At 51.7% G+C, this 57,671-nt stretch carries 52 protein-coding genes (1 of these 52 only partly in view); 18 read left to right on the forward strand and 34 right to left on the reverse strand.

Annotated features, from left to right (window positions below; genetic code table 11):
• The first annotated feature begins 311 nt into the window (after positions 1 to 311).
• From yqaB to NBA72_RS05075, 5 genes are all read left to right on the forward strand, one after another.
• Complete coding sequence (gene yqaB / locus NBA72_RS05055) at positions 312 to 878, forward strand: fructose-1-phosphate/6-phosphogluconate phosphatase (RefSeq protein WP_000271296.1); 567 nt, start codon at positions 312 to 314, stop codon at positions 876 to 878.
• The gene (locus NBA72_RS05060; protein ID WP_001279499.1) at positions 875 to 1,300 is read left to right on the forward strand and encodes a YqaA family protein; all 426 of its coding nucleotides are present in this window, start codon (positions 875 to 877) and stop codon (positions 1,298 to 1,300) included. Before yqaB ends, NBA72_RS05060 begins: the two co-directional genes overlap by 4 nt.
• Before the next feature lie 76 nt (positions 1,301 to 1,376).
• On the forward strand, positions 1,377 to 2,933 hold the full coding sequence (gene gshA, locus NBA72_RS05065; protein WP_000611821.1) for a glutamate--cysteine ligase: 1,557 nt from the start codon (positions 1,377 to 1,379) through the stop codon (positions 2,931 to 2,933).
• A 149-nt stretch (positions 2,934 to 3,082) separates the two neighbouring features.
• Entirely contained in the window at positions 3,083 to 3,598 is a 516-nt protein-coding gene (gene luxS, locus NBA72_RS05070; protein ID WP_001130194.1) for an S-ribosylhomocysteine lyase, read from the forward strand.
• A gap of 345 nt (positions 3,599 to 3,943) precedes the next feature.
• Positions 3,944 to 5,314, forward strand: a complete 1,371-nt coding sequence (locus NBA72_RS05075) for a carbohydrate porin (RefSeq protein ID WP_023214625.1) — start codon at positions 3,944 to 3,946, stop codon at positions 5,312 to 5,314.
• Positions 5,315 to 5,362: 48 nt separating this feature from the next.
• Here the strand turns inward: NBA72_RS05075 and emrB are convergent, their stop codons facing one another.
• The 12 genes from emrB to NBA72_RS05135 form a co-directional block, all read right to left on the reverse strand.
• Positions 5,363 to 6,901 carry a multidrug efflux MFS transporter permease subunit EmrB gene (emrB, locus tag NBA72_RS05080; RefSeq protein ID WP_001187298.1) on the reverse strand — a complete coding sequence of 513 codons (1,539 nt, stop codon included), beginning with the start codon at positions 6,899 to 6,901 and terminating at the stop codon, positions 5,363 to 5,365.
• 16 nt (positions 6,902 to 6,917) lie between these two features.
• Positions 6,918 to 8,090 (reverse strand): multidrug efflux MFS transporter periplasmic adaptor subunit EmrA, encoded by a 1,173-nt coding sequence (gene emrA / locus NBA72_RS05085; RefSeq protein ID WP_001275604.1) that lies wholly within the window; start codon positions 8,088 to 8,090, stop codon positions 6,918 to 6,920.
• A 126-nt stretch (positions 8,091 to 8,216) separates the two neighbouring features.
• Positions 8,217 to 8,747, reverse strand: a complete 531-nt coding sequence (gene mprA, locus NBA72_RS05090) for a transcriptional repressor MprA (protein WP_000378431.1) — start codon at positions 8,745 to 8,747, stop codon at positions 8,217 to 8,219.
• 496 nt (positions 8,748 to 9,243) lie between these two features.
• A complete protein-coding gene (locus tag NBA72_RS05095; RefSeq protein WP_000165758.1) occupies positions 9,244 to 10,428 on the reverse strand; it encodes an MFS transporter in 1,185 nt (394 codons plus the stop codon).
• A 164-nt stretch (positions 10,429 to 10,592) separates the two neighbouring features.
• Complete coding sequence (gene proX / locus NBA72_RS05100; RefSeq protein WP_001216613.1) at positions 10,593 to 11,588, reverse strand: glycine betaine/L-proline ABC transporter substrate-binding protein ProX; 996 nt, start codon at positions 11,586 to 11,588, stop codon at positions 10,593 to 10,595.
• A gap of 69 nt (positions 11,589 to 11,657) precedes the next feature.
• On the reverse strand, positions 11,658 to 12,722 hold the full coding sequence (proW, locus tag NBA72_RS05105; protein WP_000775021.1) for a glycine betaine/L-proline ABC transporter permease ProW: 1,065 nt from the start codon (positions 12,720 to 12,722) through the stop codon (positions 11,658 to 11,660).
• The gene (proV, locus tag NBA72_RS05110) at positions 12,715 to 13,917 is read right to left on the reverse strand and encodes a glycine betaine/L-proline ABC transporter ATP-binding protein ProV (protein ID WP_000985529.1); all 1,203 of its coding nucleotides are present in this window, start codon (positions 13,915 to 13,917) and stop codon (positions 12,715 to 12,717) included. Before proV ends, proW begins: the two co-directional genes overlap by 8 nt.
• Before the next feature lie 354 nt (positions 13,918 to 14,271).
• Positions 14,272 to 15,231, reverse strand: a complete 960-nt coding sequence (nrdF, locus tag NBA72_RS05115) for a class 1b ribonucleoside-diphosphate reductase subunit beta (protein WP_042948895.1) — start codon at positions 15,229 to 15,231, stop codon at positions 14,272 to 14,274.
• 10 nt (positions 15,232 to 15,241) lie between these two features.
• On the reverse strand, positions 15,242 to 17,359 hold the full coding sequence (nrdE, locus tag NBA72_RS05120; RefSeq protein WP_439004987.1) for a class 1b ribonucleoside-diphosphate reductase subunit alpha: 2,118 nt from the start codon (positions 17,357 to 17,359) through the stop codon (positions 15,242 to 15,244).
• Positions 17,359 to 17,769 carry a class Ib ribonucleoside-diphosphate reductase assembly flavoprotein NrdI gene (gene nrdI, locus NBA72_RS05125; RefSeq protein ID WP_001275402.1) on the reverse strand — a complete coding sequence of 137 codons (411 nt, stop codon included), beginning with the start codon at positions 17,767 to 17,769 and terminating at the stop codon, positions 17,359 to 17,361. Before nrdI ends, nrdE begins: the two co-directional genes overlap by 1 nt.
• On the reverse strand, positions 17,766 to 18,011 hold the full coding sequence (gene nrdH / locus NBA72_RS05130) for a glutaredoxin-like protein NrdH (protein WP_000028870.1): 246 nt from the start codon (positions 18,009 to 18,011) through the stop codon (positions 17,766 to 17,768). The genes nrdI and nrdH overlap by 4 nt, the downstream gene beginning before the upstream one ends.
• A 271-nt stretch (positions 18,012 to 18,282) precedes the next feature.
• Positions 18,283 to 18,714, reverse strand: coding sequence for a carboxymuconolactone decarboxylase family protein (locus NBA72_RS05135; protein ID WP_000209811.1), 432 nt, complete (start codon positions 18,712 to 18,714; stop codon positions 18,283 to 18,285).
• Positions 18,715 to 18,802: 88 nt separating this feature from the next.
• On the opposite strand from NBA72_RS05135, the gene NBA72_RS05140 reads away from it, so the two are divergent.
• Entirely contained in the window at positions 18,803 to 20,137 is a 1,335-nt protein-coding gene (locus NBA72_RS05140; protein ID WP_042948897.1) for a PLP-dependent aminotransferase family protein, read from the forward strand.
• Positions 20,138 to 20,220: 83 nt separating this feature from the next.
• On the opposite strand, the gene NBA72_RS05145 is transcribed toward NBA72_RS05140, so the two are convergent.
• Positions 20,221 to 20,547 (reverse strand): DUF883 domain-containing protein, encoded by a 327-nt coding sequence (locus NBA72_RS05145; protein WP_001519557.1) that lies wholly within the window; start codon positions 20,545 to 20,547, stop codon positions 20,221 to 20,223.
• Between the two features lie 161 nt (positions 20,548 to 20,708).
• Here NBA72_RS05145 and NBA72_RS05150 point away from each other — a divergent pair, with 161 nt between their 5' ends.
• Positions 20,709 to 21,059 (forward strand): DUF2002 family protein, encoded by a 351-nt coding sequence (locus NBA72_RS05150; RefSeq protein WP_000281304.1) that lies wholly within the window; start codon positions 20,709 to 20,711, stop codon positions 21,057 to 21,059.
• 34 nt (positions 21,060 to 21,093) lie between these two features.
• On the opposite strand, the gene alaE is transcribed toward NBA72_RS05150, so the two are convergent.
• On the reverse strand, positions 21,094 to 21,543 hold the full coding sequence (gene alaE, locus NBA72_RS05155; protein WP_000492669.1) for an L-alanine exporter AlaE: 450 nt from the start codon (positions 21,541 to 21,543) through the stop codon (positions 21,094 to 21,096).
• Between the two features lie 898 nt (positions 21,544 to 22,441).
• Between alaE and stpA the strand changes: the two genes are divergently transcribed.
• A complete protein-coding gene (gene stpA / locus NBA72_RS05160) occupies positions 22,442 to 22,843 on the forward strand; it encodes a DNA-binding protein StpA (protein ID WP_001051100.1) in 402 nt (133 codons plus the stop codon).
• Between the two features lie 89 nt (positions 22,844 to 22,932).
• Here stpA and NBA72_RS05165 read toward each other — a convergent pair whose 3' ends face one another.
• The 3 genes from NBA72_RS05165 to NBA72_RS05175 form a co-directional block, all read right to left on the reverse strand.
• Positions 22,933 to 23,112 (reverse strand): hypothetical protein, encoded by a 180-nt coding sequence (locus NBA72_RS05165; RefSeq protein WP_000494943.1) that lies wholly within the window; start codon positions 23,110 to 23,112, stop codon positions 22,933 to 22,935.
• A 77-nt stretch (positions 23,113 to 23,189) separates the two neighbouring features.
• Entirely contained in the window at positions 23,190 to 23,717 is a 528-nt protein-coding gene (locus NBA72_RS05170) for a rhodanese family protein (protein WP_000022011.1), read from the reverse strand.
• A 9-nt stretch (positions 23,718 to 23,726) separates the two neighbouring features.
• Complete coding sequence (locus NBA72_RS05175; RefSeq protein WP_001749413.1) at positions 23,727 to 24,026, reverse strand: ArsR/SmtB family transcription factor; 300 nt, start codon at positions 24,024 to 24,026, stop codon at positions 23,727 to 23,729.
• A 182-nt stretch (positions 24,027 to 24,208) separates the two neighbouring features.
• On the opposite strand from NBA72_RS05175, the gene NBA72_RS05180 reads away from it, so the two are divergent.
• Positions 24,209 to 24,367 carry a YqaE/Pmp3 family membrane protein gene (locus NBA72_RS05180; protein WP_000508175.1) on the forward strand — a complete coding sequence of 53 codons (159 nt, stop codon included), beginning with the start codon at positions 24,209 to 24,211 and terminating at the stop codon, positions 24,365 to 24,367.
• Between the two features lie 99 nt (positions 24,368 to 24,466).
• Positions 24,467 to 24,916, forward strand: coding sequence for a peptidoglycan-binding protein LysM (gene lysM, locus NBA72_RS05185; RefSeq protein ID WP_000522406.1), 450 nt, complete (start codon positions 24,467 to 24,469; stop codon positions 24,914 to 24,916).
• Positions 24,917 to 24,937: 21 nt separating this feature from the next.
• On the opposite strand, the gene csiR is transcribed toward lysM, so the two are convergent.
• The 9 genes from csiR to NBA72_RS05230 form a co-directional block, all read right to left on the reverse strand.
• The gene (csiR, locus tag NBA72_RS05190) at positions 24,938 to 25,615 is read right to left on the reverse strand and encodes a DNA-binding transcriptional regulator CsiR (protein WP_000126152.1); all 678 of its coding nucleotides are present in this window, start codon (positions 25,613 to 25,615) and stop codon (positions 24,938 to 24,940) included.
• A gap of 41 nt (positions 25,616 to 25,656) precedes the next feature.
• Complete coding sequence (gene gabP / locus NBA72_RS05195; RefSeq protein WP_020899122.1) at positions 25,657 to 27,057, reverse strand: GABA permease; 1,401 nt, start codon at positions 27,055 to 27,057, stop codon at positions 25,657 to 25,659.
• A 129-nt stretch (positions 27,058 to 27,186) separates the two neighbouring features.
• Entirely contained in the window at positions 27,187 to 28,470 is a 1,284-nt protein-coding gene (gene gabT, locus NBA72_RS05200; protein WP_042948898.1) for a 4-aminobutyrate--2-oxoglutarate transaminase, read from the reverse strand.
• 14 nt (positions 28,471 to 28,484) lie between these two features.
• Positions 28,485 to 29,933 (reverse strand): NADP-dependent succinate-semialdehyde dehydrogenase, encoded by a 1,449-nt coding sequence (gene gabD, locus NBA72_RS05205; RefSeq protein WP_001176529.1) that lies wholly within the window; start codon positions 29,931 to 29,933, stop codon positions 28,485 to 28,487.
• A gap of 21 nt (positions 29,934 to 29,954) precedes the next feature.
• Positions 29,955 to 31,223 carry an L-2-hydroxyglutarate oxidase gene (gene lhgO, locus NBA72_RS05210; RefSeq protein WP_042948900.1) on the reverse strand — a complete coding sequence of 423 codons (1,269 nt, stop codon included), beginning with the start codon at positions 31,221 to 31,223 and terminating at the stop codon, positions 29,955 to 29,957.
• Positions 31,224 to 31,248: 25 nt separating this feature from the next.
• On the reverse strand, positions 31,249 to 32,226 hold the full coding sequence (gene glaH / locus NBA72_RS05215; RefSeq protein WP_000993100.1) for a glutarate dioxygenase GlaH: 978 nt from the start codon (positions 32,224 to 32,226) through the stop codon (positions 31,249 to 31,251).
• Positions 32,227 to 32,529: 303 nt separating this feature from the next.
• Positions 32,530 to 34,044, reverse strand: a complete 1,515-nt coding sequence (locus NBA72_RS05220) for a tripartite tricarboxylate transporter permease (RefSeq protein WP_000382034.1) — start codon at positions 34,042 to 34,044, stop codon at positions 32,530 to 32,532.
• A gap of 10 nt (positions 34,045 to 34,054) precedes the next feature.
• Entirely contained in the window at positions 34,055 to 34,489 is a 435-nt protein-coding gene (locus NBA72_RS05225) for a tripartite tricarboxylate transporter TctB family protein (protein ID WP_001574835.1), read from the reverse strand.
• Between the two features lie 11 nt (positions 34,490 to 34,500).
• Positions 34,501 to 35,478, reverse strand: coding sequence for a Bug family tripartite tricarboxylate transporter substrate binding protein (locus tag NBA72_RS05230; RefSeq protein WP_000744413.1), 978 nt, complete (start codon positions 35,476 to 35,478; stop codon positions 34,501 to 34,503).
• A 154-nt stretch (positions 35,479 to 35,632) separates the two neighbouring features.
• Between NBA72_RS05230 and tctD the strand changes: the two genes are divergently transcribed.
• The 3 genes from tctD (at position 35,633) to NBA72_RS05245 (ending at position 38,855) form a co-directional block, all read left to right on the forward strand.
• The gene (gene tctD / locus NBA72_RS05235) at positions 35,633 to 36,307 is read left to right on the forward strand and encodes a transcriptional regulator TctD (RefSeq protein WP_001237934.1); all 675 of its coding nucleotides are present in this window, start codon (positions 35,633 to 35,635) and stop codon (positions 36,305 to 36,307) included.
• Complete coding sequence (locus NBA72_RS05240) at positions 36,294 to 37,709, forward strand: sensor histidine kinase (protein WP_042948901.1); 1,416 nt, start codon at positions 36,294 to 36,296, stop codon at positions 37,707 to 37,709. Before tctD ends, NBA72_RS05240 begins: the two co-directional genes overlap by 14 nt.
• Before the next feature lie 132 nt (positions 37,710 to 37,841).
• A complete protein-coding gene (locus NBA72_RS05245) occupies positions 37,842 to 38,855 on the forward strand; it encodes a HoxN/HupN/NixA family nickel/cobalt transporter (protein ID WP_001059351.1) in 1,014 nt (337 codons plus the stop codon).
• A 719-nt stretch (positions 38,856 to 39,574) separates the two neighbouring features.
• Here the strand turns inward: NBA72_RS05245 and NBA72_RS05250 are convergent.
• Positions 39,575 to 40,471 (reverse strand): antimicrobial resistance protein Mig-14, encoded by an 897-nt coding sequence (locus tag NBA72_RS05250; protein WP_000701504.1) that lies wholly within the window; start codon positions 40,469 to 40,471, stop codon positions 39,575 to 39,577.
• A gap of 293 nt (positions 40,472 to 40,764) precedes the next feature.
• Positions 40,765 to 41,694, reverse strand: coding sequence for a VirK family antimicrobial peptide resistance protein (locus tag NBA72_RS05255; protein WP_000178739.1), 930 nt, complete (start codon positions 41,692 to 41,694; stop codon positions 40,765 to 40,767).
• 518 nt (positions 41,695 to 42,212) lie between these two features.
• Here NBA72_RS05255 and pipB2 point away from each other — a divergent pair.
• From pipB2 to NBA72_RS05270, 3 genes are all read left to right on the forward strand, one after another.
• Positions 42,213 to 43,265 carry a type III secretion system effector PipB2 gene (gene pipB2, locus NBA72_RS05260; RefSeq protein WP_001189821.1) on the forward strand — a complete coding sequence of 351 codons (1,053 nt, stop codon included), beginning with the start codon at positions 42,213 to 42,215 and terminating at the stop codon, positions 43,263 to 43,265.
• 173 nt (positions 43,266 to 43,438) lie between these two features.
• The gene (locus NBA72_RS05265; protein ID WP_077905218.1) at positions 43,439 to 43,771 is read left to right on the forward strand and encodes a hypothetical protein; all 333 of its coding nucleotides are present in this window, start codon (positions 43,439 to 43,441) and stop codon (positions 43,769 to 43,771) included.
• A gap of 530 nt (positions 43,772 to 44,301) precedes the next feature.
• Positions 44,302 to 46,476: a TonB-dependent siderophore receptor gene (locus NBA72_RS05270; protein WP_272695839.1), complete on the forward strand. Its 2,175-nt coding sequence runs from the start codon at positions 44,302 to 44,304 to the stop codon at positions 46,474 to 46,476.
• A gap of 41 nt (positions 46,477 to 46,517) precedes the next feature.
• Here the strand turns inward: NBA72_RS05270 and NBA72_RS05275 are convergent, their stop codons facing one another.
• The 6 genes from NBA72_RS05275 to NBA72_RS05300 form a co-directional block, all read right to left on the reverse strand.
• Positions 46,518 to 47,453 (reverse strand): alpha/beta hydrolase, encoded by a 936-nt coding sequence (locus NBA72_RS05275; RefSeq protein WP_042948904.1) that lies wholly within the window; start codon positions 47,451 to 47,453, stop codon positions 46,518 to 46,520.
• A 31-nt stretch (positions 47,454 to 47,484) separates the two neighbouring features.
• A complete protein-coding gene (locus NBA72_RS05280; RefSeq protein ID WP_042948906.1) occupies positions 47,485 to 48,729 on the reverse strand; it encodes an esterase family protein in 1,245 nt (414 codons plus the stop codon).
• 109 nt (positions 48,730 to 48,838) lie between these two features.
• Positions 48,839 to 52,495, reverse strand: a complete 3,657-nt coding sequence (gene iroC / locus NBA72_RS05285) for a salmochelin/enterobactin export ABC transporter IroC (protein WP_042948907.1) — start codon at positions 52,493 to 52,495, stop codon at positions 48,839 to 48,841.
• An 80-nt stretch (positions 52,496 to 52,575) separates the two neighbouring features.
• Positions 52,576 to 53,691: a salmochelin biosynthesis C-glycosyltransferase IroB gene (iroB, locus tag NBA72_RS05290; protein ID WP_023216370.1), complete on the reverse strand. Its 1,116-nt coding sequence runs from the start codon at positions 53,689 to 53,691 to the stop codon at positions 52,576 to 52,578.
• A 1,068-nt stretch (positions 53,692 to 54,759) separates the two neighbouring features.
• Positions 54,760 to 55,563, reverse strand: a complete 804-nt coding sequence (locus NBA72_RS05295; RefSeq protein WP_000445376.1) for a DUF3800 domain-containing protein — start codon at positions 55,561 to 55,563, stop codon at positions 54,760 to 54,762.
• Positions 55,564 to 55,961: 398 nt separating this feature from the next.
• On the reverse strand, positions 55,962 to 56,555 hold the full coding sequence (locus NBA72_RS05300) for a hypothetical protein (protein WP_042948910.1): 594 nt from the start codon (positions 56,553 to 56,555) through the stop codon (positions 55,962 to 55,964).
• Positions 56,556 to 57,176: 621 nt separating this feature from the next.
• Here NBA72_RS05300 and NBA72_RS05305 point away from each other — a divergent pair.
• Both NBA72_RS05305 and NBA72_RS05310 read left to right on the forward strand, forming a co-directional pair.
• A complete protein-coding gene (locus NBA72_RS05305; protein ID WP_042948911.1) occupies positions 57,177 to 57,380 on the forward strand; it encodes a helix-turn-helix transcriptional regulator in 204 nt (67 codons plus the stop codon).
• A gap of 139 nt (positions 57,381 to 57,519) precedes the next feature.
• On the forward strand, positions 57,520 to 57,671 hold the 5' portion of the coding sequence (locus tag NBA72_RS05310; protein ID WP_042948912.1) for a hypothetical protein. 124 nt of this gene lie beyond the right edge of the window; only the first 152 of its 276 coding nucleotides appear in the window; its start codon is at positions 57,520 to 57,522; the stop codon falls past the right edge of the window.

The raw sequence follows: 57,671 nt of genomic DNA on the forward strand, positions 1-57,671 counted from the left end.
CATCCGTAGCTCAGCTGGATAGAGTACTCGGCTACGAACCGAGCGGTCGGAGGTTCGAATCCTCCCGGATGCACCATATTCTCCGTACTTTCAGCGATGAAGATGCAGATAAGATAGCGGTAATCACCGCTGGCATCAGAAGGATAACGTTGCGTCAGCAACGGCCCATAAGGCGAATAATCCTCCCGGATACGTCACTGCCCCGCAATCGCTTTTCCCCTTATCCTGAACATACCTCTTCATCTCTATTAGCGACAAAATCAACCAATTGCGATAAAGTACTGTCTGGTTATTCGGTTTGCGAGAACACGATGTACGCACGTTATGCTGGTTTGATTTTTGATATGGACGGTACTCTCCTGGATACCGAACCCACGCATCGCAAAGCGTGGCGTGAGGTTTTGGGGCGCTATGGTCTTCGTTTTGATGAACAGGCAATGGTCGCGCTTAACGGTTCGCCAACCTGGCTTATCGCCCAGTCAATCATTGAGCTTAACCATGCCGATCTTGATCCCCTGTCACTGGCGCGTGAGAAAACCGACGCGGTAAAAAGCATCCTGCTGGACTGCGTAGAACCGCTGCCGCTGGTTGAGGTGGTTAAAGCGTGGCATGGGCGGCGTCCCATGTCGGTCGGTACCGGTAGCGAAAGCGCTATCGCGGAAGCCTTGTTAGCGCATCTGGGGCTGCGTCGTTATTTTGATGCGGTTGTGGCGGCAGATCACGTACAGCATCACAAACCTGCGCCTGACACCTTCCTACTGTGCGCCCAGCGGATGGGCGTCATGCCGACGCAGTGCGTGGTATTTGAAGATGCCGATTTTGGTTTACAGGCGGCGCGGGCGGCGGGAATGGATGCCGTGGATGTTCGACTATTGTGAGTGACGGACTGTCGCTCCTGTCTCTGTTTGCCAGTAGTTTTCTCAGCGCGACGCTGTTACCCGGTAATTCTGAGGTGGTTTTGGTTGCTATGCTGGTCTCCGGCGTCAGCCATCCCTGGGTCTTAGTCTTAACAGCAACAATGGGTAATAGCCTTGGAGGGGTAACTAACGTTATTCTTGGGCGTTTCTTTCCGCTGCGCAAAACGTCGCGCTGGCAGGAAAAAGCGACTGGCTGGCTAAAGCGTTATGGCGCAGCCACACTATTATTAAGCTGGATGCCGGTCATCGGTGATTTGTTGTGCCTGTTAGCGGGATGGATGCGCATCCCGTGGGGGCGGACGATCTTTTTTTTGTGTCTTGGTAAGGCGCTGCGCTATGTTGCGCTCGCAGCGGCGACGGTTCAGGGCATGATGTGGTGGTAATAATTGTAGGTTTGGCATGTATGGCCGCCATTACAGTTATGCTTATTAAAACGATTTGGACAGGCGGGAGGTCAATTTGATCCCGGACGTATCACAGGCTCTGGCCTGGCTGGAAAAACATCCTCAGGCGTTAAAGGGGATACAGCGCGGGTTAGAGCGCGAAACGCTGCGTGTCAATGCTGATGGCACGCTGGCGACAACAGGTCATCCTGAAGCGTTAGGTTCAGCGCTGACCCATAAATGGATTACCACGGATTTTGCGGAAGCCCTACTGGAGTTTATTACGCCAGTCGATGGCGATATCCAGCATATGCTCACTTTTATGCGCGATCTCCATCGGTATACGGCCAGGAAACTGGGCGATGAGCGGATGTGGCCATTAAGTATGCCCTGCTATATTGCGGAAGGGCAGGACATAGAGCTGGCGCAGTACGGCACATCCAATACCGGGCGCTTTAAGACGCTCTATCGCGAAGGGCTGAAAAATCGTTATGGCGCTTTGATGCAAACCATCTCCGGCGTACATTACAATTTTTCATTACCGATGGCGTTCTGGCAGGCGAAATGCGGCGTTACGGAAGGCGAAGCGGCAAAAGAAAAAATTTCTGCCGGCTATTTTCGTCTGATTCGCAACTATTACCGTTTTGGCTGGGTCATCCCCTATCTGTTTGGCGCGTCTCCGGCCATTTGTTCCTCTTTCCTGCAAGGGAAGCCAACCACATTACCGTTTGAAAAAACGGACTGCGGCATGTACTACCTGCCGTATGCGACGTCGCTGCGTTTGAGTGATTTGGGCTATACCAATAAGTCGCAAAGCAATCTCGGAATTACGTTTAACGATCTACATGAATACGTTGCAGGTCTGAAGCGCGCGATTAAAACCCCTTCCGAGGAGTACGCGCGGATTGGTGTGGAAAAAGACGGTAAGCGGCTACAGATTAACAGCAACGTTCTGCAAATTGAAAATGAGCTGTACGCGCCCATTCGTCCCAAGCGCGTGACGCGCAGCGGCGAATCGCCTTCTGACGCGCTTCTGCGTGGTGGTATTGAGTATATTGAAGTTCGTTCTCTCGATATTAACCCGTTCTCACCGATCGGCGTAGACGAGCAACAGGTGCGCTTCCTCGATCTGTTTATGGTCTGGTGCGTATTGGCCGATGCGCCGGAAATGAGTAGCGATGAGCTGTTATGTACGCGCACAAACTGGAATCGCGTTATTCTGGAAGGGCGTAAGCCGGGCCTGACGTTAGGCATTGGCTGTGAAACTGCGCAGTTCCCGCTGCCCAAAGTCGGGAAAGATCTCTTCCGCGATCTGAAACGCGTGGCGCAAACGCTGGACAGTATCCACGGGGGAGAGGAGTATCAAAAGGTATGTGACGAGTTGGTCGCCTGCTTTGATAATCCTGAACTGACATTCTCCGCCCGGATCCTACGGTCTATGATTGATGAAGGCATTGGCGGCACCGGGAAAGCGTTCGGTGAGGCTTACCGTAATCTGTTACGCGAAGAGCCGCTGGAGATTTTACAGGAAGAAGAGTTTATTGCTGAACGTGACGCTTCAGTACGTCGTCAGCAGGAGATTGAGGCGGCGGATACCGAGCCGTTTGCCGCGTGGCTTGCGAAACACGCCTGATCCAAAAGAAAAAGGCCACTCACGGAGTGGCCAAAATTTCATCGCTGAAAACAGGGATGATGATAACAAATGCGCGTCTTTCATATACTCAGACTCGCCCCGGAACAAAGAGTTCAGTTTATTTTTAAAAAATTATCGGAGGTGACTAAATGCCATTATTAGATAGCTTCGCAGTCGATCATACCCGGATGCAAGCGCCGGCGGTCCGGGTTGCAAAAACGATGAACACCCCGCATGGCGACGCAATCACCGTGTTTGATCTGCGTTTTTGCATTCCGAACAAAGAAGTGATGCCGGAAAAAGGGATTCATACGCTTGAGCATCTGTTTGCTGGCTTTATGCGCGACCACCTCAACGGTAACGGCGTTGAGATTATCGATATCTCGCCGATGGGCTGCCGCACCGGCTTTTACATGAGCCTGATTGGCACGCCGGACGAGCAGCGTGTTGCCGACGCCTGGAAAGCGGCGATGGCGGATGTGCTGAAAGTGCAGGATCAAAACCAGATCCCGGAGCTGAACGTTTACCAATGCGGTACGTATCAGATGCACTCGCTCAGTGAAGCGCAGGACATTGCCCGTCATATTCTGGAGCGTGATGTGCGCGTGAACAGCAATAAAGAGCTGGCGCTGCCGAAAGAAAAACTGCAGGAACTGCATATTTAGTCTTATTGGTAAGCGTTTCCAGTATTTAAATTAACCCCGGTTTATGGCCGGGGTTTTTTATTGCTTAATATAATTTGCGTTTATTATATTTGCGGCGAGAATACATTTTAAATTAAGTAATGCCTGGCCTGTTAAATAATAAAATGTGATCTGGCAAACAGAAAAAGCGGATAACTCACGATGCCAGAGTGTATTGATCACATAAACTAAAAATCATAAATAATTAATAGAAAAACATAATGGAATGCGCCAGATATCCAGGTAATAACAAGACTCTACTAATAGCCGGTCGATGGGGTTTTTAGCAAATCTTATCTGGTATACATCAAACTTAAGGGATAAAAAATGAAGGCTAAATATTTGGCGCTGATGATCGGTGCTTGCTTTTCTCATAACCTTTGGGCAGCGAATAATATCACTATTGAGCAGCGTCTGGCTGAACTGGAGCAACGTGTTGTTAATGCTGAAAAACGGGCATCCGATGCCGAGGCGCAAATTCGCTCGCTGAAACAGCAGCAGGTCGCCGCTACGCCGACGGTGAATGTCCAGTCCGCCGAGCCCATTGCAGCAGGTAAAACGCCGCCGAAGCTGACCTTATCCGGATTCAGCGATATTAAGTTCTATGGCGATGTCGAATTTAATATGGATGCGGCAAGCCGTTCCGGTAGCCTGACCTCGATGAGAACGTCAGCGAATAAAGATTGGGCATCAGGAACCAATGAACGCTGGGATATTAACGGACGCCTGTTGTTGGGCTTTGATGGCTACCAGCGGCTGGACAACGGTAATTTTGCCGGATTCTCTGTACAGCCTCTGGCGGACCTGACCGGAAAAATGAACCTTGATGATGCCGTTTTCTTCTTTGGCCGTGAGAATGACTGGAAAATTAAGGTTGGTCGTTTTGAAGCCTACGATATGTTCCCGCTGAATCAGGATACGTTTATTGAATATTCGGGGAATACAGCGAACGATCTTTACAGTGACGGTTACGGCTATATCTATATGATGAAAGAAGGACGGGGACGTAGCGACAGTGGGGGTAACTTCCTGCTGAGTAAAACCATCGACAACTGGTATTTCGAAGTTAACACATTGCTGGAAAATGGCAGTACGTTATATACCGAGAAGCAGTACCACGGAATGGATTTAACCAACGATAAAAACGTGGCTTACGTCCGTCCGGTTATCGCCTGGCAAAACGGGCGTTTTTCAACGGCGATAGCGATGGAAAGTAACGTCGTTAACAACGCCTATGGCTATTATGAGAATGGGAAGTGGATCGATCAGTCAGATCGTACGGGCTATGGTTTTACCATGACCTGGAATGGTCAAAAAACTGACCCGGAAGATGGCGCAGTGATTAACCTGAATACCGCCTATATGGATGCGACCGATGAGACAGATTTTACCGCTGGGGTGAATGCGCTGTGGCATCGATTTGAACTGGGTTATATCTATGCGCATAACAAAATCGAAGCCTTCAATGCTGCCAATATCGATGCCGTTTGTGAGGACGATTGTTGGATCACCGATCCCGGCAATTATGATATTCACACTATTCATGCCTCATATTTATTCCCCAACGTGATGGATATGAAAAACTTTAACATCTACCTCGGTGCCTATGCTTCATGGGTAGAGGCCAATCCGAATAATGGCGATAACAGTGAAGATGCGCGTTACGGCGGGCGTCTGAGATTCAAATATTTCTTCTGATTGTTGGTCTACTAAAAAAGGGATCCGCAGATCCCTTTTATCAGATAGTTAGTGCGCGCCGCCACCGCCGCCGCCCGCACCGAAGGGCGGTTTGGCGAACCACACCAGGCCGAGCAGCACCAGGAAGATCCCCGCCGACATCCAGAAGATTTCGTTGGCGGAAATAATCAGCCCCTGATTCGTGATTTGCTGGGCTATCCAGCCTGACGCCTGTTGGTGCGTCATCCCTAAGCCTTCCAGTTTATCGTACATAGCCTGAGCGTTTGGATTATACGCCGTAACCGACTCCGTGAGCTGAGCATGGTGTAGCGACTCACGATCGGTCCACATAGTGGTGGTAATCGAGGTGCCAATTGAACCTGCCAGCGTTCGCGTGAAGTTCGACAGGCTTGATGCCGCCGCCAGCCGTTCTGGCGGTAACCCGGAGAGCGTAATGGTGGTCAGCGGCATAAAGAAGCAGGCGACGGCAAATCCCTGAATAAACTGCGGCCATGCGGAAGCGCCGAAATCCATACCCGGTTCGAACGTCCAGGCGCGCCAGTAAAAACAGACGGCGTACATAATGAAGCTGAACGTGACCAGCCTGCGCATATCCAGTTTATGCGCGAAGCGTCCGATAATCGGCGACAAAATTACCGGAATAATGCCGACTGGCGCCGACGCCAGACCTGCCCACGTTGCGGTATAGCCGTACACCTCTTGCAAAAGCTGCGGCAGTAGAACAATGGCGCCGAAATAGAGCATATAGGCAAGGCTGATGCACAAGCAGCCAATAGTGAAGTTACGCGATTTAAAAAGAGAAAGATCGACGATAGGGTGATCGTCGGTCAGTTCCCAGACGATCAGGAAACTGATGGCGATGACGGCGACCACGGTCAGGATGATAATTTCCTGTGAGGAGAACCAGTCCAGCTCTTTACCGCGATCGAGCATAATTTGCAGGCTGCCGATGCCAATCACCAGTAACGCCAGCCCGACGGCGTCAATACGTCGCCGTTCGGTATGCGTTTCACGTCCGCGCAGCGTGTGTAACGTCATCAGGACGACGGCGATGCCAATCGGAACGTTGATGAAGAAAATCCATCCCCAGTGGTAATTATCACTGATGTAGCCCCCCAGAATCGGGCCGCAAATCGGCGCGACAATGACGGTCATTGACCAGAGCGCCAGCGCAATGGAGCGCTTTGCAGGCGGATAGTTATTCAGCAACAGGCTTTGCGAGAGCGGAATCAGCGGCCCGGCGACCACGCCCTGCACCACGCGGAAGAAGATCAGCATATTCAGGCTGCTGGATACGCCACAGGCCCAGGAGGCCGCGGCAAAGGCGACCGTCGACCACATGAACAGTTTGACTTCGCCAAAACGTTTCGCCAGCCAGCCGGTTAAGGGAATCGAGATAGCGTTCGCCACCCCGAAAGAGGTGATAACCCATGTCCCCTGGCTTAGGGAAGAACCCAGGTTCCCGGCGATGGTCGGAATCGCCACGTTGGCAATGGTGGAGTCCAGCACCTGCATGAATGTCGCCAGCGACAGCGCGATCGTCATGATGACGAGCTGCGCGCCCTCCAGCGGTTTTTGCTGTTGCATCACACGCACCTCAGGATTAACCCGCGTTAGCCTGTACGATGTCGTCGATCAGTTTATTGACCGGCGCGAGATTAATTTCGCGTGCGTTACTTTCGGCAACCGGCGTCGTTCGTACCTGGCTGGCCAGTACCTGACCGTCGCGATTCGCGGTATCCACGGTGACCAGCGTCGATAAACCAATACGCAGCGGATGTTGTTCTAACTGGCGGGCGTCCAGTTCGACGCGTACCGGCAGACGTTGAACCACTTTAATCCAGTTACCCGTCGCATTTTGCGCGGGCAGCAGGGAGAAGGCGCTGCCTGTCCCCATATCCAGACCAACGACTTTACCGGTGTATTTTACGTCGTCGCCATAAATATCAGTAATCACCGTCACTGGCTGCCCAATGCGCATATTCGCTAATTGGGTCTCTTTAAAGTTAGCGTCCACCCACAGATCGGTTGCAGGCACCACGGCCATCAGCGGCGTGGTGGGGCTGATTTGCGCGCCAGGCTGGACGGCGCGGCGGGAGACATAACCAGTCATTGGGCTGACGATGCGGGTACGCTCCAGCGCCAGCCAGGCGTTACGCACTTCGGTCGCCGCTTGTTGAACCGCGGGCTGATCTTCCAGTTTACTGTTGAGTATCATTGCCTGGTTGGCATTGTACTGTTGAATGGCGACATCCAGCTGTGCCTGCGCGCTGGCGACGGCATCGCGGGCGTGTTGCAGCTCTTCACGGCCAATAAGATTGGCGTTACCCAGCGGCACACGACGGTTAAGGTCGCTTTGCGCTTGCGCCAGGGCGGTTTTTTGCACGTCGATATTCGCCTGCAACTGCTTGCTGTTAATCATCAACTGGTGCGTCTGGCGCACGCTGGAGGCCAGCGCCGTTTTGGCTCTTTCAAACGCTTGTTTGGCGTCAGTCTGATCGAGCGTGACCAGAACATCGCCCTCTTTTACAAAGTCGGTGTTATCAGCCCAGACTTTCGTCACGCTGCCTGACACCTGCGCCATGATTTGAACCTGGTTCCCTGCCACGTAAGCATCATCTGTCTCTTCAATATGACGCAATACTAAAAACCAATAAATTCCATATGCCACGGCAATAATAACAAAGAGCAAGGTAAGAAGTAGCAGCGCTGTTTTGCGTTTGCCTTTCTTCTTAGCCGGTTGCTGCGGGGTTTGGATCTCCGCATTTGCGCTCATGTTGTTCTCCACGATCTTATTATTCACATCGGCTGAGCCGACCTGTTGTCAGAAAGGCCAGCAGTAACGCGTGCCGGCCTGTCCGCTTTCCTGTTATTAATCTGGATTTTTGAGCGGGTCGGCGCTTTAGCGCAGCGCCTCAAGAACAGTGCCTTCCTGCTCCATTTGATCAAGACGCGTCAGGAGTTTACGAGTGATGTGCTCAAGTTGATCTTTTTCGGCAGTGCTAAGTGATGACCAGAGTTGATGCAGACAATGATGCTGAGGCGGAAGCACTTCTTGCAAAAATGCCTGGCCTTTCTCCGTTAATTGCAGATGCAGGCAACGGCGGTCGTTATCGCTCTCACGACGCTCAATCCAGCCGCGTTTTTCCAGCTCATCTGCAATGCGTGTCGCATTGGTGCGAGATGAACCCAGCGCGCAGCTTAATTCAGACGGCTGAATACTGTGGTTTTCCTGAGACTCCAGCGTAATCAACGCCATAAACAACGTCTCGTTAATCCCTTGAGCCTTCAGCATTTTATTGCGGTTTTCCAGGAGCTTGCCTTGCATGTGCATACAAAGACGAGTCAAAAGAATTTCCTGGTAAGGAAAGTCTTCGTGACGGCTGGCGCGAAATTTTAGCATTTGTTCAATGGGCGTAAACGAACTATCCATTTGGGCATGACCTCATTAATTTCAGCCGATATAGTAACGACAGTGACAAATAAAGTAAATGTATTATTAATACAAAATCATTCTTTCAGGCTATAAAGCAACCAATGATACGCAGACTGAGACGTCAGCGGGAACATTGGGCCCGGTAAAGCGCCGCCTGCGGCAAATCCAGGAATGACGAGAAAAGCGTGAGTGCCTGCATGAAAAAATCAGGAGAGAACGATAAGCGGGAGGGGCGAAAGCCGGGTAAACGGCCTTACAACCCGATGCAAAAGCCACCGGAATATCACGGATAGCTATCGGTGAACGACCTTCGAATCCTTGAACGGGCGCTATTGGCCTGGGAGCAGATGGGGATGCAGGGCTTTCCATAGAATTATATTATTCTTCACCGGTATAAAAATAACCATGATAAATGAATAGCATAACCTTAACAGACTGGGGAGCTCCTTAACACCCTAAGGAGCTTAAACAAAGGTAAACGCTCACTATCCGCTTAATTTACGGCTTCCTGTCGGTGAAAACCTCGCCACCAGACCAGTAAATTAAGTAAGGCTACCGTGACACCCGCCAGACAAACACCGGCCCAGCCGGCATGTTGCCAGGCGGAGGCGGAAATCAGCGACCCCGCGGCGCCACCGATAAAGTAGCTGGTCATATAGCCGGCGGTGAGCCGGTTACGCGCATCCGGATGCAAACGATAGATGACCGTCTGATTGGTGATATGTACCCCCTGAACGGTGAGGTCCAGTACCAGAATGCCAATAATCAGCGCCAGTACCGAGGTGTGCCCAAGCCAGATAGCCAACCAGGAGAGTAACAGCAGCAGTAAGCCGAACGTGGTGGTGAGGTGAGATTTACCTTTATCGGCAAATCCGCCCGCCGGACGCGCGCCTAAAGCGCCGGCGGCCCCCGCCAGGCCAAACAGGCCAATCATCCCCTCGGAATAGCTAAACGGCGGCGCGGCGAGCAAAAAGGCCATTGACGTCCAGAGGATGCTGAAATTAGCAAAGGTCAGACAGCCCAGCAGCGCGCGGGTACGCAGCAGCTTATCGTGAATAAACAGGCTGAATACAGAACCCAACAGCTGCGGGTAGTTAAGATGGGTGTCGGATTTGAGCTTTGGCAGTCCGCGCCACAACGCGACGGCCATCAGCGCCATCAGCGCCGACGCTACCCAAAATACGGTGCGCCAACCGCCGAGGTTTGCCAGCAGTCCGGCGACCGTTCGCGCCAGCAGGATCCCCAGCAACAGGCCGCTCATAATGGTGCCGACCACTTTACCGCGGGTGGCGGGCGTCGCAAGCGTGGCGGCCAGCGGAACCAGAATCTGCGCCACCACGGAGAACAGTCCGGTTAAGGCCGTTCCGAGTATCATCATGCTAAGCGACTGACTGCTGGCGGTGATCAGCATTCCGCCAGCCGCCAGCAACGTCATGGAGACAATTAGCGTTCGGCGTTCAAACATGTCGCCGAGCGGCACCAGAAACAACAGGCCAGCGGCATAGCCCAACTGCGCGGCGGTAACGATAAACCCTGCGGAGCTGGCGGAAAGCGAAAAGTGATGCGCGATGGTATCAAGCAGCGGCTGGGCATAGTAGTTGCTGGCGACCGCCAGACCCGTGGCCACAGACATTAAAACGATCAGCGCCGGGCTAAGCTCATGAGTGGGTTTCGTCATTATGGTAATCGTGATTCAGATAATTATTTCCTGGGAAAACAATCATAGCGGATGTTGATGAATAAAGGGGAACGGTGACGTGATGAATCGTGCGCTTTGAGGAGAGATTGCGTTGGCCGGATAGCGGCGCATGAACTGCGCCTTATCCGGCATAAAAAACGATCTTATTTCTGCGCGGCCAGCGCTTCTTTCACCCAGCCGTCAAACTGCTGCTGGTGGGCGTTGATCCAGCCGTCCACGTGGCCCTGAACATCGGCTTCAGACGATTTACCGGCATGCATCATGGCGTTCTGCGCGTTGATATCCGCCAGCGGCAGCTTCATGATGGCGAACAGTTTCGCCGCCGCCGGGTTTTTCTCCGCCCATGCCTTATTGGCGACAATATGCATGGTATTAACCGGGAACCCATAGTTCGCGCCGTTCGGCAGTTTAGTATCAATATTTTTCTGTTCGCCCGGCAGAGAGGAGAACGGCACCTGTAGCCAGACGACATCTTTACCCGGCTTCATTACGTCGCTCACCCAGTACGGGGTCCAGGTGTAATACAGCACCGGCTTGCCTTCTTTAAAACGGGTAATGGTATCAGCCATCATCGCCGCATAGTTACCGTGGCTGACCTCAACGGTTTTTTGCAGATCAAACGCTTTATTCTGGTGATTGATCACGGCTTCGCAGCCCCAGCCCGGCGAGCAGCCCATCATGTCCGCTTTTCCGTCGCCATTGGTATCGAAGATTTTGGCGATTTTTGGATCTTTTAGCTGAGCGATATTGGTGATGTTGTACTGCTCGGCGGTTTTTTTATCGATCAGATAGCCCTGCGCAGCGCCGGAGACGAAGACGCCCTCGCGGTAAAACTTTTTGTCTCCGCCTGCTGCGGCATACATATCATCATGCAGCGGCTGCCAGTTCACGGCGGTAAACGTCGCATCGCCAGAGGCGATGGAGGTATAGCCTACGTTGTAATCGACTTCACTCGGCTTATTTACGGTATAACCCAACTTTTCCAGCGCCCGGCTGACCAGTAACGTCTGGAAGGACTCTTCAGAAATCGTGCTTTGGATTGGTTGGACGGTAATGCCTTTGCCAGGCAGGTCGGCAGCGAAAGCGCTGGCGGTGACAAGGGTGGCAAACGCTGAGGCAAATATCACAGTATGTCGCATCGTTGTTCCTTTAATTATGGTAGGGAGTTGTAAGCCCGGTAAGCGCAATGTCACCGGGCGTCAGGAGAGTTACTTAACGAAAGGGCGGGTGATTAGCCCAACAGGACCGGTGGTATACCAGCGACGGTTACCGCGGCTACGCGAGTCGCGCCCGACGGCCTGCGTCAGACGGTCCAGAATGATAGCGAGAATCACAATGCCGACGCCGCCGACGGTTGCCAGCCCCATATCAAGACGACCAATGCCGCGTAATACCATCTGGCCAAGCCCGCCGACCGCAATCATCGAGGCGATGACGACCATCGAGAGAGCCAGCATCAGCGTCTGATTAACGCCTGCCATAATGGTGGGCATCGCCAGCGGTAGTTGCACTTTGAACAACATTTGGCGCGGGCTGGCGCCGAACGAGCGCGACGCTTCAATTAAGTCGGCAGGCACCTGGTTAATGCCCAGGATCGTCAGGCGTATAATTGGCGGTAGCGCAAAAATAATCGTCACCACCACGCCCGGCACGTTACCGATGCCGAATAACATGACAATCGGCACCAGATAGACAAACGCGGGCGTGGTCTGCATCGCATCCAGCAGCGGACGAACTATTTTGGCCGCGCGCGGGCTGCGCGCCAGCCAGATTCCCATCGGTAATCCGATCACGACGCAGAACAACAGGGCGGTCAACACCAGCGCCAGGGTAATCATCGCCTGCGACCAGGCACCGATCGCGCCGATCGCGATCAGCGATATCAGCGTTGCGATCCCCATGCCCACGCCGGAAACCTGCCAGGCAATCAGCGCAAAGAGAATAATCGCCACAGGGGCGGGCATTCCCAGCAGCAGTTGCTGAAAGCCGTTAAGGATGTAATCCACCGGCACACGAATCCCCTGAAAAAGGGGACGGAAATGGGTGACGACCCAGTCGATTCCCTCTGTGACCCAGCTATCCAGCGGGATCAGCGTCTTATGGAACGGGTCCAGAAGAGAAAAGTGTTCAGGGGCTGGCGCGGGCGCGCTGTTCAACCAGTCGGTACTGCCGCCGTCCGTGGCTACGCCTGCCGGTGTTCCCCAGGCATCAGCCGTTTGCGTCGTAGTATCGGCCACCTGTGCGGTATCCCACGGATTCGTTTGATCAGCCATTGTTACCCCCCTCGCGATCTAAAGCCTGTAGCAACATACGTTTTGAAATAATGCCAACATACTGGTGTTCTTCATCGACAACCGGCACCGCGCAGGGCGCCTGGCCGACGTGAGAGAGCAACTCGCTGAGTGGGGTTTGCGCATCAACGACTAAAGGGTCGTCGATAAGCGCCGCTTCAATCCCTTGCGCCTGGCTTAATGCCGCTTTTAATGAGTCGATGGACACGACGCCCACGAATTTATTGCCACGCTCAATGACGTAACCATATTCACGGTCTTCATCCTGTAATAATTTCAGTGCTGAACGGGGACCAAAACCTGGCGTTTTACGAATTAAGCCGACCGGACTGCGACGGGCAATATCTTTGGCGCTAAAGACCTGACTAATATCCACGCCACGGAAGAACGTGCGGACATAATCATTTGCCGGATTATTCAGGATCTCATCTGGCGTACCAACCTGTACGACCTCGCCATTTTGCATAATGGCAATCCTGTCGCCAATACGCATAGCCTCATCAAGATCGTGGGAAATAAAGACAATGGTGCGCTGATGTTTCGCCTGTAATTTCACCAGCTCATCCTGCATTTCGGTACGAATTAATGGATCGAGGGCGGAAAACGCTTCATCCATTAATAAGATATCAGGGTTGATTGCCAGCGCGCGGGCAAGCCCAACACGCTGACGCATCCCACCGGAAAGTTCATCCGGGTAGGCGTGAGCGTAATTCTCAAGCCCCACCTGACGCAAGGCGTCCAGCGCTTTTTCTCGACGCTCTTGCGCCGCGATGCCCGCTAATTCCATACCGAATGCCGTATTATCCAGCACGGTCATATGTGGCATGAGCGCAAATGACTGGAAGACCATCGCAATCTTTTTCCTGCGCACCTCGCGAAGCTCAGCGTCTGATATTTTGGCAATATCAACACCGTCAATCAGTACCTGTCCGCGGGTGGGTTCAATCAGGCGATTGAGAAGGCGTACCATTGTGGATTTACCCGAGCCGGATAATCCCATGATGACAAATATCTCGCCTTCTTCAATGGCCAGACTGGCGTCTTTAACGCCAAGCGATAGCCCCGTTTTTTCCAGTATTTGCTCTTTCGATAGTCCCTTTTCAATATATTTGAAGGCACGCTGCGGATGCTCTCCAAATATTTTATACAGATTCTTCACTTCTAATTTAATTGCCATGCAATAGAATGATTCCTGTTATTTACTTATGTCGATATGTTACCTGATAGAAATAGTTACCTTTTTCTACCCTAACATACTCAGAATCTGAGACAACCCTGAATTTGCTTCTGGCATGAATATTGCGAGGTGCTATCGGCTGTGATTTCCCATGATATAAGGGCTGAACGCGAATGGGGAGGGAGAGATATTTTTTGAGACAACCAGCAAAAATCCACCTGAATTGGAGGAATCCAGGTGAATAATGTCACTCGTATTGAGTGTAGGACATGTTGTAATATTTGCGCGATTTAACCCGGTATTGATTGAAATAAAGGCATGGAAAATGTAACGTTATTTCCCATGCCCGTAAGGTTAAAAATTCCAGTCTTCGTCTTCGGTTTCGACTGTTTTCCCCATCACATAAGATGAACCTGAGCCGGAAAAGAAATCATGGTTTTCGTCGGCATTCGGCGAGAGCGCGGCAAGGATTGCGGGATTCACGTCTGCCATCTCCGGCGGAAATAACGCCTCATAACCCAGGTTCATTAAGGCTTTATTGGCGTTATAGCACAAGAAGGCTTTGACGTCGTTAACCCAGCCGGTTTCCGCATATAACGCTTCTGTGTAGCAGATTTCGTTGTCGTACAGTTCCATCAACAAATCCAGCGCGAAAAGCTTTAACTCTTCACGCTCGATTGCCGATAGTTTTTGTAGCGCTATCTGATACTTATAGCCAATATAATAACCGTGAACCGCTTCATCGCGAATGATTAAACGAATCAGGTCGGCAGTGTTCGTGAGCTTACCGCGGCTGGAGAAATACATCGGCAGCCAGAAGCCGGAATAGAACAGAAAAGACTCTAAAAAGACGCTGGCAATCTTTTTCTTTAGCGGTTCATCGCTGACGTAATGAGCCAAAATAATCTGCGCCTTACGCTGAAGCGGCGGGTTTTCTTCGCTCCAGGCGTAGGCGGCATCAACCTCTTTCGTCTGGCACAGCGTGGAAAAAATAGAACTGTAAGAGCGGGCGTGTACCGCTTCCATAAAGCTGATGTTCGACAGTATTGCCTCTTCATGCGGCGTGATGGCATCTGCCATTAACGACGGCGCGCCAGCGATGTTCTGGATAGTGTCGAGCAGCGTAAGACCCGTAAACACGCGAATAGTGAGCTGCTGTTCGGCGTCGCTCAGCGTCTGCCAGGCCGGAATATCATTCGATAACGGCACTTTTTCCGGCAGCCAGAAGTTACTGGTCAGCCGGTTCCACACCTCCAGATCTTTGTCGTCCTGGATCTTGTTCCAGTTGATGGCGCTAATACGAGATAATTTCATATGGCTTTCCTTATAGCGCGCAGGATACGCAGCCTTCAATTTCAGTACCTTCCAGCGCCAACTGGCGAAGCCGGATGTAATACAGGGACTTAATACCTTTTCGCCAGGCATAGATCTGCGCCTTGTTGATATCGCGGGTCGTGGCGGTATCGGGGAAAAACAAGGTGAGCGACAGCCCTTGATCGACGTGGCGCGTGGCCTCGGCATAGGTATCAATAATTTTTTCCGGACCGATATCGTAAGCATCCTGATACATGTCCAGATTTTCATTGGTCATAAACGGCGCGGGGTAATACACACGCCCGGTTTTGCCCTCTTTGCGAATCTCAATTTTGGCCACAATCGGATGAATGCTGGAGGTCGCATGATTAATGTAAGAAATCGAACCGGTCGGCGGCACCGCCTGCAAATTTTGGTTATAGATGCCATAGCGCATCACATCGTCGCGCAGCTTTAGCCACATTTCTCGTGTGGGCAGCGTAATGCCGCTGCGGGCAAATAGCGTTCTGACTTTCGCCGTTTTCGGTTGCCAGTCGTCCTGTAAATACTGCGTAAAATAGTCGCCGCTGGCATAGCGCGACTGCGCAAATCCGGCGAAGGTTTTGCCGCGTTCGCGGGCCAGCCGCATTGAAGTATGCACGGCATGCCAGGTAATGGTGTAAAAATAGAGATTGGTGAAATCCAACGCCTCCGGCGAACCGTAGGCAATGCCTTCTCTCGCCAGATAGCCATGCAGATTCATCTGGCCCAGACCGATGGCATGAGAGGCGGCATTACCGGCGGCTATTGAGGGTACGCTGCGTATATGGCTCATGTCCGACACCGCCGTCAGGCCGCGAATAGCGGTTTCTACGGTACGACCAATGTCCGGTGAATCCATGACGTGAGCGATATTCAGCGAGCCGAGATTGCAGGAAATGTCATGCCCGATGTGGGTATAGTCAAGGTTATCGTCGTAACGGGAGGCGCTATTGACCTGTAAAATTTCCGAGCACAGGTTGCTCATATTAATGCGCCCAGCAATGGGATTCGCGCGGTTTACCGTATCTTCAAACATGATGTAGGGATACCCGGATTCGAACTGAATTTCCGCCAGTGTTTGAAAAAAGTCACGGGCGTTAATATAGGTTTTACGCACGTGCGGATCGGCAATTAATTCATCGTACCGTTCGCTAATGGCGATATCGCCAAACGGTTTGCCGTAGCGTCGTTGTACGTCATAGGGCGAAAAGAGCGCCATTTGCGCGTTTTCTTTCGCCAGCCGGAAGGTGATATCCGGGATCACCACGCCGAGAGAGAGCGTTTTGATCCGGATTTTTTCGTCGGCATTTTCCCGTTTGGTATCCAGAAAACGCAGAATATCCGGATGGTGCGCATGGAGATAAACCGCGCCGGCCCCCTGGCGCGCGCCAAGCTGGTTGGCATACGAAAACGCGTCTTCCAGCATTTTCATCACCGGGATCACGCCGGAAGACTGATTCTCAATGCGTTTGATCGGCGCGCCCGCCTCGCGCAGATTGGAGAGTAAAAACGCGACGCCGCCGCCGCGTTTGGAGAGTTGCAGCGCCGAATTCACCGCCCGCCCGATCGACTCCATGTTGTCTTGGATACGGAGCAGGAAGCAGGAGACCAGTTCCCCACGCTGCTGTTTACCGCAATTTAAAAAAGTCGGGGTGGCGGGCTGAAAGCGACCAGAAAGCATTTCATCGGTCAGTTGGGTGGCCAGCGTTTCGTCACCCTGCGCCAGCGTCAACGCCACCATTGTCACCCGATCTTCAAAGTGTTCCAGATAACGTTTGCCGTCGAAGGTTTTCAGCGTGTAACTGGTATAGAACTTCCAGGCGCCAAGAAACGTCTGGAAGCGAAAGCCGCTGGCGTGGGCGTGCTCGAACAGGCGGAGGACGAAGGCGCGGTCGTAACGCGCGAGGACAGCGTCATCGTAATACCCTTCCCGAACCAGCGTCTCCAGACGTTCATGCTGGCTGGCAAACGTCACGGAATGCGGGCGGACGTGGGCGGCAAAGAAGGCGTCGATCGCCTGCTGGTCCTTGTCGAACTGAATATGGCCTGCTTTATCATAAAGATTCAGCATCGCGTTCAGGGCGTGGTAATCCATGGTTTCCTGCATTACGCGCTCCGGGATAGTTGTTGCCAAAATTCATTTACTCCTTTTCGGACGTTATCGATGTCGCGTTGTGTGCCCATGAGCTCAAAGCGGTACAGCCAGGGGACGCCGCATTTTTGTGCTATCACATCGCCAGCGCATCCCCAGGCATCGCCGAAATTGCGGTTACCGGAGGCGATGACGCCGCGAATGCGCGCCCGGTTGTGTTCATCATTTAAAAAGCGGATCACCTGTCGCGGCACCGCACCGGCCATCCCGCCGCCGCCGTATGACGGCACAACCAGAATGTACGGTTCGTCTACCTGAATTCGCTCCCGTTCATTGAGCGGAATACGCGTGGCAGGCAGCCCCAGACGCTGCATAAAACGGTGCGTATTTTCAGAGCTGCTGGAGAAGTAGACGAGCGCGCTCATGCGTTTGCCGCGTGGGGTGTCGGGTGCAGACGGTTAATCATGTCCGGGCGGAAGCCAGACCAGCTCAAATCGCCCGCCATCACCACCGGTAATTGACGAAACCCTTGCGCCCGGAGCGTATCCGCTGCATCCGGCACCAGATCGACGTTCACCATCTCAAATTCAAATCCACGGCTTTCCATCGCCCGCTTTGTGGCGTGGCACTGAACACAGTTATTGCGAGTGTAAATAGTAATGCTCATGATTCGTATTTCCATTTAAAATGAGAAAACGGCGCGATGAAACGCGTCGGATTGTCGTGTGTTGATACAGGAAATACTAGATGTAGTTGAATTAAGATTCAACCATACAAGATATGGGAATTTTCGATTGATTTTAACGCCGCTGATGAACGCAGCGGGGTAGGGGCGGCATGGCTAATTTTTGCCGGATGGCGGCGTGAACGCCCGATCCGGCCTGCAGGTTGTCGCATAACAGAGTTGGGTGACATCTGCGCCATCCGGCAACAATGCGTCACATTCGCATACCGATCGCCAGACGGTTAAAGCAGTTCATTAAACCGATGGCGAAGGTCAGATCGCTGATTTGACGCGCGCTGAAATGATCGAGCAGCGGCAGGTAAACATTATCTTCGGCGTGGGTTTCAGCAATGTGCGTCACCGATTCCGTCCAGGCTAACGCCGCGCACTCTTGCTCGCTGAAATGGTGGCTTACCCGCCATCCTGCCAGCGCATCTAATTTAGCTTGATTTACGCCAGCCTTACGCAGCGCTTTACTGTGCATCTCCAGGCAAAATGCACAGCCATTTATTTGCGAAACACGCAGGTAAATCAGCTCCATCAGAGTGAGGTCAAGCGTGCTCTTTTCCAGCGCGTTTTTCGCCTGCACCAGAGCGCTATAAACCTCCGGGCTCAGTTCATAATAGGGTTGGCGTAACGTCGTCATCATGTTTCTCCTCGTGTTGATGACGAGCACTGTAGCACTATAATGGTCTGTAAAAGAGAGCCATATTTTTACAGAAAAAGCAGACCATATGCCGCGCTATCAGCACATCGCTCGTCAGTTAAAAACGGCCATTGAGCAAGGAGAACTCGCGCCCGGAACGCGTTTGCCGTCCAGTCGGACGTGGGCGCAGGAACTGGGCGTTTCTCGCGCCACGGTGGAAAATGCCTATGGCGAGCTGGTGGCGCAGGGCTGGCTGGAGCGACGTGGCCAGGCAGGCACGTTTGTGAGCAACGCTCTACGGTTTGAGACGGCGCCGCCGATACCCGCTGTTTTTGCCGGAGAAAGTCCGGAACCGAAACCCTTTCAGATGGGGTTACCGGCGCTGGATCTCTTTCCACGCGAGAAGTGGGCGCGAGTAATGGGGCGTCGGTTGCGCACGCAGACACGCTTCGATCTGGCATTAGGCGACGTCTGCGGCGAGGCGATTTTGCGCCAGGCGATAGTCGATTACCTGCGGGTTTCGCGTAGCATTGAATGTCTGCCGGAACAGGTATTTATTACCTCCGGATATGCGAATTCTATGCGGCTAATCCTGCGTACATTGTCTGTGCCGGGAGACAGCATGTGGGTGGAAGATCCCGGCTTTCCGTTAATTCGCCCGGTGATAACGCAGGAGGGGATTACGCTGGCGCCGATTCCGGTCGATGCCGATGGGCTGAATGTCGCGGCGGGGATGCGGGATTGCCCGCAGGGACGCTTTGCATTGGTGACGCCCGCCCATCAAAGTCCGTTGGGGGTGGCGCTGTCGTTAACTCGCCGACGGCAACTTCTGGCATGGGCGGCGAATGTGCAGGCCTGGATTATTGAAGATGACTACGACAGCGAATTTCGTTATCACGGTAAACCGCTTCCGCCGCTCAAGAGTCTGGATGCCCCGCAGCGAGTGATTTACGCCGGAACGTTCAGTAAGTCGCTCTTTCCGGCATTACGTACCGCCTGGCTGGTGGTGCCGATAAAGCAGATTGAGCATTTCCGCCAGCAGGCGTCGCTGATGCTCTGTAGCGTACCGTTGTTATGGCAGCACACGCTGGCTGATTTTATCCGTGATGGCCATTTCTGGCGGCATCTGAAAAAGATGCGCCAACATTATGCTCAGCGACGGTTATGGATTGAAGAAGCGCTGGCAGAACAGGGATTTGTCGTGACATTACAGAAAGGCGGTATTCAATTGGTTATTGAGGTTGAAGGTGATGATAAAGCGCAGGTAGCAAAAGCGAATCAGGCCGGACTGGCGGTACAGGCGCTAAGCCGTTGGCGAGTGGTTTCGTCAGGAAAGGGGGGCATTTTACTGTCGTTTACCAATATTACTTCCGCTGGCATGGCGAAACAGGTCGCATGGCAGCTTCGACAGGCGATACAGTAACCGTTTCGCCGAATGGCGCGACCTGGGCCTGCGGCAATGATGCAGGCCCAATAAAGTATGTCGCCATCCGGCAGCGCACGTCGTTAGCGACGCAGGCTAAGCAGCGCCCCGATAAAAATCCCTACCGCTGCGGCGGTTCCTACGCTACACCAGGGTTTTTCACGCACGAACGTATCCGCGCACCCCATCGCATCACAGGCGGCTTGTTTTACGCGAGTACGACCCTGCATCCGCGCCCGGGTCTCTTTCAGCAACGCCTGTGCTTTACGTCGCGCAGCCTCGGCTTCGTCTTTCGCATCGCTTCCCCAGGATTTAAGGACATCTTCCAGACTGTCGGCTAATCGATTGACATCATTCTGAATATCCTGAACACCATCATCGACGTCGTTTCGGTTCGGTTTGTTAAGCATATGATCCTCCATTGATTTCGATGTAGCTTTCAGTGTAGTTCATATTTTTACCTGCTGAGGCTTGTTACGGCGATATCATGCGTTTCTGGACTTTTCTGAAAGCGTTGATAACGCGCTATCGGGTAAGGTAAGCCCGCAGTAAAAGAGAATGAGGATAAAATATGTATTTACGACCTGACGAGGTGGCGCGGGTACTGGAAAAGGCAGGGTTTACCGTCGATGTGGTGACGAATAAGACGTATGGTTATCGACGCGGCGAGAATTATGTTTATGTTAACCGCGAGGCGCGTATGGGGCGTACCGCGCTGATCATTCACCCCAGATTAAAAGACCGTAGCTCATCACTGGCTGACCCGGCTTCGGATATTAAAACCTGCGATCACTACCAAAACTTTCCGCTCTATTTAGGCGGCGAGACCCACGAACATTACGGTATTCCCCACGGCTTTAGCTCCCGAATAGCGTTAGAACGTTATCTGAACGGGCTTTTTGGCGACGAAAAAAGCGACTAAAAGCGCGACTGGCAATGCCAGTCGCGACGCTAACTTACGCCTTAGCCTGATGATAGCTGCTCACTTTAAACAGGCGGCGACAATAATCCAGGAAGTAGCCATAAACCGCGCCCATTAACATTGAAACAACAATGTTTGAACTCACGGCGGCCACTATCTGATGCCAGCCGGCACCGACGGTCAGCAAGATGATAATATAAACGGGTGACTGAAAGGTGACATAAGCCAATACATCCGCCAGGTTTTTGGCCCATCCCGCCGGGCTTGCCTTACGCGCGACGCGCATAATCAGATCGCGGTAAACGCCGTATGGCCATGCAATCAAAATGTTGACAGGTATCGCCACCAGCCTGGAAGAAAGCGACTGCTCAAAGCTCATTCCGGAGAGGAATATCTCGATCAACATGTTCACAACAGAACAGTAAACAACCATCGCAAACGTGTCTGCTACGGCATGACGCAAGCGTGACTGTGGAGAGAACATGTTAATGCTCCTTGTAGCATATCGATCAGAATGAGGTGATGGTTGGTAGTGAAATCATAAAGCACTTTTGTCTTTGCATAGAGTATATCCCTATATAATAACTATCAACTAGTGTAATATTTTTATTTATAGGCTTTTTGTCGATAAAATACTCTGTGATTGTGTGTTTTTTGCTCGCGGCGAGATTTTCGTTGTTGTTAGTCATTAATTACTTTTAAATCAATGCATTATAATGCATTGTTTTTCTGGCGATTTTCAGCCACATTCCAAATGTTGTCAGATGCGATGTATTCTCGGCTAACGGCACGCGCTCTACTTTTCTCAGCATAATTATAGCTATTGCAGGCTGATTTTTAGCATAAAGCTCTGATGATGATTTTTGAATGGTTAATCTCTTATTGTGCTGAAATATTCACTTCTGTATAAGGTCAGCCACCGTGAGGGTCACCGTGGTTACTGAGATACGCAATACGCTATATACGCTATGGATTTCGAGTTGCTTAAAGGCGGCAAGGGAGTGAATCCCAGGAGTATAGATAACGATGTGACTGTGGGGAGCGACAAATCTGCCGGGAGCAGATTTGAACGTCGCGTGCGACGACCCGTCAGGGCGAGGCCCATGGATGAGCCGGGTAATCCGTAGCCAACACATAAGCAACTTGAAGAATGAAGGGTATAAACAGCCGAACGGGAAACCTACAGATATACCGTAGGCAGAATAACCTGAAACACACAGGGGGTAATGAATATAACCTTCTGGTTAACAGATTAATATAATTAATCGAGTTATACTGAGTATATCTGTATGAACTCTAGGATCTGGAAATATAATCAATAATCGCATACAATACCGCCTGTAATAGTTTTTTGTTTTCTGCGTTAAAAGGTTTTTATTGATATGAATTTGATGTTACAGAACTTAAATAATATCCGCACGCTGCGCGCTATGGCTCGCGAATTCTCCATTGACGTTCTTGAAGAAATGCTCGAAAAATTCAGGGTTGTCACTAAAGAAAGACGCGAAGAAGAAGAATTGCAGCAACGCCAGCTTGCCGAGAAGCAGGAGAAAATTAATGCCTTTCTGGAGCTGATGAAAGCAGACGGTATTAACCCGGAAGAGTTATTTGCCATGGATTCAGCAATGCCGCGTTCTGCTAAAAAGCGCCAGCCGCGTCCGGCAAAATATCGTTTTACTGATTTCAATGGCGAAGAAAAAACCTGGACCGGACAAGGTCGTACGCCTAAACCGATTGCCCAGGCGCTGGCAGCGGGGAAATCTCTGGATGATTTCTTAATCTAATCACGGATAACCTTTAACAGATGGCGCTGCGTTTCCTGTCTCTATTAACCGGGACTCAGGGAACGTTGCGCCATGCTCATTCTGATAAATCAGCACACGCCAAAATCGCCCTCTTCGCAATAGGGGGTGACATCTGCCGCTTTGAGGATCAATTTTTCGCCCTGCTCATTACCGACCTGTACCGCGACAATATGATCCTCGTTGACTTCAATCACTTTCAGTTTCGGCCCACCCATTCGGGGCTGTACGATATCGCCTGGTGTGAACATCACGCTCTCCTGTTGAACAATGGTATAAACCCGCCTTCAGTCTATACACACCTACCGACGCGCGGTGAAGGTACCGCTTAATGAGTACGGGTATTCCAGGGCATTTTTTCCAGTAGTCGCGCCATTCCGCAGAAGCCGGTCATGCCTGCCAGCATTAACCCGGCCCCGACAAAACCGCTAATGAGGAAAAAGCCGCCGTGGACCGTATAGCCCAGAATCACCCCAAGCAACGTCAACCCGCCAGCGGCGATTTGCACCTGACGCATCAGCGGCAACGGTTGCGATTTGTCTTCTGTGACGGGCAATCCTGCCGCTTTCCATCCGTCGATGCCGCCTTCCAGTAGACTAACCTGAGCTGGGGCGGCAATGGCCTGTAGTTTTGCTGCATTGCTGCTGGTTCGTTTACCTGACTGACAGTGAAAAATAATCTGTTCCGCTCGCAGGTTGGCGGGCAAATCGCCCTGTTCAAGCCGGGAAAGCGGCGCCAGTTGCGCATGTGGAATATGCTCGCGCAGATATTCGTCGGCGTCGCGTACATCAATCAGTTTCGCGCCTTGCGCTATCAGCGCTTGCGCCTCACGGGGGGAAACTATCCCAATGGACATCGTGCCTCCTTATGGACAATAGAGATTCTTTAACGTGGCGATAATCGTATTAACCGCCTCATTTTTAATGAAATAGTGAATGCGCTGGGCATCGCGTTGACTATCAATCAGCCCTTCTTCCCGCATCCGCGCCAGATGCTGCGACGTCGCGGAGGGGCTTAGCCCGGTAATGCGCGCCAGTTCGCCTGCGCTGGTTTTTGGCGAACCGCAAAGCATACATAAAATCAGTAATCTTTTTGGGTGGCTCATCGCTTTGAGCAGGGCCGCCGCCTGTTCTGCGCTGGACTGAAGTTGTTCAAGCTCTGTCATACTTATTTAAGCATTTTCTAAATTTAGTTAATTCTAAAATAAACGTCAACCTAATGCCAGCGTAAAGAGCGTAAAGGAGGGTAAAAGCGCGGCGCGTGACTGGCAGGCTCAGGTAAACTGACTATGCTTAGAGATAAAATCTCTTTTTAAACAATGACTAATTTTGCTTGTATGGAGTGTATATGGGTTTCTGGAGAATTGTATTTACGATTATTTTGCCTCCGCTCGGCGTACTTTTAGGAAAAGGGTTCGGTTGGGCATTTATCCTTAATATCCTGCTGACATTACTCGGATATATTCCGGGGCTTATCCACGCATTTTGGGTTCAGATGCGTCATTAATTACCGGCCACCGGCGGCGCATAAGCGCCGCTTATCAGGATAACCTCATTCCCTCTGCTACACTTTTCTTTGTGTGTATTTTTGACAAGCGAGGTGAATATGGGACTTTTCAATTTTGTAAAAGATGCAGGTGAAAAACTCTGGGACGCGGTAACCGCTAATCATGATAAGGACGATCAGGCGAAAAAAGTCCAGGAACATTTAAATAAAACGGGAATACCCGACGCTGACAAAGTGAATGTGCAAATAGCTGATGGAAAAGCGACAGTGACGGGTGATGGGCTGAGTCAGGAGGCAAAAGAAAAAATTCTGGTTGCCGTGGGGAATATCGCCGGGATTAGCAGCGTTGACGATCAGGTTAAAACCACGACGCCAGCGGCTGAAAGTCAGTTTTATACCGTAAAATCAGGCGACACCCTGAGCGCTATTTCAAAGCAAGTGTATGGTAACGCCAATCTGTATAATAAAATCTTCGAGGCAAATAAACCGATGCTGAAAAGCCCGGAAAAAATATATCCGGGACAAGTGTTGCGTATTCCTGAAGAATAATGGCTATCAGGTCGCGCCAGGCTACATTTTCCCTGCCATCGCCTGGCGAATAATGGGAATCGGCGTCAGCAAATGCTGACGCATTAATTCGCTGGCGCGTGCCGCCTCGCGCGCCAGTATCGCTTCGGTTAGCGTGTGATGCTGGATATGTTTATCTTCCAGCATCTCGACGGACAGAACGGTTTCACGTAACCAAATAAAGCGGTAGCGGGCCGCCAGGTCAAATAAGCGTTCGCGCATCTGTAGCAGATAGTGGGAGCCGCACCCGGCGACAATGGCGGAATGGAACGCCTGGTGGCGCTGATCCCATTCATCGAGCATATGTTCACTGGCATCGCTGGCTTCCAGTTTACTGAGCATATGCGCTCGCGCCAGGATCTCCGCCTCCCACGCATCATCGCCGCGTTCAATCGCCAGGCGTACCAGCATCGCTTCCATATTGGCGCGCGCGTCAAAAATATCGAGGAGTTCCGCCTCTGACATGGACGCCACGCGATAGCCTTTTTGATTCACCACGGTGACCAGCCGTTCCGCCACCAGTTGCGACAGCGCCTCACGCAGCGGCCCTACGCCGAGCGCATAGCGGGCGGTTAATAAACTCATCCGCAGTTTCTCATCCGGCTGATAAGTGCCGCGAATAATGTCATTTTTAAGCCAGCGATAGCCATCTATGGCCGTCGGTTGGGAAAGGGCGGTCATCTTTTACTCCTGAGAAGCTTCCCGGCTGACGCCGGGAATAACTAACGTAGGTTTTGCAGGGGGGCTTTTTGCCACCTTATCAGTTTTTTCCAGCGAGACATAATGGGGACAGTACCTATTATGCCCAGCCCTAACAGCCCCGTCGAAATGACTTCTAGTTGCTGTGCTGGTCGAAACAGCATCACCACCAGGACAAAGCAGATAAAGCCGATAACCAGCCAAGTGAGCCACGGATAAAGCCACATTTTCAGCTTAATTTCTCCGCCCTGCGCCAGCAGAATTTTACGCATCCGCAATTGCGAAATCGCAATCACCAGATAGACCAGCAGCGCGATGGCGCCAGAACTGTCGATAAGAAATTTAAACACTTTTGCCGGGGCGTAATAATTGACGATAACGGTTAAAAAGGCCGCGCCGGTAGAGAGGAGAACCGCTACCCAGGGCGTTTTGCTACGGTTAGTTTTTCCCATTATCGCAGGCGCATCGCCGCGGCGGCTAAGGGAATAGAGCATCCGGGAGGCGGTATATAATGCGGAGTTCAGACAACTGGTCACCGACAACAAAATCACGCAGTCCATAATGAATTTTGCGTGCGGAATATGAAGCAGCTCCAGTACCGAGCGGTACGAACCTACGCTTTTCAGACCCGGCATATTCCACGGGATCAGCGCCACCACCACAAAAATGGAACACAGGTAAAAGATGGAAATTCGCCAGATAACAGAATTGGTGGCGCGTACAATATGTTTATCCGGCGTATCGGATTCCGCGGCAGCAATAGTGACGATTTCCGCGCCCATAAAAGAGAACATGGTGATCAACATGGCGCTTAACACAGCGCCGAAGCCGTTAGGCATAAAACCGCCGTGATCCCAGAGCCGGGAGATACCGCTTACCTCAGCATACGGATAAAAACCGCTAATCGCCGCCGCGCCCAGCGCGATAAACGCCAGAATGGCAATGACTTTACATAGCGCCAGCCAGAATTCGAATTCGCCGTAATTTTTGACGCTCAATAAATTGCTTCCGGTTAAGGCAAGCGTAATCACTAATGAAAATAGCCACACCGGAATACCCGGTATCCATGAATTCAGAATAATGGCGGCAATATTGGCCTCCAGCGGAATAACCAGCACCCAAAACCACCAGTATAACCAGCCGATGGTATACCCGGCCCAGGGGCCGATCGCTTTATCCGCATAGGTGGAAAAGGAACCGGTATCCGGCGTGGCGACGGCCATTTCAGCCAGCATTCGCATAATCATGACGACTAAAAGTCCTGCGAACAGATAGGCCAGCAGTACCGCAGGGCCGGCCTCCGCAATCGCCACGCTGGAACCGACAAACAGGCTGGCGCCGATGACGCCGGCGATCGATAACATGGTGACGTGGCGTGATTTCAGCCCGCCCCCTAATGCATGTGATTCTGACAATTGCCCCATCCTAAAACCTCTTTATTGTTATTGCGCTCGTTTACCGGATGGCGCCTGGCTTATTCGGCCTACAATCGAAACGGTTTTTGTAGACCGGATAAGACAGTTACGTCGCCATCCGACGCTGCTTATTGGACATTACGCTTGTTTCGCCTCATCAAAGCACTGGGCGATAATCTCCAGGCCTTGCCGAATCTGCGAGGCCTCAATAGTGAGTGGAACGAGGATGCGCAAGATGTTGTAGTAAGGACCGCAGGAGAGCAGAATTAACCCTTTCTCGCGGGCGCGGGCCACAATGTCGGCGGTCAGAGCCGCGTTCGGTTTGCCGGGGTCGCCATTTTCGAACAACTCAATGGCGATCATGGCGCCCAGTCCGCGCACGTCGCCAATCTCACGGTGCGTTTCCGCTATCTCCATCAGGCCATCGCGCAGCGTTTTGCCAAGCGTATTCGCCTTTTGCAGTAGATTTTCCTGCTCGAAAATGTCCAGTACCGCCAGCGCGGCGGCGCAGGCAATCGGGTTTCCGGCATAGGTGCCGCCCAGACCGCCCGGCGCGATAGCGTCCATCACGTCTGCCCGGCCGGTAACGCCTGCCAGCGGAAAGCCGCCGGCGATCGATTTCGCAAACGTGGTAATATCTGCCGCAACGCCCATCTGTTCCATGGCGAACAGCGTACCGGTCCGGCCCGCGCCGCTTTGCACTTCGTCGGCAATCAACATAATGCCGTGTTGGTCGCATAGCGCGCGCAGTCGCTGCATAAACGCGGGAGAGGCGGCGTAAAATCCGCCTTCGCCCTGTACCGGCTCAATAATAATGGCGGCGATATCTTCCGGCGCGGCATCATTTTTAAAGATGCGTTCAATGCTGGCGATCGCGTCGTCGTCGCTGATGTTGTGTAGCGGGCAAGGATAAAGCGCGCGGTAGACATGGCCTGGCATCAATCCCATACCAGCAGAGTATGGGTGTACTTTCCCGGTCAGAGAGAGTGTGTAGTGGGTACGACCGTGGTAAGCGCCGCTAAACGCGATAGCGCCGCTGCGTTTTGTCGCCGCGCGGGCGATTTTCACCGCGTTTTCAACCGCTTCTGAACCGGTCGTGACCAGCAACGTTTTTTTGGCGAAATCGCCCGGTACCTTCTGGTTCATGCGTTCGCACAACGCCAGGTACGGTTCATAGGCCAGCACCTGAAAACAGGTATGCGACAATTTCTTCAGCTGCGCTTCCACCGCTGAAACAATGCCCGGATGTAAATGACCGGTGTTCAGGACGGCAATGCCGCCCGCGAAATCGAGATACTCACGGCCTTCGACATCCCAGACCCGACAATTTTCCGCCCGCTCGGCGAAAATCGGGTGAATCTGGCCCACGCCGCGAGGAACGGCGTTATGACGGCGCTGCATTAAAGTGTTATTGGTATTCATTAGCGACTCTCCTGTTAAAGGCCGATGCACATATATTTGATTTCTAAATAATCTTCGATGCCGTATTTGGAACCTTCACGGCCTAATCCGGAGGCCTTAATGCCGCCGAAAGGCGCGACTTCGTTGGAGATAATGCCGGTATTAATACCGACGATGCCGTATTCCAGCGCTTCGCCGACGCGGAAAACGCGGCTTAAATCGCGTGCATAAAAATAGGCTGCCAGGCCGAACTCGGTATCGTTAGCCTGCCTGATGACATCCGCCTCGTCGCTGAAGCGGAACAGAGGCGCGAGCGGCCCGAATGTCTCTTCTTTGGCGACTTTCGCGTTATCAGGAACATCCGCCAGAATGGTCGGTTGAAAGAAGTTGCCGCCCAATTTGTGCGCTTCACCGCCCGTAATGACGCGGGCGCCTTTTTCCAGCGCATCGGCGATATGCTCCTGGACTTTCGCCACGGCTTTTTCATCAATCAGCGGCCCGATAGCGACGTCGGCTTGCAGGCCGTCGCCGACCGCGAGCTTATTTACCGCCTGGTTGAGTTTTTCCGCAAAACGATCGTAAACGCCGTCCTGAACATACAATCTATTGGCGCAGACACAGGTCTGCCCGGCGTTGCGAAACTTCGAAGCCAGCGCGCCTTCGACGGCTTTATCCAGATCGGCATCGTCAAAGACGATAAACGGCGCATTGCCGCCCAACTCCAGCGACACTTTTTTAATGTCTTTGGCGCATTGTTCCATTAGCTGGCGGCCAATCTCCGTCGAGCCGGTAAACGACAGTTTGCGTACCAGCGGGTTGCTGGTCAGCTCGCCGCCGATATCGCCTGCCGAACCGGTAACGACGTTAAATACGCCTGCGGGAATTCCGGCGCGCTGGGCCAGTTCCGCCAGCGCCAGCGCGGAAAACGGCGTCTGGCTGGCGGGTTTGAGTACCATTGTGCAGCCTGCGGCCAGCGCGGGGCCGGCTTTACGGGTGATCATTGCCGAGGGAAAGTTCCACGGGGTAATCGCGGCGGTGACGCCGATGGGCTGTTTAATCACCAGCAGCCGTTTATCGGCCTGATGGCCTGGAATCGTGTCGCCATAGATACGCTTCCCCTCTTCGGCGAACCATTCAATAAACGAGGCGGCGTAGCTAATTTCGCCTTTCGCTTCCGCCAGCGGTTTACCCTGTTCCAGCGTCATCAGACGCGCCAAATCGTCCTGATGTTCCATCATCAGATTGAACCAGCGACGCAGGATATTGGCTCGCTCTTTGGCGGTGAGCGCGCGCCAGGCGGGCAGGGCGCGATTGGCGGCGTTGATGGCGTCGCGCGTCTCTTCCGCCCCCATTTTGGGCACATTGCCGAGCGGTTTCCCGTTGGCGGGGTTGCTCACGGGGATGACATCGCCGCCGCGCGCGTCGCGCCAGTCGCCATCGATAAAGGCCTGCTGGCGGAACAGGGTAGAGTCGTTAAGTTGCATAATTGCTTCCTGTCTGAAGGGTTAACGGGTAAATGCGGCGTGTAATGCGTCCACGCTGCGTGCCGCACGCAGCGCACGTCCGGGGTTGCTCTGGCTTTCGCGTAGCGCCTGAACTTTGCTGACGATATGCGCGCCGATAGGTATCGCGGATGTCGCCGCCGGGGAGGGGGCGTTACAGGTGTGAATGGAACGCGGCGTCGTGACAAACAGAAAATCATCAATCAGTTTGCCGTCCGGTGAAACCGCCTGCGCCCGCACGCCTGCCGGCCAGGGCTGGAGATCGTTGACGGTCAGGCTGGGGCAATACTTTTGTACTCGCCGCAAATAGCCGCTTTTGCACAGCGAGTTTTTCATCTCGCCCAGTCCGGAAAGCAGATGGTTTTGCAGTACGCGGCGAATGCCGGCGGAGCGGAAAATCTCCAGGGTGTCGGTGAAGGAAACATCGCGCTTACGGTAGCCTTCGCGTTTAAGCGCCAGCACCGCATTCGGCCCGACCGTAACGCTGCCATCGATCATGCGGGTAAGATGGACGCCGAGAAACGGCATTGCCGGATCGGGGATCGGGTAGATCAAATGGTTAACGATCCGGTTGTGCCGCGGGGCCAGACGAAAGTACTCGCCGCGGAAAGGGCAGATAATAAAACCGGGCTCCACGCCCAGCATTTTGACCAGCCGATCCGCCATCAGCCCTGCACAGCCGATAAGCGTAGCGGTTTCGATTTCCCGACCTTGCGAGGTGCGAATGACAACGCCAGCGGCATGTTCTGTTAGCGCGCTGACCTCGGCATGGTAGATGATCTCGCCGCCTTTGGCCTGAAAGCGGTTCGCCATGGCCGTCGCGACATCGCGATAGCTGACAATCCCGCTGGAGGGGACAAAAATCCCGCCCAGGCCAACGATATTGGGTTCGCGTTCACGCAGCTCCGCCGCGCTTAACCACTCGCGCTCTAAGCCGTTGGCCGCCGTCCGCTCCCATAGCGCGCGCATCCGCGCCATTTCCAGCTCCGAGGTGGCGACCAACATTTTGCCGCAGGTGTCGTAGCGGATGTTGTTTTGATCGCAAAAGGTTTTGGTCGCCTGATTGCCCGCCAGACAAAACTGCGCTTTGAGGCTGCCGGGCGTGTAGTACACCCCGGCATGGATCACGCCGCTGTTATGCCCGGTCTGGTGGCAGGCTGGCGCGGACTCTTTTTCCAGCAACGCGATGCGCGCATCCGGATAGAGATCAATAAGTTGCATGGCGGTCGACATGCCGATAATGCCGCCGCCGATAATCACAAAATCATACATCCGCATAATTCCTTCGCCGTGGCGCTTATTGGTGAGTTTGATAATGGCTGGCGGCGTAGGCGAAGTAACCGCGCTGGCGCATCAGTTCGCGACGCAAGTCAGGATGCGGCGTAAAACGATCGCGTCCATGTAGCCAGAACAGATTGTTAATCAGCAGGAATTTGCCGACCGGTACTGGTACGGAGAGGATGTTTTGACTGGTTTCCAGCGCGTCTGAAAGCTCGCTGAGCCAGACGCCTTCTTCAAAGTCTTTTGGCTGGACGAACTGGTCGATATAACGCATGACCGGGCGGCCTTGTTGGTCGACATCAAACACCGGGTGCCAGACGTCATGGCTAACATTTTTGCTTGGCGGTGCCGCCCAGCGCATGACGCGACGCGCCAGCGGATGGGTAAAAAACGACTCCAGATGTTCCCAGTCATCAAGGTGCAGCAGCAGCGAATTACCGCCTTCCATATTCTGTTCGTCGATTTTCATCATCAGCACGTAGTCGGTCACCTCCTCAACATAGGTGCCGTCATTGTGTAGTTCCATTACGCGGTGGGGCTGGCGCAGATAACTGTCGGAGTTGTCGACGTTTTTGACCACGAAACGCGCGTAATACTGGCCGCTCATCGCATCGTAGTTGGAGCGACCAATAAGATGCGCCACCGCCGTCGCCAGTTTGACCATCTCTTCTGCCTGTGCGACATCATCGATCCCTTCGGCGCTGATCAACAGCGCGCCTTGCGCACGGTTGAGGAGCGTTTTGATCAACAGCGGTTGTAGCTGATTGCCGCACAGATCGTCGAGGATCTTGCCGATTTTAAAACGTAAGAAAGATTTGTATTCCAGCGCCTGCACCGGCCACTGCGCAACCTGGTGGAGAAATTGTCTTGTGGTATCCGCCGTAAACGTTAACGCCAGCAGGCGCGGCGACTGCGCCGAAGGGGCAAGAGTGAAACCAGTATGGCGTTGGGCTAAATCATCTGTGTTCGCTTTTACGGCAGTCAGTGCATTCATCAGAATCATTCCTCTCGGTAAGATGGTCAGGGAGACATGGCGATGCTCATTTCGTAGCCATAAATTAAAAATATCGACATTTTCCAGGAACGCGTATGAAATAACTGCTTTTGTTTAATTATTGTGATCAAAAGCAACAAATATTTAACAATGCGAAGGGTGAGGTTAACGGCGCCACGAGCCTGACAACGGCAAGAAGGGGGGTAAAATGAGCGAGTTATGGGGAGAGTGATGCTGGCGGGGTTGCCCGGCCTGGCACATGAGCGCGTAGGCCGGACAAGTACAACGTATTTCAGCAGTCAATTAACCGGCGTCAACCTGCGGTTTACGGCTGTGTTTACGGATCAGACGTAACACTGGCGGTACGACAATGACCATGATCGCCATGATCAGCAGGGCTTTGGCAACGCCGCTTTGCCACAAAATCGCCATATTGCCGTTACTGATGGAGAGTGCGCGACGCAGGTTCTGCTCCAGCATTTCCCCCAGTACGAATCCCAGGATCAGCGGCGACATGGGGAAGTGCATTTTACGTAAAATGTACCCTAACACGCCGAGCGCGACCATCAGCACCAGATCGAAGGTGGTGCTGTGTACCGCATACACCCCTACCGCCGATACGGCAGCGATGGCGGGTACCAGGAACCACAGCGGAATGGTGAGCATACGGGTGAACAGACCGATCAACGGGATATTCATGATCAGCAGCATCACGTTCGCAATCAGCAGCGCAGCGATGAGTCCCCAGACGATATCCGGCTGTTCGGTGAACATCGCCGGGCCTGGCGTGATGTTGTACAGCGTCAGCGCCCCCATCATCACTGCCGTAGTGCCGGAACCGGGAACGCCCAGCGTCAGCATCGGGATGAAGGAGCCGCAGGCAGAGGCGTTGTTTGCCGCCTCCGGCGCCGCGACGCCGCGAATATCCCCTTTGCCGAAGCTATCGCTGTTGCCGCTGAGTTTTTTCTCGGTCATATAGGTAATGGCGCTGGCGATGGTCGCCCCGGCGCCGGGCAATACGCCGACAAAAAAGCCGATTACCGAAGAACGCAGGGTGGTGCCGATACACTGCGCGCCTTCTTTCAGGTTGAATAACATTCGACCCGTTTTGCGGACCATTGTTTGCCCGCTGCTGGTATGTTCCAGCATTAAAAGTATTTCTGATACCGAGAACAGGCCGATCACCACGACGATAAACTGTACGCCGTCGGAAAGATGAACGCTGTCAAAGGTAAAGCGATAAACCCCGGTGTTGGCGTCCACGCCGACGGTCGCAAGGCCAAGACCGATCAGCGCTGCCAGAAATGATTTAAGCGGGTTTTGCGCCATCATACTGCCAAGACAGGCGATGGCAAAAACCATTAAGGCGAAATATTCCGCCGGCCCAAAGGCCAGCGACCATTGCGCCAGTAAAGGGGCGAACAGAATGATGCCGCCGATAGCGATTAATGAACCGAAAAATGAGCTGACTGCGGAAATCGACAGCGCTACGCCGCCTTTCCCTTGCTGCGCCATCGGGTAACCGTCCAGCGCCGTCATGATCGCCGCCGCATCGCCGGGGACGTTGAGCAATATGGAGGAGATCCTGCCGCCATACTCACAGCCAATGTACACCGTCGCCAGCAGAATTAGCGCCGACTCCGCAGGCAGATGCAACGCAAAGGCCAGCGGCAGTAAGATTGCCACGCCGTTGATCGGTCCCAGGCCCGGCAGCAGACCGACGATCGTGCCCACGAAGCAGCCAATCAACGCGATAACCAGGTTTTCCGGCGTCATCGCCACCGCAAAGCCCTGAGAAAGATATATCCAGGTATCCATCGTTACTCCGTTAACTCAGCCAGGCGCCGAGAGGTAAGGTGACATCAAGCAGCCGGTCAAAGGCATACCACAGCAGAATGCCCAATACCGCGCCGGAGATACCCGCCGCCGGAATCGTGGCGCCGAACAGCATCCCGATAACCATGGTGAGAAGCGCGGTGGCGATGGGAAAACCCAGCCATTCGAATCCCCAGGCATACATCAACAGGATGATGATCATGGTAATTAGCTTTTGCAGCACATGGCGGCGCGGCCAGCTAACCGTGTCGGGATGGCGCAATAACAGCGCCAGCGCGCAGAGCGCCATCAGGCCGATAATCCCCAGCGGAAAAGGGCGGGGGCCGACGGGTTCATAGCTGTATTCGCTTTGGATCTGCCAGGCGATGAATAGCCCGGCAATACAGAGCAACAGCCAGATACCCGCAAAGATACGATCGCTCATCATTGCCTCCGCGATTATTTCGCGAGTCCGAAGGCTTTCGCCTGTTCACGGTAATCAGTAACCTGTTTTTTCACGTAGTCATCGAGCTGCTGGCCGGTCATGTCGAACTCAAACAGACCGCGCAGATCGCGCTGCTTTTTAAACTCGTCGGTTTGCTGGAGCTTCTTGAAGGTATCCACCCACCACTGGTAATCGGCATCGCTGACTTTGGGCCCGACGTAGAAGCCGCGAATAATCGGCCACACCAGGTCGTAGCCCTGTTCTTTAGCGGTAGGGATATTGGCAAGCTGGCCCGGCAGACGATTTTCTGAAAAGACGGCAAGGACGCGGATTTTGTCGCCGCCCAGATAAGGCACCATTTCACTGAGATCGCCGGAGACAACCTGAACATGGTTGCCCATTAATGCCGTCACCGGCTCGCCGCCGCCCTCAAAGGCAACATAGCGCATCTTGTGCGGGTCGACGTTCGCCTTTTGCGCCAGCAACGCCGACTTCATCCAGTCCTGGCTGCCAATAGAGGCGCCAGCGCCAATGACCACGCTGTTGGGATCTTTTTCCATCGCCGTCATCAGATCTTTCAGCGTTTTCCACGGGGAATCCGCACGCACGGCGATCATGCCGTAATCAGTGCCCACGCTTGCCAGCCAGCGCACATCATCCACGCCGTAGCGACCAAATTTCCCCTGTGACAGGTTGAGCAGCGAACCGCCGGAAAAGGCGACCACAGTCCCGGGTTCGCCAGGGCGTTGGGCGACTATCGCGTTATAGGCTACAGCGCCGACGCCGCCGGGCATATACGTTACCCGCATGGGTTTCTCGATAGCGCCAGTCTCCAGCAAACTCACCTGAATCAGCTTACAGGTGAGGTCGAAACCGCCGCCAGGTTTGGCTGGCGCGATACATTCCGTTCGCGACGGCGCCTCCTGCGCCAGAACAGAGGTACTCATTAATAAAATGCTTGCAGTAAGGGTACGAAGTAATTGTTTTTTCATTTTTTATCCTCACGCCGGACGTCCGGATTTTTCAGGTTCGGAAGAAGATTTTTGTGATTATGTGAGCCGACATGTAGCAGTTCGGTTGCGTGATTGTTAAAACAATAACCTTTCAATTCCCTTTCAATGCGGCAGAAACTTTACAGGATGTGATATGCGTCTCTTATTGGCGGAAGATAACCGTGAGCTGGCTCACTGGCTGGAGAAAGCGCTGGTGCAAAACGGCTTTGCCGTGGACTGCGTATTTGACGGCCTGGCGGCTGACCATCTTCTGCACAGTGAAATGTACGCGCTGGCGGTGCTGGATATCAATATGCCGGGAATGGATGGACTGGAGGTGGTGCAACGGCTGCGTAAACGCGGTCAGACCTTGCCCGTTTTGCTGCTCACGGCGCGAAGCGCGGTGGCGGATCGTGTAAAAGGTCTCAACGTCGGCGCCGATGACTATCTGCCGAAACCCTTTGAACTGGAAGAGCTGGATGCCCGTTTACGGGCCTTGCTCCGACGCAGCGCTGGGCAGGTTCATGAAGTTCAGCAACTGGGTGAATTGATCTTTCATGATGAAGGGTATTTTCTGTTACAGGGACAGCCGTTAGCGCTGACGCCGCGTGAGCAGGCGCTCTTAACCGTATTGATGTACCGACGAACGCGGCCGGTCTCGCGTCAGCAGCTTTTTGAACAGGTGTTCAGCCTGAACGATGAGGTAAGCCCTGAAAGCATCGAACTTTATATTCATCGACTGCGTAAAAAACTCCAGGGAAGCGATGTACGAATTACGACGCTGCGCGGCCTGGGTTATGTGCTGGAGCGCGGCGATGAAGTGGGTTAAGCCGCAATCGTTGTACCTGCAACTCTTGCTGTTCCTGGGGTTGCCGCTGATTCTGCTATGGGGGCTGTCGGCGTTTAACAGTTATGTCAATGCGCTACAGGCCGCCACTCAGGCTTATGATCGTACGTTGCTCTCCTCGGCGCGAACGGTATCGGAACGGCTGGTGGTGCGCAATAAGCATCTGGAAGTTAACGTGCCCTGGGTGGTGCTGGATAGCTTCGAGCTTAATATGAATGATCGACTCTATTACAAAGTCGTCGACCCTTCCGGGAAGGTCATTTCCGGTTATGACGATCTGCCTGCCATGCCGCCCGCTACGCCCCGTACCCGGCTTTATCCGGCGCTGGCGTGGTTCTATCATACCGAGTATCGCGGCGAGGCGATCCGCGTGGCGCGTTTGCTACAGCCGGTCAACGAAGGCGGCATTATCGGCATGGCGGAGATTTATGTCGCAGAGACGCTGCAGTCCCGTCGTTATCTGGCGGGCCAACTGCTGTTCTCTTCCTGGATCTCACAGGGGCTGCTGGTGTTGCTGACCCTGGTGCTGGTTGGCTGGTTATTACGCCGGATCCTGCGCCCTATGCGTCAACTTTCGTCATTAATGGTACGCCGCGAACCGGGTCTGCTAACGCCGCTGCCGGAACTGCTGCCGTGGTCGGAAACACGCTTGTTAATCGTGGCGTTTAATCGCTACATTGACAGGCTCCGCGGCATCCTTTCCCGGCAGGAACGCTTTAGCGCCGATGCTTCTCACCAGTTAAAAACGCCGCTGGCGGTGTTAAAAACGCAGGCGGCGGTGGCGTTAGCCAGCCAGCACCCTCATCACTGGTACGAAAGTCTGCAGGCGATGAGCGTAACGCTGGATAGCACCATTCAGCTCACGGAAAGATTGTTGCAACTTTCTGCGGTAAAGCATAAAGAGCAGGGCGAGCGGCGTTTTTCCCCGGTGAATCTGTACGATATCGTACAGAGCGGCTGTTTTACCCGCCTGGCGCAGGCGCGGAGTAAACATATCGACCTGGGCTACGAAGGCGAACAGGAAGCGATGTGGATCGAGGGGGATGAGGTACTGCTTAGCGAGCTGTGCGGAAACTTGCTGGATAATGCGCTGAAATACACGCCTGAGCAAGGCATCGTCACCGCGCGGCTTGAACGGGATAGTGATGCCGTGACGCTGGTTGTCGAAGATAGCGGCCCCGGCATTGATGATGAACATATCCATCTGGCGCTACAGCCGTTCCACCGGCTCGATAACGTAGGAAATGTGGCCGGGGCGGGCATCGGTCTGGCTTTGGTCAATGATATCGCACGCCTGCACCGTACTCATCCCCATTTTTCCCGTAGCGAAGCGTTGGGAGGGTTATACGTTCGGATACGCTTTTTAAGCCTTGTTCCGCAGTAATGCGCACAAATGTGTCAGCGGTAAAGCACGTTTACAAAAAGTCGCATCTTGAGGTGTGACGTTTTAATCAAATGATCATACATTCCCCCTACAAACCGTAGCGTTAATTAAAAATATAGTGGGTGCAGGGGCATGAATAATCATACTAAACGACGGGGAATAGCATTAACCGTCTTTCTTGTCGGGGTTAACATCCTGGCCTGGATTTGGGCGTTCTGTGTTTTTCATCACCATGCCGTCATGCTAAGCGCAGCCATACTGGCGTATAGCTTTGGGCTGCGTCATGCGGTTGATGCCGATCATATTGCGGCCATCGATACTGTCACCCGTAAACTGATGCAGCAGGGTAAAACGCCTTTAGGCGTGGGGGCGTTTTTTTCATTGGGTCATTCGACCATTGTCGTTCTGGCATGTCTGGCGATTGTTGTGACGTCGATGGCATTTCGCGATCGTATTGATGTTTTGCATCAATATGGTTCGTTGATCGGTACGGCTGTTTCCGCTTTTTTTCTGCTGGCGATGGCCCTGCTTAACCTGTTTATTTTGTTCAACGTCTGGCGGCAATTTCGCTCGGTTACCCGCGGTGAGTCAGTGAGGGCGCATGACGAGGCGATACCTGGCGGGCTGATGACGCGTATATTTCAGCGTACGTTTCGTTTGGTCACTTCCAGTTGGCATATGTATTTTGTCGGTTTTCTGTTTGGTCTGGGATTTGATACCGCAACCGAGGTTGGGTTGCTGGGCATTTCCGCTTCAGCAGCCAACCAGGGGCTATCTCTCTGGTCGATGATGATTTTTCCTGTGCTGTTTACCGCCGGGATGGCGCTGGTGGATTCCCTGGATAACTTTGTCATGGTCGGCGCTTACGGTTGGGCTTTCTCGCATCCATTACGTAAGCTTTATTATAATATGACCATTACCGCCGCATCCGTCATTGTCGCGCTGGCGATTGGCGGGCTTGAGGCGCTGGGGTTGATTGATGATGCGTTACAGTTAAGCGGAACATTTTGGCAGACCGTAAGCACGCTTAACGATCATATGGGGAATGTGGGCTTCTGGGTAGTGGGCGCTTTCGTGCTATTCTGGCTGCTCTCGTTGTTGAATTATCGCTGGCGCGGCTATGATAAAATCACCCTCAATACCTGATTGATTTCTGTAAAAATAGCATTTCGGCAGTGGTGTCATATCATTGCCGAAGCATTTTATCTCCTGAGAGTATATTCTTCCCGGTAAGTGCGTTATTTTTCATGCTTGCCTTTCGTTATCAATTTAAGCAATCCGATATAACATACAATACCAAAAATAATAATAACAGTTGTATACCCAAGAATCAGCCAGTCTGCATGTGTCATAATATAATCCAGTTATCAGGTATCCCGTGTTAAGGCGATCTTTAAGCCTGTTGTCAGCAAGAACCACTGTACCCGTTCAGTGCTGTTGGCAATAACGTATTGTTTATGCACAAGAGCGTTGTTACAAATAACGTATACATTGAGCATAGACCTCACCTACATTTTTGTAATGCCATAAAGTAAGGCTACACCTTTAATCTACTGACGGTATGCCAGGCCAGAAGAGATAAAAGGGTAGTTGTCATCATCATCTGTTCTTGACGCCAGGTTAATGACACACACATATGAAAATGTATAACCGCTGCACGCTTTTTAGAACGTTATCTGTAACATACCGTGTTAATCAATTCCATAAAACCGAGTATAGTGTAAGTGAATTTCGAGTAATTGTCATTATGATTATATGGTGGTTAACTTATTTTTTAAATTCTGATTAAATTTCGTTTTTTATCAGTTCATCAGGATTTATGAAAAACCCGGGCGTAAAAACATATTTACGTCCAGGCTTTCTTCTTAGCAAATCGATTTTCCGGTAAAATAGGGGGTCGACCACATGCGCTTATATTCCCATTCAGGCCTTAGTATTCCGATGGAAAAAAGCAATTTTTTTTGTCTTTCCTGGCAGTAATGTCTGGCACGGTTAATATTTAGCCACATTAGTATGCTGCCGGGACTGAGTGGCCTGAACTCATTTTTAATTGCACCATTAGATACGTCAAAGTAGACGTTCATCTGGCTTTCAGATTTCAATACGATATCAAATGCACAGGGTATCCCTTCAATATAAAGAATATGCCCAAACAGAAGGTGATGCAGTTGACTAAAAAAGGTGGCAAGGTTATCAGCGGGATAGCAAGATAACGTATTGCCGAAACGAGACTGAAATAACTCGATAAAAATATGAGTCAGTTCATCAGAAGAACAATCAGCAACGCTTTTTACACTACCGCCTTTTTTAAGAAATTGCTGATATTCATTACGGCGTCTTTTTTCAAACTTAGAAGAGAACGTTTCTTTGACCAGACAATTTTGTTTTTTTCTGGTGAGTTTCCATATGGCATTGCGTATTTGTGGCTGATGCAACGCCGAAAGCCGGTTAGTACGATCGGGTAAGAAGCAGCGTAAATCTGGTGCCATCGGAATAAGTATCTCATCTGACGATAGCGGGAAGGTTCTGCGCGTCAGGATGCCAATATTCTGATCATTACAGATAAAGTAGGCGCCTTTAATCTTATCATCTTCTTTATAGTGGAAGAATTTAAAATGCCAGTTATGGCGCTTCATAAAATAATCCACAATATCTGGGTGCATATTGATACTACCGCCGTATTGCGTAAACACCTCCCGGTATAGGGCAAAGGAAGACGGCTGCCAGCGGGTTAATATACGCTTAACTTCTTGTATTTTCACCAAAACTCCTGACTTAGCTTACTGAAAATTCTATTTTGTATTATTTTTTTGCTCAACCAAATAAAAATGTGACAAATGTTTAGCTTGTATTTAATGGTTAACATGCTAATCGATGACGTTATGGTGAAGGGAATAAGATTAAGATGTTGATCATAGCATGAGTGAAAGCGACGGTTTAATGCCGCGCTTTTCACTCGCAAGCCATTCTGTATTTAACCATCCAGTAGCGATACAGATTTCAAAGAGATCCGCTGAACGGTAGCAGGATCTGCACATCCGCGTATGAAATAGTTCTACCGGGAGAGGCTGTTAACCTCTTGTATTATTGTATCCAGAATATGATAGCGTTTCCGATACTCTGCGCGTTTTTTGCTGGGGATACTTTCAGGCGCTTTACGCATCACCTGTGATGGCAGATGATATAAGGCACCTTTCTTAACGCCGTTTAGCGACTCCCAGAATTCACTATAGCTGGCCACAAAAGTTTTTTTCTTCTGGAATAAGTACCGGAGTTGACGATAAACATGGTTGTTTTCACTTACCGCATAAATCTCGTCGACATTACAGGCCAGCATCAATGTCGCAAATGCTTCATACAGCATCCGTTTAGGAAAGAGACCGTAACAATCTTTGGTGGCGTTACGTATGACTTGTGGGCCGACATGTTTACTGGGCCCTTGTAACCCGGCAACCAGCGCTATTTGCTTCCCTTCATGGCGGATAAAGGAAAATGATAAACGTGCCAACGGCGTATCATTGAAGCACAGCGTTAATGTCAGTTCACCTTCCCTGTCATAGCCACAGGGACCGCAGTAGATATCCACCAGAGCGCCGTTTTTTCCTTCCAGGTGAGCGAGCAAGATTTGTTCCTCGGACAGGAGGATCTTTTTAATTTTATTTTCCGGAAAGGACTGAACGAACTGGTAGTGTTCCAGAATAGCTTTTGCCCGGCAACGTATGCTAAGCCCGGTATACAAATAGGGCCGCTGGATTTTTGCCGGCAACAGTGGACGATGAATGATCAGCGTTCTGGGCTGAGACAGATGGCATAATTCATTGAAGTATTTAATTGTCGTTACAGGGTTAATAAGGCAACGTAATACAAATTTATAGCGAAACTTACGCTCTCCCCAGCGTTTATGGCGATAAGGCGTCTGCGCCATGACTTCTTTTAACATTAATAATGGATTATATCTTTCCATATCACTTTGCTGCATCGTCATACTACGTCCCTACTACTCGATAGACTTATAACCGAGACGGTAGCCTGATTGAGTTAAACGTAAAGGCAACGAAGAAGACCTGTACAGACGACGTTGTTAAACAGTTTATCAATGGCAGAAATAAAACGCCTGAACGCGCTTTTTAATAGGTTTTCTGCTAATGAGTGAGATGAGTCCTGAACGTAGTATTAAAACGAATGCCGTGTTTATTATTTTAAATAATGTTTATACTCTAAATAATTCGAGTTGCAGGAAGGCGGCAAGCGAGCGAATCCCCAGGAGCTTACTAAAGTAAGTGACTGGGGTGAGGGAACGCAGCCGCAGCACATGCAACTTGAAGTATGACGAGTATAAGCCAATATATTTATTTGGCTGGTATTGTGTAAGTCAGACAGCAAAGCGTCGTGATGCGTGATTATGTAACCAGACGCAAAGGGGGTATTCACCTTATCTCTAAATGCAAATCTATATGATAAATTTTATCATGTACTATGTTGCTATCTCTGGGAGAAAATATTATGCAGCGTTCACTCGATAGTCTGGCTGGTATGGCTACATCTGCTTTTGGCGCGGGGACTTCTGCTGCTATGCGGCAAGCCACCTCTCCCAAAACCATTCTGGAATATATCATTAACTTTTTTACCTGTGGTGGGGTGCGTCGGAAAAATGAAGCACAGTATCAGGAATTGATAGACACTATGGCTGATACATTGAAAAGTTCAATGTCTGACAGAGGTGCTCCGTTGCCAGAAAACATTATACTGGAGGATATGGGCGGGTTTCGTGTCGAATTTAATCTTCCTGGTGAGAATAACGAAGCTGAACAAGTTATTGTACGGGTCAGTAAAGGCGACCATTCTGAGACGAGAGAAATTCCGCTTGTCTCTTTTGAAAAAATATGTCGAGTTTTACTATTCAGATACGAATTTTCTCTCCCTCAGGATTCTGTAATGTTAACTGCCCAGGGAGGCATGAATCTTAAAGGCGCTGTCCTTACCGGAGCAAATCTGACGGCAGAAAATTTATGTGGCGCAGACTTAAGCGGCGCAGATTTAGATGGGGCAGTACTGTTCATGGCGGATTGTGACGGTGCAAATCTTAAGGGGGCAAATCTATCGGGAGCATCATTAGGCGACAGTAATTTAATGAACGCCTGTCTGGAAGATACTATTATGTGTGGCGCTACCCTCGATCGCGCTAATCTTACCGGCGCCAATTTACAACACGCAAGTCTGTTAGGCTGTAGCATGGTAGAATGTCTTTGTTCCGGTGCAAATATGGAGCATGCTAATATTTCAGGCGCAACCCTTATACGCGCCGATATGAGCGGTGCGACATTACAGGGTGCTACTATAATGGCTGCTGATATGGAAGGCGCTATCTTAACCCGGGCAAACCTGCGAAAGGCGAGTTTCATTTCTACGAACCTGGACGGGGCTGATTTGGCTGAGGCTAATTTAAACAATACCTGTTTTAAAGATTGTACACTAACCCATTTACGTACCGAAGACGCCAGAATGTCTACAAGTACACAAACACTCTTTAACGAATTTTATAGTGAAAATATTTAGCCTTTTTGACGTAAATCTGAAATAAAAGCAATGTAAGAATAACTATCTGCTACTGAATAGTAGCTGAGAGTAAATTATTTACAGTATCTTTTATTATTACAGGAGTATGCGACGGTAAAAATATCTGAACAACCATTTCTATTTTCTCAAGTAGAACTTCCAACTAAAGCGAATTGTTTGAAAAGGAAAACGTTATGCCTGGATGTATAAGTGCCTGTTCATGCGTTGCCAGTCCGACGCCTCCCGATCCTAAGGCCCCCTCTAAGCCTAAGTGGATAGAGTTAAAAGGTTATTGTGTTACATGTACTAGTCAGGAGGATATTCGTCCACCTAAGGAGGGTGAACCAAAGCAAAAAATGACACCCAGCGAGTTAGTGCTGTTACGAGGTCTTTTAAAAGACCTGGGGGTAACACAACATCCCTGGCAAGACCCGACAGTAAAATCTACTAACTGTGGGTTGCCATATTTTCCAGTAGTTCCTGGAGAACGAGAAACCGATGTTTGATGGTTTTCTGTCTGCAAAGCGCCTGATAAATATTACCAGGCGCTTTGTATTTTGGCGCCAACATCACTTTCATCGTCATATATCGAATGATTACAATCGTATCCGATCCCACCATTACCCAGACGGAAAGTCGCTGGCAAACTGTAAGAACGGCTCGCCGTCGGCAGGGAAGCGGCGGTGAACCCTGAACCGCGCTATACCATCTTACCTGGTTGTTTATTGTCATTAACGCTTTGAAAAATAATTAATTTCCTCTATTCCTGTTTTGTAAAACCTTCGTTCAGTAGGCGCATTCTGCCCCCCTTCCCGGATTTACTGGCAAAGTGGAGCCCGGACAGAGAGTCATATTGCAAAATCCCGTTTCCGTTTACTTATTACCAGATTTTTGCGGTCGAAAGATTGCCTTTCTTTTAATTGAATGATAATTATTATCATTGGCATATGCTAATAATTACTATATAGCCGTAACCTGGCAAGGATGTGAGCTTGAGGGCAACAGCGCTACTTTAGACATTATTTAGGGAATGGGTATGAGAGTTAAGAAGTTCATCTGGTTAATAACCGTGGTTTCTACAGGGATTAATAGTCCATTATCAGCAGCAGAATCTACAGACGACAACGGCGAAACGATGGTGGTTGAATCCACCGCCGAGCAAGTATTAAAGCAACAGCCGGGCGTTTCGATTATTACTCGTGACGATATTCAAAAGAATCCTCCCGTTAACGATCTTGCCGATATTATTCGTAAGATGCCTGGGGTTAATCTTACCGGCAATAGCGCCTCGGGGACGCGCGGAAATAACCGACAAATTGATATTCGTGGTATGGGGCCGGAAAATACCTTAGTGCTGATTGACGGCGTGCCGGTGACGTCGCGAAATTCGGTTCGCTATAGCTGGCGCGGAGAACGCGACACCCGTGGCGATACGAACTGGGTGCCGCCGGAGATGGTAGAACGTATTGAAGTGATCCGTGGGCCCGCCGCCGCGCGCTATGGCTCCGGTGCCGCAGGCGGGGTGGTGAATATCATCACCAAACGCCCCACTAATGACTGGCACGGCTCGCTGTCGCTCTATACCAACCAGCCGGAAAGCAGCAAAGAAGGTGACACCCGGCGGGGTAACTTTAGCCTTAGCGGCCCGTTGGCTGGTGATACGTTGACGATGCGCCTGTACGGTAATCTCAACAGAACCGATGCCGACAGCTGGGATATTAACTCCTCCGCCGGGACCAAAAATGCCGCCGGACGGGAGGGGGTCACCAATAAAGATATTAATAGCGTCTTCTCATGGAAAATGACCCCGCAGCAAATCCTTGATTTTGAAGCGGGATATAGTCGGCAGGGGAATATCTATGCTGGCGATACGCAAAACAGTACTTCAAACGCGGTTACCAAAAGTCTGGCGCAGTCCGGGCGGGAGACCAATCGCCTGTACCGGCAGAATTACGGTCTAACTCATAACGGCATCTGGGACTGGGGGCAAAGCCGCCTGGGGTTCTACTATGAAAAAACCGATAATACCCGCATGAATGAGGGGCTCTCCGGCGGCGGCGAGGGGCGTATTACCAACGACCAGACGTTCACCACTAACCGCCTGACCTCGTATCGCACCAGCGGCGAGGTGAATGTCCCGGTGATATGGCTATTTGAGCAAACGCTCACCGTCGGCGCGGAGTGGAACCGCGATGAGCTGAACGATCCTTCCTCTACCAGTCTGACGGTTAAGGATAGCAATATCGCCGGGATTTCCGGTTCGGCGGCTAACCGTAGCAGCAAAAATAAATCGGCAATCAGTGCGCTGTACGTTGAAGATAATATCGAACCCATGGCCGGTACCAATATTATTCCGGGCCTGCGTTTTGACTATTTGAGCGAATCCGGGAGTAATTTTAGTCCCAGTCTTAACCTTTCCCAGGAGTTAGGTGAATACGTCAAGGTGAAAGCCGGTATTGCCCGGGCCTTTAAGGCACCGAACTTGTATCAAACCAGTGAGGGGTATTTACTCTATTCGAAAGGCAACGGTTGTCCAAAAGATATTACGTCGGGCGGCTGTTACCTGGTCGGTAATAAGAACCTCGATCCTGAAATTAGCATCAATAAAGAGATCGGGCTGGAATTTACCGTAGACGATTACCACGCAAGCGTCACGTATTTCCGTAACGATTATCAGAATAAGATTGTCGCAGGTGATAAGATTATTGGCAGAAGCGCATCTGGCGCTTATGTATTGCAGTGGCAGAACGGCGGTAAGGCGCTGATTGAAGGTATTGAAGCCAGCATGGCTGTTCCGCTGATGCCGGACCGTCTGAACTGGAATACCAATGCGACTTATATGATCGCTTCTGAGCAAAAAGATACCGGCAATCCCTTATCGATAATCCCGAAATATACGGTGAATACCTTCCTCGACTGGACTATCACCAGCGCGCTCTCCGCTAATGTCAACTGGACGTTATACGGCAAGCAAAAACCGCGAACACATGCGGAGTCGCGTAGTGAAGAGACCAAAGGATTGTCCGGGAAAGCGCTGGGGGCTTACTCACTGGTCGGCGCTAACGTTAATTACGATATCAACAAGAACCTGCGTCTTAATGTCGGTATCAGCAATATCTTCGATAAACAGATCTATCGCTCCGCCGAAGGGGCAAATACCTATAACGAACCGGGTCGGGCTTATTATGCCGGTGTGACGGCCTCGTTTTGATGGATTATGCCCGCCGCTGGCGGGCATATTCTGGCGGCGGGTTAATGGCAGCGTGGTTTTTGGCTTGCCGGTTCGCGACTGATATCCAGCAATGCACTGCGAAAAGAGGCGTTAAACATGGGCCCGTGGCCCAGGCCCGGGTAATGCTGCAGGGCCGCGTTAACGCCGTTGTTCTCAAGCGTTCTCACGGTCTCCTGAACTTTTTGCAGGAGCTCGGCCATCTGGCGTTGCCTGCTATCCCCATTCGACGCTGAACCTTCCATTATGATGAGTTTTTTATGGCAGAACGGCGACGACTTCACTGTCGTAAGGCGATTCAACAGGGCAAAGTTATCCCTGCTGAGTGACGGGCTGGCGCTGTAATAGATATGAAAGAAGGATGACGACAGCCAGGAGTCCAAAACGAACAGGCCGCCATAAGAATGTCCCCATACCCCGCGCCGTTCGGGGTTGATGGTTATTCCTTGTTCCACCTGCGGCGCGATATGTCTCTCCAGTAGCTGGCGGAACGCTGGCCCGCCGCCGGTTTTACGATGAAAACGCGGGTTATTTTCACTGCCTTCGCGATCGATTCCCGGCGCCGGCGTATAGTCATAAGCTCTGCCGTTAAGATCAAACGGCAGGTTAGTCTGATAGCCAATCGCCACAATCACCGGCGGCGAGTGGTCTGCCAGCTGTTTGAGCAGCGTCTCCGGCAGTCTGTCCATCACTGCGTTGCCGTCCAGCATATATAAGACAGGATAACCCGACGGCGGGGCGGCTTTATTGGGGATAGCGGTCCATACCCGGTAATGTCTTGCGCCATCGGCAGATTGAAAGTCATTGACCCTAAAATGGTAATATCCCGAACCTTTATCAGCAATATTCGGTCCTAATGGCTGCATATCCGGCTGCGCATAACTCAGCGCGCTAAAACAAAAACTCACTAAAAATAGCACCATGCGATAGCACTTGTTGTGGTACTGGCGACCATACATCGGATGTGATTCCTTTTTGGCAGGTGAAGTTTTATCGGGGCAGTAGACGTAATCCGTCAATCAGCGCGCCGCGCCACCAGGCATAATCGTGACCGCCGGTGTACACGCTGCAATGGCTTTCAACGCCGGCGGCGCGCAATTTTTCATGCAACTGTTTGACCTGCGGGACCGTCGAACCTTCCAGCGATCCCACGCACAGATGCGTACGTACGGCTGGCGAGGGCGCGGATAACACATGTTCGCTGACCCATGAGCGCTCTTCTGCGCTGAAATGGTTCGGGCGGTTGCGGTTGTCCGGCGTCCACCACATTGAGGGGGAGTGGCTCAGTACCAGGCCAAAGCTCTCTGGCGCGTGGCGGGCCGCCATCAGCGCGGTCACGCCGCCGAGGCTTTGCCCAGCCAGCACCGTTTGTGTACGGTCCGCCCACTGTCGTTCCGGGTATTTGGCGCGAAGGGCTGGCAGCAGGCGTTCGGCAATGTCGAGCACCAGCTCGCGGCGACCACCGAGGATTGCGACGCGTTCACCCGCGTTGATGTTATCAACGCCGAGTACGGCCACCGGCGCGATGCGTCCGCTGCGGATGGCGGCGTCAATGGCGGCGCTTACCCCAAGATGGTCGAACCAGATCTCGCCATCCGTGAGTACCAGTAAGCCCAGCGGTTGTACGACAGGAGCGTCAGGAAGATACAGCCGCACACGGCGACGTTGTCCGGCAAGCCGATGTTCTGAGGTGAAAAGCTGCCCGGCGTAAGCGCGACAGCCTGACCACTCCTCCTGTGCCGGGGCATGATCCAACGCCAGAACAGACTCCTGCGTATTACCCCGAACATTTATTCCCGGCGTGCTGTTCAGCGGGTCCGCCCTCCCGACAAGGGAGGCGAAACGGCTTCCAAGCTGCAACACCGTCTCGTCCGGGGTTTTCGGTGGTATTTCGACCATCGTATAGGAACCGCAGTAGGACGCCGGTAAGCGAAGCGTCAGATGCCAGATATCCGTTGTGGGCAGTTGCGTCATCATACCTTTCGCCACGTTATCTTTATCGGTGACACGGTTCAGGCGAACATAAACCCCCCGCAGAGGAGAGGCGGCACGCCACAGGAAGGTGACTTCCCGTTCATCGTCTGCGCCGTTAATGGCTGTCACCAGCGGCAGCGCGAGCGAGTTTACTTCTCGCCAGAAGTGAGAAGCGTCAACCTGTCTTCCGGCGGCGAGTTGGCGGCGAAGGCGCGTAGCGGTCTGTATAGCGACAGGAGCGACGGGCGGGCTCAGTCTCATTCTTTGTATTCCATCTCGTTTATATTTCGGTCAGTATCAATAGCTAAAGCGGCTGTTACAGGAACAGCCGCTTGCGGGCTTTCTTTTGCGTAAATCGTGGCGATAAAAACTATCCTACGACCTCTCCTTGCGTATCGCGTGTCTGGCCGACGCTGGCCCGCCACAGACGAGCATACAGGCCATGAGCCGCTATCAACTGCTCATGGCTGCCATATTCAGCGATACATCCTTTATCGATTACGACAATAACATCGCAGCGGCGGGCGGTGGTCAGCCGGTGCGCGACGATAAGCGCGATGCGTTTCTCGGTATGCGTCACTCCGGTAAGCGAGGTTATTAAGCGCTCCTCGGCGCTGCGGTCGATACGCGCTGTCGCCTCGTCGAGCAGCAGAATGTGCGCCTGCGCCAGTTGGGCGCGGGCGAGGGCAATCAACTGACGCTGGCCCGCGGACAGATCCGTGCCGCCGTTATTGACCGGAGTACGAAACCCCAGCGGCAGATGTTGCACAGTTTCAAAGAGTCCCGCCTGTCGCGCCGCGATCTCCACCTCCGTGTCGCTGCTGTCTGGCCGCGAATAGCGGATATTTTCGGCAATATCGCCGCTAAATAATGCGACATCCTGGGTGACCAGCCCCGTCTGGCGACGATAATCACTAAGCGACGCGGCATCAATTAGGCGCTCACCGACACGGATTTGCCCGCTGCCGGGAGAGTAGAGCCCGGCCAGCAGCTTGATCAGCGTCGATTTGCCGGCGCCGCTACGTCCGACCACCGCGACTACCGTTCCTGGCGGAATGGTGAGCGAGAGATTATCAAGCACAGGTTGCGTTTTTTCGGGATAGCGGAATGTCAATGCCTCCAGACGTAGCGCGCCGCCAGTGCCAGGCGTTATGGAGGACGGTTCAATATTCTCCGTTTCCTCAGTCGCCAATAGCGCATTGATATGTTTGCCGCTGGCGGTCGCCTGCTGCCAGGAATCGACAATGCCTGACAACTGCTGTACCGGGCCATAAAATTGTCCCAATAGCAGGAAGAACGCCGCCAGTATCCCGGGCGTCATTTCGCCTTCGGCGACCCGGGTCGCTCCGATTAAAAGCACGGCGGCATAGGCAGCCTCGGTGCAGAAGGTCAGGAACGGAAAATAGACAGCAAGGTATTTTTGCGCCCGCACGCGGGTGGCGCGGAAGTTGTCTGATAACGCCCGTAGCCTGGCGGCTTCCTGCTTCTGTTGGCCGTGTGACTGCACTACCCGCATACCGGAGACCTTTTCCTGAAGCGTACTGTTCACCTTACCAATTTCCAGCCGTGCCTGGGCGTAAGCAGGCGAGCTCAAACGGCGGTAAATCCACGTCGCCAGTATCACTACAGGTACGGCGCTTAATGCCGTTAACGCAAGAATGGGGTCAAGCCAGAACATTGCCGCGGCGATAGCGACCATCGTCACGATGCTGGTGGCCGCGCTGGCAAGACCGTTTTGCAGAAATCGGGCGAGTGAATCAACGTCGACGGTCATGCGAGTAAGACGCGAGTCGATGTGCTTCTCGTGCCAGGGAAGACTCAGGCGTAGCAGGTGGCTGAAGCTGCGTAAGCGTACCGTATGCTGTACCGACTCTGCCGCGCGGGCGGCGAAGATCGTTTGCAGCGCATAGCAGCACCAACCGATCGCTACCAGACACAGCGCGAGCAGGGCGCATATGCCAATAGTCGACATATCCCCTGCGGCAACGCCTGAGTCAATACCGCGCTGCAAAAGCACCAGCACGCCAACGCCTGCGGCGGAATCAAGCGCGATAAGCAGGGCGGCGATGACGAACATCCAGGCTACTGGCGTCAGCAGCGATGAGACTTGACGCCCGTGGCCTGCCAGCGCCATCTGTACGGCGCGTTCCGGAACGCGCGTCATCCGGTCGACAAAACCTTTTCGGGCGGGTGTCTGGCGCTCATGCGCGTCGTCGGATTTTACCGCCTGCGTTGTTGGCCATAGCGTACGTTGTTCCGCCGGGGCGAGGGCGAGAAAATCACCCTCGCCGCTCATCAGCGAGCGAAACGTCGGACATCTTGCATCCAGCTCCGCCTGGGTACCGATATCCACGACGCGGCCTTTATCCAGCACGACGATCCGATCGGCTAACTGCAGTGTTGAACGGCGGCGTGCAATCACCAGCAGCATATGCTCATTATCGGCATAACGACCAAGAGCCGTATTAATTTCCGCTTCAGTACCGGCATCGACCGCCGAGGTGGTGTCATCGAGAATCAGCAGTTCCGGCGCGGTAATCAGTGCCCGGGCTAGCGCAATACGCTGGCGTTGGCCGCCGGAGAGGTTGCTTCCGCGTTCGGCCAGTCGGGTGTTGAACCCCTGCGGTAGCGCATTGATGAACCCGCTGGCGCCTGCGGCATCGGCGGCGCGTCGAATGTCGTCCTGAGTCGCTTGCGGGTGCCCATAGGCGATGTTTTCCGCCACCGTACCGGCAAACAGAAACGCGTCTTCAAACACTACGCCAACGCGACGACGAAGCGCCGTCAGTTTCAGGTCGCGAATATTCTGTTGACCCGCAGTGGTGTTGAGCCACACCCCGCCGGAGGTGGGATCGTAAAAGCGCGCCAGCAACATCAGCAATGTTGATTTTCCGGAGCCGGATGCGCCAACCACCGCCACGGTTTCACCGGCGTGAATGGAAAACGAGATCTCATTGAGGATACGGTTACCGTTGTCGTAGTGGAAACTCATCTTCTCCACGTCCAGCCCGATAATCTGGCCCTCAACCGACTCAGTACCGTCTTCCATGCGAGAACGCGTGTCGATAAGCGCGAAGACGCGCTCTACCGACGCCTGTGTGCGCTGTGCGATAACCAAAAACGATGCCAGTACGCGGGTAGGGCCGGTCAGCATAGCGAGAAAACTCGCGAACGCAACGAAGGTTCCCAGATCGATGCGCCCGTTCATTACCGACCAGCCGCCATAGCACAGCAGGACGATTTGCCCTATCACCGGTAGCGCCAGCATGGTTGCGCCCGGCATCGCCTGCGAGATAGCGGCGCCGATGCGTACCCGCACCATCTGCCGCGACTGACCATCGAGCCAACGCGTTTCGCGTAACTCCGCCACGCAGGACTTCACCACTGAGATCTGTTCCAATACTTCGCGCATATGCTCCGTCATGTGCGCCAGCCGGTCTGAGGCAAGCCCCGTTTGCGCGAAAACACGGCGACGGGCGCGCAGGGCGGTAATAGCAAGGGCGGCCAGTACGCAAATCACGATAAGCGTCATGGATGGCGACATCCATAGCATCACCGCGATACCGGCCACATAGTAAGTGAGCACCGCCAGCGGCACCGGGCACATCTGTAGCAAGGTGTGTACCTGTTGAAGATCGCTGTTGGTACGCGAAATGACCTGCCCGGTACGCAAGGCGTCCTGGCCTGCGCCGTCCAGTTTTTGAATACTGTCGAACGCACGGCTACGTAACGTATGCTGAACCCACAACGAGAGTTCTCCGGCATAGCCGCGGCGCACGTAATTCCCGATAAAATCAAAAAGGGCAATTAACAGCAGGCCGCAGGCAAGTAACGGCAGGTGGGTCGTATCGCCTGCTATCGCGTCATTGACGGCCTGACGCGTTATTAGCGGCGTCAGCGCAGCCAGTAAAATGGTCGATACTGATGCTACGATGACAATGATGCTCAGTGTTTTACGTTCCCAACACACGCGGGCAAGGCGAACTATCCAGGCACGAGCGGGCATGGGGGAATGAGTCGCGGGCATTAAGCCTCCTTATCGGTGAAAGATGAGATATGGCGACACACGCTGGGTTCAGCCGCCATATTGTCATTGCGCTGCCGCGGTTAGCCGTGTTGCAGCATGGCGATCAGTTTTTTTGCCACCTCGGTCGGGCAAGGCTGGGCCGCCATTTCCGCCGCGACCTCCTGCGACGCCTCGCGAAGCGCGCGATTACCGAGGAAGGTATTGATCATGCTGCTCGTAAGCCCGCTCTTACCGGGAATAATGCCGCATCCGCGCTCGACCACGGCGCGGGCATTGACGGGTCTGTCGGCACCCTGGCCAAAGACTATCTGCGGAATGCCGGCATGCAGCGCCGTCAGGGTGTTGCCTGCGCCGCCATGGTGGATAAAACCGTCGGCGCCGTTAAGGAAAACGCCCATCGGAAGCCAGTCGACCAGACGGACATTCGGCGGCAGTGAACGTAAATCCGAGCGGGCGTTTGCCGGAAGATGCAGGATGATTTCGGCATCTACTTCGCCGGCAGAATCCATTACCCAGGAAATCAGATCCAGGCCATCCACCATCGGTTTGACGGTGCCGAGGCTGACCAGAAGACGCTTGCGATCAGGTGTACGTTCCCACCATTCTTCCCAGACGGCGCCGCCGTTATACGGGACGTATTGCATGGAGATAACCGGCTCTCCGTCATTTTGCAGTATGCTCATGCTGGGCGGTGTGACGTCTATCCACGCCAGATCTCTTGGTGGCGCGCTGACCCCATGGCGGCGGTAGGCGTCAGAAAGTGATTTCGTCACGCCTTTGATGTGCCAGGGCGTATGACCGAAGCCGACGGTTTGCATCACTACCGGAATGTCATACTTAGCGGCAATCAGTGGTCCAACGACCCCAAGGGGAGGGTAGACGATGAGATCTGGTCGCCACTGCCCGGCGAACGCGACCAGCGGGTCAGTCATCTCTTCGCTGAAGAATGAGAAGTTCCCCATTTTTGTTCCAATGTTATTTTCTTTTCGTAATGCCTCCTGACGGCGATAACCCGCTTCCGAATCGAAACCAGGCGCAGCGTCAAATACCACCAACCCAGCTTCTGCTGCTTTCTGTGCAAATTTTCCACCGCTTGCAATCAGCACTTCATGGCCATTAACACGAAACGCTTGCGCCAGGGACAGCACAGGGTATAGCAGTCCATACAGTGGTGGACCGACAAACAGAATACGCATGAGAAATCCTCTCTCTCCACGTCATAAATCGAACAAGTCGTTAATGAGAATGATAATAATTACCAATATCATTTAGAAAATGCAATAACTAATATGACACTTGATCATGTGATGATTTTTTGCGTAAAAATCGGGAAAGAGGAGAACGTTAAGCGGTGAAGTTTGGTTTCAGGCTTATTTACGCGCGTATGGTCGCGAAGGCAAAGCGTCAGGATTGGGGAACTGGATTCGCATACCAGACGCCCGTGGATTATTAATGATAACTTCGCAAATAACCTTTCAGACAATGAGGTAAACGTACCGACAGCAAGGTAACGGGAAACGTAGGGAGTAGTATTGATAACACGTTGCGGGGCAATTTAACGGTGTCCGGCGGCAGATCGTGTCTGTGTGGACTTTCCGTGCAGTGATGTGACGGACGCCTCTTCCTAAAGTAGTCAGTGCCATACTTTTAATGACTACATTAATCCTGGCGTTAAATCCTTTAATTTGGTGGACGTAAAGTGGACATAGACAACAAAAAGGGGCTACGTTTTCACGTTGCCCCTTGTTTTATTTGCTGGCGTCCTTGTAATTGGTGGGGGAGGTGGTTGAGTTTGTTGGGGATTTTTATTTTTTGCGCGAAGGCGCAAAAGAGTGGCGATGGTGTTGATATGGAAGGGGTTTTGTATATTTTTTGATTTTTAAGTTGATTATTGAGAGGCGGGGTTTTGCGTGTTGACTAACTGTCCTGAATGGCAGTTAAAGTGTTGTCGCTTCCTTTTAGTCCGTCTTGTGGCAAGGCCAAGAGAGGACGTTTCACAACTCTACTTAGATAGCTAAAATTAGGACACATTTATAGGTCAATAGTTTTTAGGTTGAGATAGATAAGATAGATAAGTTGTATCTTGTTAAATTATGATTTTCTTAAGGATTTGTTGAAGTCATATTGGTTACGGGGTATGCTACTTATAACGAGTTTAAGATTTTGGGGATCTAGAGGCGGCCCCCCGAAAGTTGATACCGCCTAGTTGGTAACTTCGTCGAATGACTGGGACTCCAACCGTGCCGGCTGAGAGGTCGGATCTACTATTTTCGTGTGTTGGGAAGGGCGTAAGTGAGCTTAACTTCTTGGGTGACAATATCCCTTGGTCCTTTTGACCTGTCGAAGAAAAACCAAATATTGAATTTACGTTCTGTTGGCCAAGTATCATGCATCAGTGAGTCCCATCCCAAGTAGGATGCAACATTGTTTGCGACGGCTAGCTTTGCCTCAGAAGTTGCTTTACCTTGATAAGCGCACATGACCGCACCTAGCAAAAAATCTGCTATCTGAATATGTTCTGACGCCTTTGAGTCTTTACTTACTACGCTTTTGATAATATCTTTGCGCCCAAACCTACGTGCCAAAGTGTGGTTGGTGATTACATGGAATTCCTCATCAGCTTTTTTGTAGCGGGATGGTAATGGATCTACTTCAACACGAAACTCACACTCTCTGTCGGGGTGGGCTTTGATGACATTGCCAATTTTAGTCTCTATTAGCTTGCCAAAATGCTTACGCATTGCAAGATCATAGTCGCCACCGTGGAAAGATTTTTCTACCTTCGACTTTTCCACGACTATGCAATGAAAAGCTAGCCAAGGGTGTTTGAAGAAGGTCTCGATTAAATCCTGATAGAATGCAGCGTTACGCTTGGAATGAGCTTTCTGCCATTTAATTTCATCGCTACAGTTATGTTTCTCACGAAGTTCGCGGACAATACGCGCAAAATCGCCACGCCTCTGGTATTTCATCCATAAGCTACCAAATCCATAAAATCGCTGACCATCTATCCCTGATTCATCGCAGGCGACATGCCAAATCAGCTTTCCAGGATCGTTCGATTCCATGTTTACCCTTCATGAATGGATATTAGACGTAAGGTTATGATTTAACCACATTCTTAACGGGTTGATAAGGATAAGATTTGATTTCCATTGAGGATGGAGCCGTGTTGAAAGTGCTGGTGGGGTTTTGGCTAGCCAGAAACGCAAATCCGCGCACGGGTTTGCATGAGCTCCCGTGGAGTGTTTCATCGTCCTAGCAAGTATTGATCCGGATCGCTACGATTGCTACAGGTGCATGAAATCCACCACATTAAGAGGGCTGACGTGGAAGGAATATGAAAAACAATCTTATCAACGGCTCGGAAATGTCTAGATTATCCGTGGCGATTCAGCCAGCAGGCTTTGCCTGAAGTCTAAATTTATTTGGCTCACTAGTTTGCATAGCGGGCAGCTATGCAAAGCTAGGAGTCTGTTGCTGTTGCGGCTGACTCTATCCTATTTAGGGCTTCAAAAATGAGTTCGTCTAACCGATAAAGGCAATGGCTATAAGGTAGTTCAGTTATTGGGTGAATCCAACCTTGTTGTCTAAGGTAATTGATGGCCGAATTCGTATCTGAGTAGCCCTTGTGGCCCCTTCGTAGCTCATAGACAAAATATTTATAGCGGGGGGCTATGAGGGGCCATGCCAGTATGAAATTTTCAATAAACTTTTCTTGGATTCTCTTGATTTCCTTGCTCTCAATCTCTTGTTTGCGGGCGAGTTCTTTTCTTAATTTCCTCCTTTCTATGAATTTTTCGAGCTTGAGATACATCCAAGCTACTAGTTCAAAGGTTAGAGTTTCCGCAATAAGTGAAAACAAAATCGTTAGAGCAAAATGCGCTGCATAGGAATACCCCGGCAAGTCTTGTTCAGTTAGAGGCGCAATGTCCTTAAGTATTGGGAGTATAAAGCGGATAGAAAGGACAATTGCTACAGAGAGGAATCCATACCTAACAGCCGTCTTTGTCGAAATGGGTAAAGCCAGAATTTTCCACAAACTTTCAGGTGTTGGCATTTTTTATCCCTATCTGGTCACCTGATCTTAGGTGGACGCTAAGTGGACACTGGACATTAAAAAGGGGCTACGTTTTCACGTAACCCCTTGTTTTATTTGGTGGGCTGGCGTCTCTGTGCTTTATTTTACAACGTTATGATTTTTATTGTTATTTTTGTATGATTATTTATTAAGGGTTCAATAAAGGGTCCTAAAAAAGGCGTTATCACAGATTTTACTTATTCCAGAGCTAAAATCTTAGATACTACTGACGTTGAGGAGTTGAACTCACGAAACATAGCCTTTCAGATCCAGAGGCTATTTCCCGTATGCAAGATCTTATCTCTAACTAAGTCTTCTCAAAGTGCTGAACAAGAATTATAAAGGGGGATAATGCGGAATTAAATCCTAAATAACTTAACTCACTGATATATAGCTATTTATTAAAAAATCTTACCTAGACCAGAAAAAGAGCACTTTTTGCAAAAGTCCTCCTAAGCCTATGCTGGCTTGCTTTCAAAACACCTTTCATAAATCTGACTAAAAAAACACCATCTCTTGATCAATTCGTGCTTTTTGATAGTTGATTGCCATAAGCGATCTGAAGATACTGCATCCATCAAAACGACAATGGAGAAATGTATGACAGAAAGAAAAAGATTTATCCGTCTGCCTGAAGTGCTGGAAAGAACCGGATTTTGTAAAGCTTGGATTTATCGATTGATCAGTCGTGGTCAATTCCCTGCACCTATAAAACTAGGTGATCGAGCAATAAGGTTCGTAGAAAGTGAAGTTGATGAGTGGATCGACCAAATGATATACACATCTCGTAATAAAGCAGCATGATAATATTTTTATAAATGAAGTGAGGAGGTTATAAATAATAAATATATAGACCTGTGTTTAAAAATAACGGTCCCTTTAATAATAATACATGAAAGTGTAGGGGGATATTTACTTAAAAAATCAATAAGGAAAAAAAAAGATGAAAAAAGAAAATAAACATGCAAGTCAAACTTCTGCGGATTTAGCTGCATTACTGGAATATTCTCGTTTTACGAAGAGAACTCTAACAAAGCCTTCCAGCGAAGTTTTTGATTTATTTACTGATAAATATTATATGGAAACAGTTTATGA

Source organism: Salmonella sp. NW1250 (genome assembly GCF_051812965.1).
Taxonomy (GTDB): Bacteria; Pseudomonadota; Gammaproteobacteria; order Enterobacterales; family Enterobacteriaceae; genus Salmonella; species Salmonella enterica.

Bases quoted from the DNA above. Each gene is read 5' to 3' on its own strand.
- NBA72_RS05220 (WP_000382034.1), bottom strand. From the start codon at position 34,044: ATGGATACCTGGATATATCTTTCTCAGGGCTTTGCGGTGGCGATGACG.
- pipB2 (WP_001189821.1), top strand. From the start codon at position 42,213: ATGCAGCGTTCACTCGATAGTCTGGCTGGTATGGCTACATCTGCTTTT.
- gabP (WP_020899122.1), bottom strand. From the start codon at position 27,057: ATGGGGCAATTGTCAGAATCACATGCATTAGGGGGCGGGCTGAAATCA.
- NBA72_RS05255 (WP_000178739.1), bottom strand. From the start codon at position 41,694: ATGACGATGCAGCAAAGTGATATGGAAAGATATAATCCATTATTAATG.
- proV (WP_000985529.1), bottom strand. From the start codon at position 13,917: ATGGCAATTAAATTAGAAGTGAAGAATCTGTATAAAATATTTGGAGAG.
- NBA72_RS05135 (WP_000209811.1), bottom strand. From the start codon at position 18,714: ATGACGACGTTACGCCAACCCTATTATGAACTGAGCCCGGAGGTTTAT.
- NBA72_RS05075 (WP_023214625.1), top strand. From the start codon at position 3,944: ATGAAGGCTAAATATTTGGCGCTGATGATCGGTGCTTGCTTTTCTCAT.
- mprA (WP_000378431.1), bottom strand. From the start codon at position 8,747: ATGGATAGTTCGTTTACGCCCATTGAACAAATGCTAAAATTTCGCGCC.
- NBA72_RS05295 (WP_000445376.1), bottom strand. From the start codon at position 55,563: ATGGAATCGAACGATCCTGGAAAGCTGATTTGGCATGTCGCCTGCGAT.
- nrdH (WP_000028870.1), bottom strand. From the start codon at position 18,011: ATGAGCATTACTATTTACACTCGCAATAACTGTGTTCAGTGCCACGCC.
- NBA72_RS05145 (WP_001519557.1), bottom strand. From the start codon at position 20,547: ATGCTTAACAAACCGAACCGAAACGACGTCGATGATGGTGTTCAGGAT.
- nrdI (WP_001275402.1), bottom strand. From the start codon at position 17,769: ATGAGCGCGCTCGTCTACTTCTCCAGCAGCTCTGAAAATACGCACCGT.
- luxS (WP_001130194.1), top strand. From the start codon at position 3,083: ATGCCATTATTAGATAGCTTCGCAGTCGATCATACCCGGATGCAAGCG.
- NBA72_RS05150 (WP_000281304.1), top strand. From the start codon at position 20,709: ATGTATTTACGACCTGACGAGGTGGCGCGGGTACTGGAAAAGGCAGGG.
- proX (WP_001216613.1), bottom strand. From the start codon at position 11,588: ATGCGACATACTGTGATATTTGCCTCAGCGTTTGCCACCCTTGTCACC.
- emrA (WP_001275604.1), bottom strand. From the start codon at position 8,090: ATGAGCGCAAATGCGGAGATCCAAACCCCGCAGCAACCGGCTAAGAAG.
- glaH (WP_000993100.1), bottom strand. From the start codon at position 32,226: ATGAATGCACTGACTGCCGTAAAAGCGAACACAGATGATTTAGCCCAA.
- tctD (WP_001237934.1), top strand. From the start codon at position 35,633: ATGCGTCTCTTATTGGCGGAAGATAACCGTGAGCTGGCTCACTGGCTG.
- NBA72_RS05280 (WP_042948906.1), bottom strand. From the start codon at position 48,729: ATGAGACTGAGCCCGCCCGTCGCTCCTGTCGCTATACAGACCGCTACG.
- emrB (WP_001187298.1), bottom strand. From the start codon at position 6,901: ATGCAACAGCAAAAACCGCTGGAGGGCGCGCAGCTCGTCATCATGACG.
- lysM (WP_000522406.1), top strand. From the start codon at position 24,467: ATGGGACTTTTCAATTTTGTAAAAGATGCAGGTGAAAAACTCTGGGAC.
- NBA72_RS05240 (WP_042948901.1), top strand. From the start codon at position 36,294: ATGAAGTGGGTTAAGCCGCAATCGTTGTACCTGCAACTCTTGCTGTTC.
- stpA (WP_001051100.1), top strand. From the start codon at position 22,442: ATGAATTTGATGTTACAGAACTTAAATAATATCCGCACGCTGCGCGCT.
- alaE (WP_000492669.1), bottom strand. From the start codon at position 21,543: ATGTTCTCTCCACAGTCACGCTTGCGTCATGCCGTAGCAGACACGTTT.
- NBA72_RS05225 (WP_001574835.1), bottom strand. From the start codon at position 34,489: ATGATGAGCGATCGTATCTTTGCGGGTATCTGGCTGTTGCTCTGTATT.
- NBA72_RS05140 (WP_042948897.1), top strand. From the start codon at position 18,803: ATGCCGCGCTATCAGCACATCGCTCGTCAGTTAAAAACGGCCATTGAG.
- NBA72_RS05175 (WP_001749413.1), bottom strand. From the start codon at position 24,026: ATGACAGAGCTTGAACAACTTCAGTCCAGCGCAGAACAGGCGGCGGCC.
- NBA72_RS05230 (WP_000744413.1), bottom strand. From the start codon at position 35,478: ATGAAAAAACAATTACTTCGTACCCTTACTGCAAGCATTTTATTAATG.
- iroC (WP_042948907.1), bottom strand. From the start codon at position 52,495: ATGCCCGCGACTCATTCCCCCATGCCCGCTCGTGCCTGGATAGTTCGC.
- NBA72_RS05180 (WP_000508175.1), top strand. From the start codon at position 24,209: ATGGGTTTCTGGAGAATTGTATTTACGATTATTTTGCCTCCGCTCGGC.
- gabD (WP_001176529.1), bottom strand. From the start codon at position 29,933: ATGCAACTTAACGACTCTACCCTGTTCCGCCAGCAGGCCTTTATCGAT.
- NBA72_RS05300 (WP_042948910.1), bottom strand. From the start codon at position 56,555: ATGCCAACACCTGAAAGTTTGTGGAAAATTCTGGCTTTACCCATTTCG.
- iroB (WP_023216370.1), bottom strand. From the start codon at position 53,691: ATGCGTATTCTGTTTGTCGGTCCACCACTGTATGGACTGCTATACCCT.
- NBA72_RS05095 (WP_000165758.1), bottom strand. From the start codon at position 10,428: ATGACGAAACCCACTCATGAGCTTAGCCCGGCGCTGATCGTTTTAATG.
- NBA72_RS05305 (WP_042948911.1), top strand. From the start codon at position 57,177: ATGACAGAAAGAAAAAGATTTATCCGTCTGCCTGAAGTGCTGGAAAGA.
- NBA72_RS05165 (WP_000494943.1), bottom strand. From the start codon at position 23,112: ATGTTCACACCAGGCGATATCGTACAGCCCCGAATGGGTGGGCCGAAA.
- nrdE (WP_439004987.1), bottom strand. From the start codon at position 17,359: ATGCAGGAAACCATGGATTACCACGCCCTGAACGCGATGCTGAATCTT.
- lhgO (WP_042948900.1), bottom strand. From the start codon at position 31,223: ATGTATGATTTTGTGATTATCGGCGGCGGCATTATCGGCATGTCGACC.
- nrdF (WP_042948895.1), bottom strand. From the start codon at position 15,231: ATGAAATTATCTCGTATTAGCGCCATCAACTGGAACAAGATCCAGGAC.
- gabT (WP_042948898.1), bottom strand. From the start codon at position 28,470: ATGAATACCAATAACACTTTAATGCAGCGCCGTCATAACGCCGTTCCT.
- NBA72_RS05275 (WP_042948904.1), bottom strand. From the start codon at position 47,453: ATGTATGGTCGCCAGTACCACAACAAGTGCTATCGCATGGTGCTATTT.
- NBA72_RS05270 (WP_272695839.1), top strand. From the start codon at position 44,302: ATGAGAGTTAAGAAGTTCATCTGGTTAATAACCGTGGTTTCTACAGGG.
- NBA72_RS05170 (WP_000022011.1), bottom strand. From the start codon at position 23,717: ATGTCCATTGGGATAGTTTCCCCCCGTGAGGCGCAAGCGCTGATAGCG.
- yqaB (WP_000271296.1), top strand. From the start codon at position 312: ATGTACGCACGTTATGCTGGTTTGATTTTTGATATGGACGGTACTCTC.
- csiR (WP_000126152.1), bottom strand. From the start codon at position 25,615: ATGACCGCCCTTTCCCAACCGACGGCCATAGATGGCTATCGCTGGCTT.
- NBA72_RS05245 (WP_001059351.1), top strand. From the start codon at position 37,842: ATGAATAATCATACTAAACGACGGGGAATAGCATTAACCGTCTTTCTT.
- proW (WP_000775021.1), bottom strand. From the start codon at position 12,722: ATGGCTGATCAAACGAATCCGTGGGATACCGCACAGGTGGCCGATACT.